This window comes from Aeromonas sp. DNRA1, from assembly GCF_963888745.1.
In the GTDB taxonomy this organism is placed as follows: Bacteria; Pseudomonadota; Gammaproteobacteria; order Enterobacterales; family Aeromonadaceae; genus Aeromonas; species Aeromonas hydrophila.
The window spans coordinates 1-56,891 of sequence record NZ_CAWPKQ010000009.1; the positions used below are offsets into that span (position 1 = coordinate 1).

51 protein-coding genes and 1 tRNA gene (1 of these 52 running past the window's edge) are annotated in these 56,891 nt (G+C 62.9%); 31 read left to right on the forward strand and 21 right to left on the reverse strand.

Annotation, left to right across the window (positions count from 1 at the left end):
• Positions 1–19: 19 nt before the first annotated feature.
• Together AACQ43_RS20535 and AACQ43_RS20540 are read left to right on the forward strand one after the other, a co-directional pair.
• Positions 20–96: transfer RNA gene (locus AACQ43_RS20535), tRNA-Asp, on the forward strand.
• Between the two features lie 357 nt (positions 97–453).
• Positions 454–954, forward strand: coding sequence for an NUDIX hydrolase (locus AACQ43_RS20540; RefSeq protein WP_168968564.1), 501 nt, complete (start codon positions 454–456; stop codon positions 952–954).
• A 29-nt stretch (positions 955–983) separates the two neighbouring features.
• On the opposite strand, the gene AACQ43_RS20545 is transcribed toward AACQ43_RS20540, so the two are convergent.
• Together AACQ43_RS20545 and AACQ43_RS20550 are read right to left on the reverse strand one after the other, a co-directional pair.
• A complete protein-coding gene (locus tag AACQ43_RS20545) occupies positions 984–2,267 on the reverse strand; it encodes a HAMP domain-containing sensor histidine kinase (RefSeq protein ID WP_168968565.1) in 1,284 nt (427 codons plus the stop codon).
• Complete coding sequence (locus AACQ43_RS20550) at positions 2,264–2,944, reverse strand: response regulator transcription factor (RefSeq protein WP_045529234.1); 681 nt, start codon at positions 2,942–2,944, stop codon at positions 2,264–2,266. The genes AACQ43_RS20545 and AACQ43_RS20550 overlap by 4 nt, the downstream gene beginning before the upstream one ends.
• A 161-nt stretch (positions 2,945–3,105) precedes the next feature.
• On the opposite strand from AACQ43_RS20550, the gene AACQ43_RS20555 reads away from it, so the two are divergent.
• Complete coding sequence (locus AACQ43_RS20555) at positions 3,106–4,266, forward strand: efflux RND transporter periplasmic adaptor subunit (RefSeq protein ID WP_168968566.1); 1,161 nt, start codon at positions 3,106–3,108, stop codon at positions 4,264–4,266.
• Between the two features lie 2 nt (positions 4,267–4,268).
• Positions 4,269–6,215, forward strand: coding sequence for a MacB family efflux pump subunit (locus tag AACQ43_RS20560; protein WP_168968567.1), 1,947 nt, complete (start codon positions 4,269–4,271; stop codon positions 6,213–6,215).
• A gap of 304 nt (positions 6,216–6,519) precedes the next feature.
• Here AACQ43_RS20560 and AACQ43_RS20565 read toward each other — a convergent pair whose 3' ends face one another.
• The 5 genes from AACQ43_RS20565 to AACQ43_RS20585 all read right to left on the reverse strand — a co-directional run bounded on the left by AACQ43_RS20565 (position 6,520) and on the right by AACQ43_RS20585 (position 10,736).
• A complete protein-coding gene (locus AACQ43_RS20565; protein ID WP_168968568.1) occupies positions 6,520–7,356 on the reverse strand; it encodes a transporter substrate-binding domain-containing protein in 837 nt (278 codons plus the stop codon).
• Positions 7,353–8,114 (reverse strand): amino acid ABC transporter ATP-binding protein, encoded by a 762-nt coding sequence (locus tag AACQ43_RS20570; RefSeq protein WP_168968569.1) that lies wholly within the window; start codon positions 8,112–8,114, stop codon positions 7,353–7,355. The genes AACQ43_RS20565 and AACQ43_RS20570 overlap by 4 nt, the downstream gene beginning before the upstream one ends.
• Entirely contained in the window at positions 8,111–8,773 is a 663-nt protein-coding gene (locus AACQ43_RS20575) for an amino acid ABC transporter permease (protein ID WP_168968570.1), read from the reverse strand. Before AACQ43_RS20575 ends, AACQ43_RS20570 begins: the two co-directional genes overlap by 4 nt.
• An 89-nt stretch (positions 8,774–8,862) precedes the next feature.
• Positions 8,863–9,528, reverse strand: a complete 666-nt coding sequence (locus AACQ43_RS20580; protein WP_168968571.1) for an amino acid ABC transporter permease — start codon at positions 9,526–9,528, stop codon at positions 8,863–8,865.
• Complete coding sequence (locus tag AACQ43_RS20585; protein ID WP_168968572.1) at positions 9,525–10,736, reverse strand: threonine synthase; 1,212 nt, start codon at positions 10,734–10,736, stop codon at positions 9,525–9,527. Before AACQ43_RS20585 ends, AACQ43_RS20580 begins: the two co-directional genes overlap by 4 nt.
• Positions 10,737–10,971: 235 nt before the next feature.
• On the opposite strand from AACQ43_RS20585, the gene AACQ43_RS20590 reads away from it, so the two are divergent.
• The 3 genes from AACQ43_RS20590 to AACQ43_RS20600 all read left to right on the forward strand — a co-directional run bounded on the left by AACQ43_RS20590 (position 10,972) and on the right by AACQ43_RS20600 (position 16,173).
• A complete protein-coding gene (locus AACQ43_RS20590; RefSeq protein ID WP_168968573.1) occupies positions 10,972–13,119 on the forward strand; it encodes a prolyl oligopeptidase family serine peptidase in 2,148 nt (715 codons plus the stop codon).
• A 189-nt stretch (positions 13,120–13,308) separates the two neighbouring features.
• Positions 13,309–15,465, forward strand: coding sequence for an AsmA family protein (locus AACQ43_RS20595; RefSeq protein ID WP_168968574.1), 2,157 nt, complete (start codon positions 13,309–13,311; stop codon positions 15,463–15,465).
• A 171-nt stretch (positions 15,466–15,636) separates the two neighbouring features.
• On the forward strand, positions 15,637–16,173 hold the full coding sequence (locus AACQ43_RS20600) for a GNAT family N-acetyltransferase (protein WP_168968575.1): 537 nt from the start codon (positions 15,637–15,639) through the stop codon (positions 16,171–16,173).
• Positions 16,174–16,235: 62 nt separating this feature from the next.
• On the opposite strand, the gene AACQ43_RS20605 is transcribed toward AACQ43_RS20600, so the two are convergent.
• The 4 genes from AACQ43_RS20605 to AACQ43_RS20620 form a co-directional block, all read right to left on the reverse strand.
• Positions 16,236–17,327 (reverse strand): type I restriction endonuclease, encoded by a 1,092-nt coding sequence (locus AACQ43_RS20605; RefSeq protein WP_168968576.1) that lies wholly within the window; start codon positions 17,325–17,327, stop codon positions 16,236–16,238.
• A gap of 245 nt (positions 17,328–17,572) precedes the next feature.
• Positions 17,573–20,446 carry a bifunctional [glutamate--ammonia ligase]-adenylyl-L-tyrosine phosphorylase/[glutamate--ammonia-ligase] adenylyltransferase gene (gene glnE, locus AACQ43_RS20610; protein ID WP_168968577.1) on the reverse strand — a complete coding sequence of 958 codons (2,874 nt, stop codon included), beginning with the start codon at positions 20,444–20,446 and terminating at the stop codon, positions 17,573–17,575.
• A 130-nt stretch (positions 20,447–20,576) separates the two neighbouring features.
• On the reverse strand, positions 20,577–21,017 hold the full coding sequence (locus tag AACQ43_RS20615; protein ID WP_146061317.1) for a GNAT family N-acetyltransferase: 441 nt from the start codon (positions 21,015–21,017) through the stop codon (positions 20,577–20,579).
• A 77-nt stretch (positions 21,018–21,094) separates the two neighbouring features.
• Positions 21,095–22,345 carry a methyl-accepting chemotaxis protein gene (locus tag AACQ43_RS20620; RefSeq protein WP_042064136.1) on the reverse strand — a complete coding sequence of 417 codons (1,251 nt, stop codon included), beginning with the start codon at positions 22,343–22,345 and terminating at the stop codon, positions 21,095–21,097.
• 31 nt (positions 22,346–22,376) lie between these two features.
• On the opposite strand from AACQ43_RS20620, the gene AACQ43_RS20625 reads away from it, so the two are divergent.
• From AACQ43_RS20625 to AACQ43_RS20670, 10 genes are all read left to right on the forward strand, one after another.
• Positions 22,377–23,198: a potassium channel family protein gene (locus AACQ43_RS20625; protein ID WP_168968578.1), complete on the forward strand. Its 822-nt coding sequence runs from the start codon at positions 22,377–22,379 to the stop codon at positions 23,196–23,198.
• Between the two features lie 152 nt (positions 23,199–23,350).
• A complete protein-coding gene (locus AACQ43_RS20630) occupies positions 23,351–23,956 on the forward strand; it encodes a TIGR04211 family SH3 domain-containing protein (protein WP_011704726.1) in 606 nt (201 codons plus the stop codon).
• A 269-nt stretch (positions 23,957–24,225) separates the two neighbouring features.
• Positions 24,226–27,390 carry a bifunctional proline dehydrogenase/L-glutamate gamma-semialdehyde dehydrogenase PutA gene (gene putA / locus AACQ43_RS20635; protein WP_168968579.1) on the forward strand — a complete coding sequence of 1,055 codons (3,165 nt, stop codon included), beginning with the start codon at positions 24,226–24,228 and terminating at the stop codon, positions 27,388–27,390.
• A gap of 200 nt (positions 27,391–27,590) precedes the next feature.
• Positions 27,591–28,370: an NAD(+) diphosphatase gene (gene nudC / locus AACQ43_RS20640; RefSeq protein ID WP_168968580.1), complete on the forward strand. Its 780-nt coding sequence runs from the start codon at positions 27,591–27,593 to the stop codon at positions 28,368–28,370.
• 142 nt (positions 28,371–28,512) lie between these two features.
• Positions 28,513–29,580: a uroporphyrinogen decarboxylase gene (hemE, locus tag AACQ43_RS20645; RefSeq protein WP_024943205.1), complete on the forward strand. Its 1,068-nt coding sequence runs from the start codon at positions 28,513–28,515 to the stop codon at positions 29,578–29,580.
• A gap of 180 nt (positions 29,581–29,760) precedes the next feature.
• Positions 29,761–30,690 (forward strand): ROK family protein, encoded by a 930-nt coding sequence (locus AACQ43_RS20650; RefSeq protein ID WP_168968581.1) that lies wholly within the window; start codon positions 29,761–29,763, stop codon positions 30,688–30,690.
• A gap of 49 nt (positions 30,691–30,739) precedes the next feature.
• Positions 30,740–31,750, forward strand: a complete 1,011-nt coding sequence (epd, locus tag AACQ43_RS20655) for an erythrose-4-phosphate dehydrogenase (RefSeq protein WP_010635047.1) — start codon at positions 30,740–30,742, stop codon at positions 31,748–31,750.
• Between the two features lie 62 nt (positions 31,751–31,812).
• Positions 31,813–32,976: a phosphoglycerate kinase gene (locus tag AACQ43_RS20660; protein ID WP_011704731.1), complete on the forward strand. Its 1,164-nt coding sequence runs from the start codon at positions 31,813–31,815 to the stop codon at positions 32,974–32,976.
• A gap of 116 nt (positions 32,977–33,092) precedes the next feature.
• A complete protein-coding gene (gene fbaA, locus AACQ43_RS20665; RefSeq protein WP_011704732.1) occupies positions 33,093–34,172 on the forward strand; it encodes a class II fructose-bisphosphate aldolase in 1,080 nt (359 codons plus the stop codon).
• A gap of 220 nt (positions 34,173–34,392) precedes the next feature.
• Positions 34,393–35,697 (forward strand): NAD(P)/FAD-dependent oxidoreductase, encoded by a 1,305-nt coding sequence (locus tag AACQ43_RS20670; protein WP_211162627.1) that lies wholly within the window; start codon positions 34,393–34,395, stop codon positions 35,695–35,697.
• Between the two features lie 181 nt (positions 35,698–35,878).
• Here the strand turns inward: AACQ43_RS20670 and AACQ43_RS20675 are convergent, their stop codons facing one another.
• From AACQ43_RS20675 to cutA, 4 genes are all read right to left on the reverse strand, one after another.
• Entirely contained in the window at positions 35,879–36,292 is a 414-nt protein-coding gene (locus AACQ43_RS20675; RefSeq protein WP_077096116.1) for a hypothetical protein, read from the reverse strand.
• 79 nt (positions 36,293–36,371) lie between these two features.
• A complete protein-coding gene (locus AACQ43_RS20680) occupies positions 36,372–36,863 on the reverse strand; it encodes a GNAT family N-acetyltransferase (protein ID WP_168968583.1) in 492 nt (163 codons plus the stop codon).
• Positions 36,853–38,634, reverse strand: coding sequence for a protein-disulfide reductase DsbD (locus AACQ43_RS20685; RefSeq protein WP_076362661.1), 1,782 nt, complete (start codon positions 38,632–38,634; stop codon positions 36,853–36,855). The genes AACQ43_RS20680 and AACQ43_RS20685 overlap by 11 nt, the downstream gene beginning before the upstream one ends.
• Complete coding sequence (cutA, locus tag AACQ43_RS20690; RefSeq protein WP_123059996.1) at positions 38,631–38,948, reverse strand: divalent-cation tolerance protein CutA; 318 nt, start codon at positions 38,946–38,948, stop codon at positions 38,631–38,633. Before cutA ends, AACQ43_RS20685 begins: the two co-directional genes overlap by 4 nt.
• Before the next feature lie 193 nt (positions 38,949–39,141).
• On the opposite strand from cutA, the gene AACQ43_RS20695 reads away from it, so the two are divergent.
• Complete coding sequence (locus tag AACQ43_RS20695) at positions 39,142–39,483, forward strand: hypothetical protein (RefSeq protein WP_016349513.1); 342 nt, start codon at positions 39,142–39,144, stop codon at positions 39,481–39,483.
• 95 nt (positions 39,484–39,578) lie between these two features.
• Here AACQ43_RS20695 and AACQ43_RS20700 read toward each other — a convergent pair whose 3' ends face one another.
• On the reverse strand, positions 39,579–40,016 hold the full coding sequence (locus tag AACQ43_RS20700; protein ID WP_011704738.1) for a PACE efflux transporter: 438 nt from the start codon (positions 40,014–40,016) through the stop codon (positions 39,579–39,581).
• 124 nt (positions 40,017–40,140) lie between these two features.
• Here AACQ43_RS20700 and AACQ43_RS20705 point away from each other — a divergent pair, with 124 nt between their 5' ends.
• A complete protein-coding gene (locus tag AACQ43_RS20705; RefSeq protein WP_011704739.1) occupies positions 40,141–41,019 on the forward strand; it encodes a LysR family transcriptional regulator in 879 nt (292 codons plus the stop codon).
• A gap of 13 nt (positions 41,020–41,032) precedes the next feature.
• Here AACQ43_RS20705 and ygfZ read toward each other — a convergent pair whose 3' ends face one another.
• On the reverse strand, positions 41,033–41,938 hold the full coding sequence (gene ygfZ / locus AACQ43_RS20710; protein WP_168968584.1) for a tRNA-modifying protein YgfZ: 906 nt from the start codon (positions 41,936–41,938) through the stop codon (positions 41,033–41,035).
• Between the two features lie 113 nt (positions 41,939–42,051).
• Between ygfZ and AACQ43_RS20715 the strand changes: the two genes are divergently transcribed.
• Both AACQ43_RS20715 and AACQ43_RS20720 read left to right on the forward strand, forming a co-directional pair.
• Positions 42,052–42,321 carry an FAD assembly factor SdhE gene (locus AACQ43_RS20715; protein ID WP_005309363.1) on the forward strand — a complete coding sequence of 90 codons (270 nt, stop codon included), beginning with the start codon at positions 42,052–42,054 and terminating at the stop codon, positions 42,319–42,321.
• A 19-nt stretch (positions 42,322–42,340) separates the two neighbouring features.
• On the forward strand, positions 42,341–42,718 hold the full coding sequence (locus tag AACQ43_RS20720) for a protein YgfX (RefSeq protein WP_168968585.1): 378 nt from the start codon (positions 42,341–42,343) through the stop codon (positions 42,716–42,718).
• Between the two features lie 109 nt (positions 42,719–42,827).
• Here AACQ43_RS20720 and nadB read toward each other — a convergent pair whose 3' ends face one another.
• Complete coding sequence (gene nadB, locus AACQ43_RS20725) at positions 42,828–44,435, reverse strand: L-aspartate oxidase (RefSeq protein ID WP_029302396.1); 1,608 nt, start codon at positions 44,433–44,435, stop codon at positions 42,828–42,830.
• A 182-nt stretch (positions 44,436–44,617) separates the two neighbouring features.
• Here nadB and rpoE point away from each other — a divergent pair, with 182 nt between their 5' ends.
• From rpoE to pdxJ, 10 genes are all read left to right on the forward strand, one after another.
• Positions 44,618–45,199: an RNA polymerase sigma factor RpoE gene (rpoE, locus tag AACQ43_RS20730; RefSeq protein WP_005309371.1), complete on the forward strand. Its 582-nt coding sequence runs from the start codon at positions 44,618–44,620 to the stop codon at positions 45,197–45,199.
• 22 nt (positions 45,200–45,221) lie between these two features.
• A complete protein-coding gene (locus AACQ43_RS20735; RefSeq protein ID WP_146061325.1) occupies positions 45,222–45,812 on the forward strand; it encodes an RseA family anti-sigma factor in 591 nt (196 codons plus the stop codon).
• Positions 45,813–45,831: 19 nt separating this feature from the next.
• Positions 45,832–46,812, forward strand: a complete 981-nt coding sequence (locus tag AACQ43_RS20740; protein ID WP_016349517.1) for a MucB/RseB C-terminal domain-containing protein — start codon at positions 45,832–45,834, stop codon at positions 46,810–46,812.
• A gap of 93 nt (positions 46,813–46,905) precedes the next feature.
• Positions 46,906–47,367, forward strand: coding sequence for a SoxR reducing system RseC family protein (locus AACQ43_RS20745; RefSeq protein WP_011704746.1), 462 nt, complete (start codon positions 46,906–46,908; stop codon positions 47,365–47,367).
• Between the two features lie 120 nt (positions 47,368–47,487).
• Positions 47,488–49,281: a translation elongation factor 4 gene (gene lepA, locus AACQ43_RS20750; RefSeq protein ID WP_016349519.1), complete on the forward strand. Its 1,794-nt coding sequence runs from the start codon at positions 47,488–47,490 to the stop codon at positions 49,279–49,281.
• A 3-nt stretch (positions 49,282–49,284) separates the two neighbouring features.
• Positions 49,285–50,208: a signal peptidase I gene (gene lepB / locus AACQ43_RS20755; protein WP_016349520.1), complete on the forward strand. Its 924-nt coding sequence runs from the start codon at positions 49,285–49,287 to the stop codon at positions 50,206–50,208.
• On the forward strand, positions 50,209–50,880 hold the full coding sequence (rnc, locus tag AACQ43_RS20760) for a ribonuclease III (RefSeq protein ID WP_011704749.1): 672 nt from the start codon (positions 50,209–50,211) through the stop codon (positions 50,878–50,880).
• Complete coding sequence (gene era, locus AACQ43_RS20765) at positions 50,877–51,776, forward strand: GTPase Era (RefSeq protein ID WP_168968586.1); 900 nt, start codon at positions 50,877–50,879, stop codon at positions 51,774–51,776. The genes rnc and era overlap by 4 nt, the downstream gene beginning before the upstream one ends.
• The gene (recO, locus tag AACQ43_RS20770) at positions 51,777–52,484 is read left to right on the forward strand and encodes a DNA repair protein RecO (protein ID WP_039214654.1); all 708 of its coding nucleotides are present in this window, start codon (positions 51,777–51,779) and stop codon (positions 52,482–52,484) included.
• A gap of 162 nt (positions 52,485–52,646) precedes the next feature.
• On the forward strand, positions 52,647–53,384 hold the full coding sequence (pdxJ, locus tag AACQ43_RS20775; RefSeq protein WP_168968587.1) for a pyridoxine 5'-phosphate synthase: 738 nt from the start codon (positions 52,647–52,649) through the stop codon (positions 53,382–53,384).
• Between the two features lie 85 nt (positions 53,385–53,469).
• On the opposite strand, the gene ast is transcribed toward pdxJ, so the two are convergent.
• The 3 genes from ast to nagA form a co-directional block, all read right to left on the reverse strand.
• The gene (gene ast, locus AACQ43_RS20780; protein ID WP_168968588.1) at positions 53,470–55,380 is read right to left on the reverse strand and encodes a thermostable cytotonic enterotoxin Ast; all 1,911 of its coding nucleotides are present in this window, start codon (positions 55,378–55,380) and stop codon (positions 53,470–53,472) included.
• Positions 55,381–55,482: 102 nt separating this feature from the next.
• Complete coding sequence (locus tag AACQ43_RS20785) at positions 55,483–56,337, reverse strand: tagatose bisphosphate family class II aldolase (RefSeq protein ID WP_168968589.1); 855 nt, start codon at positions 56,335–56,337, stop codon at positions 55,483–55,485.
• Positions 56,328–56,891, reverse strand: the final stretch of a protein-coding gene (gene nagA / locus AACQ43_RS20790; protein WP_168968590.1) for an N-acetylglucosamine-6-phosphate deacetylase. The gene runs 636 nt beyond the window's last position; the window shows 564 of its 1,200 coding nt (coding positions 637–1,200); the start codon falls outside the window, past its right edge — the gene reads right to left on this strand; its stop codon occupies positions 56,328–56,330. Before nagA ends, AACQ43_RS20785 begins: the two co-directional genes overlap by 10 nt.

Here is a 56,891-nt window from a genome sequence, read left to right on the forward strand (position 1 = left end):
AAAAAGCTAACCAGACAGCGGAGCGGTAGTTCAGTCGGTTAGAATACCGGCCTGTCACGCCGGGGGTCGCGGGTTCGAGTCCCGTCCGCTCCGCCACTAATTTGAAAGGCCTTCCCAAATGGGAAGGCCTTTTTGCTATCTGGTTTTGGTGAATGAAATAAGGAAACAAAGGGCAACAGACAGGGCTGCGACTTGCCACTGGCAACTCGGTCCCTGTCTGTTGTCCTTTGTGCTTGAGCCGGACTCTGTCCGTCTCCTCGTCCGCTCCGCCACTACTCAAGAAGCCCAGTCTAACGACTGGGCTTTTTTTCGTTTTACTTTCCCCGAAGTGCCTCCTCTCCCTCTTTTATATCCTGCTGATTTATCATGCTATGGACGTTGTACCTCAAGGCTTTCCATCGGGGATGGGGTTCGGCATACAATGCGCCTTTGGTGTCAGATGGGAGTCCCCCTATGTTTTGTCCGCGTTGTGGTTCCGGAGCGCTGCAACAGCGCAGCGAGAAAGAGTTTGCCTGTGGCTGTGGTTTTCACTATTTCCAGAATGTGGCGTCGGCCGTGATGGTGGCGCTGTGCTGGCAGGACGAGCTGCTGGTCGCGGTGCGGGCCCGGGATCCCGGCCGGGGCTTGCTGGATCTGCCGGGCGGCTTCGTCGATCCCGGCGAATCGCTGGAGGAAGCTTTGGTGAGGGAGCTCAAGGAGGAACTGGGGCTGGATCTGACGGGGGAGACGCCGCGCTATCTGGGTTCTTATGCCAACGTCTATCCCTATGACGATGTGACCTATCACACCTGCGACACCGTCTTTCTGCTGGAGTTGGCGCACAAGCCTTTGGTGGTGGCGGCCGATGATGTGGCCGCCTGCGAGTGGCGCAAGCTGGCCGGCATTGCCCCTGCCGAGTTTGCTTTCCGCTCTACCGGCGCCGCCATCAGTCAATTGCAGCGGCTGCGGGGCTAACCGATAGCAGTGATGACAGGGCGGAGCAGCTAGCCCGGCAGGTGGAGGGTGACGATCAGGCCGCCCTCTTCACCGTTTCTGGCCTCGACCCGCCCGCCCTGGGCCTGGATTGCCTTGCGGGTGATGGCGAGCCCCAGTCCATAACCCTTGCCTGCTGTAGGGGAGCCGATCCGCACGAAGGGATCGAAGATGCTGGAGAGCTTGTTCTCATCCACCCCCATCCCCTGATCCGCTACCTCGACGATGAACTCGTCGCCCTGCCGCATCAGGGTCAGGCGAATGGTCTGTCCTGCTTGCGAGAAGCGCAAGGCATTGCGTAGCACGTTGTCGAGGGCCCGGCGGATCAGCTCCGCCTGTCCACAGACCGTGTATTCCATGGCCTCATCCACCCAGGTTTTTATCTCGACTCCCATGTGCTGCGCCTCGTAGCGGGTATCGCTCACCACGGCATCGACCAGTCCCTGCAGATCGTAATACTCCTCGCCATCCCGCTCGCCATGGCCGGCGCGGGTGAGGGTCAGCAGCTCGCCGATCATCTTGTCCATGCGCTGGGTCTCGAGCTGGATCCGCTCGAGGGATCCCTCGAACTTGGCCTGATCCTGCTGGGCCAGGCCGATGGCCAGCTGCAACCTGGCAAGGGGGGAGCGCAGCTCGTGGGAGACGTCGTGCAGCAGTTGCTCGCGGCTCTCCACCAGCAGTTGCAACCGCTCGGCCATGGCATCGAAGTCGCGGGCCGCATCGCTGATCTCGTCGTGGCGCCGCCGCATGGCGGGGTAGAGGCGCACTGCCAGATCCCCCTGGGCGAGGCGCTCGAATCCCTGCCGAAAGCGGTTCATGGGGCGGGTCAGGTGCCAGGCGAGCAGAGCGCTGAAGAAGAGACCGCCAAGCCCGCCGATCCACCACATGGGTGGTGGCATGTTGAGCCAGTTGCTGCGGGGCTGAGGTGGTGTCAGCAACTGCTGCAGGCCGGCACTGTCGTAGTCGAGCCGGTAGTGCCGGCCATCGGCTCCCAACAGGATGCGGCCACCCTGTGTTGTGGATGGCTCTGCTGCGACCAGTTCAAGCCGCAGCAGCCTTCGTTCCTGGGCCGGCCAGCTGGCCTGCAGGGCCTCAACCGCAGCCGGTCCCTGCCGCTGCAGCAGGCTGGCGGCGGCTGCCAGCTGACGCTCGGCCAGCTGGTTTGCCATCCGCAGCTCTGGCGGCCCTTCGTGGCGATAGAGGCTGAAGGCTACCCACAGCAGCTGGCTCATCATGATGATGGTGAACCAGAAGCCGAACAGGATCTTCCAGAACAGGCGCCCCTTGAGGATCATGCCAGCCGGTATCCTATGCTGCGCACCGTCTCGATGCCGACGGCTTCGCCCGCCAGGGCTTGCAGCTTCTGGCGGATATTGCAGATGTGCACGTCGACGCTGCGATCATAGGGCTCGCGCGGGCGGCCAAGCCCGTGCAGGGAGAGCTCATCCTTGCTGACCACCCGCTCTGGGGATCGCAGCAGCAGTTCCAGCAGGTTGAACTCGGTGGCGGTCAACTCCAGCGGCTGCGCCTGCCAGTGACACTGACGGCTGGCGGGGGAGAGCACCAGCTCGCCAAGGCGCAGACCCTGCTCCTTGCCCGGATGGGCGGGGGCAGGCTCGACCCGGCGCAGCACTGCCCTCAGCCTGGCCACCAGTTCCCGCGGGTAGCAGGGCTTGGGCACATAGTCATCGGCCCCCATCTCCAGCCCGATCACCCGATCGATGTTGTCTCCCTTGGCGGTGAGCATGATGACGGGGATCCGGCTGTCGCGGCGGATCTGGCGCAGCACCTCGCTGCCATTCAGATCGGGCAGCATGATGTCGAGCACCACGGCGGCATAGTTGCCGGAGAGGGCGTGCTGTACGCCGCTCTTGCCGGTCAGCACGTGGGTGGTGGCAAAGCCTTCGCCAGCCAGGTATTCGCTCAGCATGGTGCCAAGCTCCAGATCATCGTCCACCAGCAGGATCTTCATCGCTCTTCTCCGTCTCGGGTTGGCGCCATTTTCCCGTGTCCGTCTCCGCCTGACAGCTGCTTTTACGCAATCCTTACACTGCCCTGCAAGAGGCTTAACCGGACATTGGAGTAGATTGCCCGGGTCTGTTTCACCCTCTGTTTCAGCCAAGGATATCCGCGATGGCCCGTGCCCGTCTCCCCGTTGTTCGCCTGCTGTTGCCCGCCCTGGTGCTGGTCGGTGCCGGCTGGCTGCTGCTGCCTTCCACTGCGGCACCAACCACCTCTTATATCACCACTCCGGTCGAGCGGCGGGATCTGGAGCAGAGCGTGCTGGCCGACGGCACCCTGCAGGCCCAGAAGCTGGTGAGCGTGGGGGCGCAGGTGTCGGGACAGATCAAGGCGCTGCACGTGGCGCTGGGGGATGAGGTGAAGCAGGGCGATCTGCTGGTCGAGATCGACGATCTCACCCAGCAGAACGCCCTCAAGGATGCCGAAGCCGCCCTCGACAACGTGCAGGCCCAGCTGGCCTCGCGCCGGGCAACTCTGCGCAACAACCAGCTGGCCTTCGAGCGCCAGCGCAAGGTGCTGGATCGGGGATTGGGCAGCCAGGCCGACTACGACAGTGCGGAGGCGACCCTGACGGCGACCCGCGCCGACATCCGGGCGCTGACGGCGCAGGCGGTGCAGGCCCGCATCGCGGTCGACACCGCCAGAGTGAATCTGGGTTACACCCGCATCGTCTCCCCCATGGCGGGCACCATAGTTGCGATCCCGGTGGAGCAGGGGCAGACGGTCAACGCGGTGCAGAGTACTCCGACCATGGTCAAGGTGGCGCGGCTCGACACCATGACGGTGGAGGCGCAGATCTCGGAGGCGGACGTGATCAAGGTGAAGGCCGGCCTGCCCAGTTATTTCACCGTGCTGGGGGCGCCCGAGCAGCGCTACCGGGCCCGTCTGCGCGCCATCGAGCCCGCCCCCGACACCATCAACGACGACACGACCAGCAGCAGTTCGACCAGCACGGCTGTCTACTACCACGGTCTGTTTGAGGTGGAGAACCCTGAAGGGGCCCTGCGTATCGGCATGACGGCCCAGGTGCACATAGTGCTGGCGACCGAGCGCAACGCCCTGGTGATCCCGGCCATCGCCCTGAGCGAGGGGCGGGTGCAGGTGGTGGATGAGGCCGGTCTCCCACAATGGCGGCAGGTGAAGGTGGGCCTCAACAACAAGGTGGATGCCCAGATCCTGGCGGGGTTGGCCGCCGGGGAGGCCGTGGTGGTGAGTCAGCTGACGGCCCAGCGCCAGCAGAGCGGGCGAATGGGCCCGCCGATGGGGATGTGACCATGAGGGAACCACTGCTGCAACTGAGCGGGGTCCGCCGCCATTTTGGTGACGGGGGGCGGCGCGTCGAGGTGCTCAAGGGCATCGACCTGACCATAGCGCGAGGCGAGATGGTGGCCATCGTCGGCGCCTCCGGCTCCGGCAAATCGACCCTGCTCAATATTCTGGGCTGCCTGGATCAACCGAGCGAGGGTAGCTATCGGGTAGCCGGGCGGGAGACGGGCCGGCTGACGGCCGATGCGCTGGCGACCCTGCGCCGCGAGCACTTCGGTTTCATCTTTCAGCGCTACCACCTGCTGGGGGATCTCAGTGCCCGCGACAACGTGGCGCTGCCCGCCCTCTATGCCGGGTTGGCTGGCGATGCGCGCAAGGCGCGGGCCGAGAGCCTGCTGCAGCGGCTCGGGCTCGGCAGCCGGCTCGACTACAAGCCGAGCCAGCTCTCCGGCGGCCAGCAGCAGCGGGTCAGCATTGCCCGTGCCCTCATCAACGGCGGTCAGGTGATTCTGGCGGATGAACCGACCGGCGCCCTCGACAGCCAGAGCGGAGCCGAGGTGCTCGGCATCCTGGGCGCGCTGCATCGACAGGGCCACACGCTGGTGCTGGTGACCCACGACATGGCGATCGCCGAACAGGCCGAGCGGATCATCGAGCTTAAAGATGGCGAGGTGGTGGCCGACCGTTGTCGCGAGCCGGCATCGCAGTCTCCTGCGCCAACGACTCCTCGTGCCGACATCGGGGGACGCTGCGGTCTGGCCGGGCGGCTCGGCGTCGCCTTCAAGATGGCGCTGCTGGCCATGCGGGCCCAGCGGATGCGCACCTTCCTCACCATGCTCGGCATCATCATCGGCATCGCCGCCGTGGTGTCGGTGGTAGCGCTGGGACGTGGCTCCCAGCAGCAGGTGCTGGCCAACATCAATGCCATGGGCACCAGCACCCTGGAGATCTTCCCCGGCAGCGGCTTCGGCGATCGGCGGGCCGAGGCGGTCCAGACCCTCAGGGTAGAAGATGCCGAGGCCCTCGCCGGGCTCGGCTATGTGCACAGCGTGACCCCCAGTCTGGCCACCAGCGTCACCCTGCGCCGGGGCAGCCAGGCGGTGCTGGGTTCGGTGAACGGGGTGGGGGAGCAGTTCTTCCAGGTGCGCGGCTACCGATTGCTGCAGGGCATGCTGTTCGATGCCACCAGCGTGACCGCTCTGGCGCAGGAGGTGGTGATCGACGAGAACAGCCTGGCGCGTCTGTTCGGTGAGGGGGAGTCGCCGCTCGGTCAGGTGATCCTGCTGGGTAGCCTGCCGTGCCGGGTGATCGGGGTGGTGGCCCGCAACCAGAGCGGCTTTAGCAGCGACGAGAACCTCAACGTCTGGATCCCCCACACCACGGCCATGACGCGGATGCTGGGCCAGAGCCACCTGCGCAGCATCAGCGTGCGGGTGCAGGACGAGGTGGCGCTGGCCGCCGCCGAGGATGGCATCAGCCGTTTGCTGCGTGAGCGGCACGGCGCTCAGGATTTCTTCGTGCTCAACACCGACAGCATCCGCCAGGCGATCACCAGCACCAATGCCACCCTGACCCTCTTGATCGCCATGATTGCGCTCATCTCCCTGGTGGTGGGCGGCATCGGGGTGATGAACATCATGCTGGTGTCAGTGAGCGAGCGCACCCGCGAGATCGGCGTGCGGATGGCGGTGGGTGCCAGAACCGGCGACATACTGCAGCAGTTCTTGATCGAGGCGGTGTTGGTCTGCCTGCTGGGCGGGGCGGCCGGGGTGCTGCTCTCCCTGCTGGTCGGCGTCTTGTTCGAGCACTTCAGCAGCCAGTTCACCCTGAGCTACTCCCTGGACGCCGTGCTGATGGCCTTCTTCTGCTCGAGCCTCATCGGCGTGTTGTTTGGCTTCTTCCCGGCGCGGCGGGCGGCGCGGATGGACCCCATCCACGCACTGGAGCGGGAGTAGGCACTCTCTTCGGCGCCCGCAGCGCCTCCCCATTCGCCGGCGTTGCCGAGGGCTCATCCCGCCTCGGTGGCCTGGCGAGTTGGCCGGACGGCACCCTGTGCCAGTCCGGCAGCCTGAACCGTGTCATCGACGTGACACAGCCTGCTCTGCGCGGGTTTTCAACCGGGCCCCTGGCCCGGTTCTTTTTCTCATGCGAAAAAAAGGCGCCACCCGAGGGGGACGCCTGAAAGGTCAAACCTTGCGGTTTGCGGACCAACGGAACCAAGACTTCACACACATCACACTCTCAGCACTTCTGGCAGGCTCAGCCCTGCCACTTGCCTCCTTCCACTATCACGTCGTTGGGATCGGTATCGGCGCTCAGTTTGTCGCGCACATACTGGTCGTAGAGTTTCAGCAGGTACTTCTCTTCCCCCAGCTTGGCGAGACGGTCGTTGACCCAGTCACGCAGCTCGATATTGCCCTTCTTCACCGCCGGCGCGATGGGGTCTTCCGAGCCCAGCTTCTCGGGCAGCACCCGATAGCCCGGGTTCTCCTTGGCCCAGCTGAAGAGCACCAGGTTGTCCTGGGCATAGGCGTCGCCACGGCCCTGGGCCAGCGCCTGCAGGGATTCGGTATTCTTCTCGAACTTGAGCACCTTCCAGTCCGGGTGGTTGCGGGTCAGCCAGATGTCGGCCGTGGTGCCGGTAGTGACGATAAGCCGCTTGCCGGCCAGATCGTCGAGCTTCTTGGCGTCGCTGCCTTCCGGCACCAGCACCTGTACCGCCACTCGCAGGTTCGGGTTGGTGAAGTCCACCACCTGCCGCCGCTCCGGGGTGACCGTCATGTTGGCGAGGATCAGATCCACCTTGTCGCTCTGCAGGAAGGGGATGCGGCTGGCGGGCTCCACCGCCACGAACTCGACCTTGTTCTCGTCCCCCAGCAGGTCCTTGGCGAAACGGCGACCCAGATCCGTGTCAAAGCCGACGTAGTTGCCCTTCTCGTCCACATAGCCGAAGGGGGGCTTGTCGGTGAAGACGCCGACGATGAGCTTGTCGCGGGCCTTGATCTTGTCGAGAGAACCGTCCGCCGCATGGGCGGCGCCGCTGGCGAGACCCAGTCCCAACAAGGCACTGAACAGAACCGAGGTGATTTTTTTCATGCTGACTCCTTTCGTTTGATGACATTGGTATAAGAAAACTTGGCGAGGAACTGGCGTGCGCGCTGGCTGCGCGGGTTCTCGAAAAATTGATGGGGCGCGGCCTGCTCCAGGATGTGGCCGCCGTCCATGAAGACGATGCGATCGGCCACCGCCTGGGCGAAGGCCAGCTCGTGGGTGACGATGAGCAGGGTCATGCCGCTGCCGGCGAGATCGCGGATCACCTCCAGCACCTCCTGCACCATCTCGGGATCCAGCGCAGCGGTCACCTCGTCAAACAGCATCACCTGGGGGTTCATGCATAGCGCCCGCACGATGGCGATGCGCTGCTGCTGGCCGCCGGAGAGCTGACGCGGATAATCATGGCGCCGCTCCCACAGGCCGATGCGGGTCAGCAGCTGCTCCGCCTGCAGCAGGGCCTCCTGCCGCTCCCGTTTTTGCACTTGAAGGGGGCCGAGCAGCACGTTCTCCAGCACCGTCAGGTTGGGGAAGAGGTGATAGCTCTGGAACACCATGCCGATGCGCTGGCGCAGCCGCTGCCAGTCGGTGCTGGCATCCAGCCGCTCTCCATCGAAGCGAATATCGCCTCCCTGAATGGGTTCGAGCCCGTTGAGGGTGCGCAGCAAGGTGCTCTTGCCGCAGCCGCTCGGCCCCAGGATGACGATCACTTCCCCGGCGTTTACCGTGAGGCTGACCTCGTCCAGTACCCGGTTTTGGCCGAATTGTTTGCTGACAGCATTGAGCTCAAGCAGAGGTGTCATACCGCATTACCCCATTGTTGCTCCAGCCGGCGCGAGGCGAGCGAGAGTGGATAGCAGACCAGAAAAAAGAACAGGAACAGCAGGCCGTAGATGAGCACGGAGGCATAGGTGCGCTCGATGATCTGCTGGCCCACCTTGATCACCTCCACCACCCCGATCAGCACCGCCAGCGAGCTGGTCTTGATGATGCGGGTGTAGATGTTGATGGTGGGCGGGGTGAGTCGTTGCAGCGCCTGGGGCAGCAGCACGTGACGATAGAGTTGCCAGCGGGAGAGCCCGAGCGCCAGGCCGGCCTCCTGCTGGCCGCGGGCGAGGGACTTGAGACCGCCGCGCACCACCTCCCCCACCTCGCTGGCGCCCCAGAGGGCGAGCACCAGCACGGCGCACCAGAAGGCCGGGATGTCTACGCCAAAGAAGATCGGCAAGCCGAAGAAGAAGAGGTAGAGCCAGACCAGCACGGGCACCACCCGAAACAGCTCCAGATAAACCCGCAGTAGCCCCCGCACCAACCGGCCTCCCTGTTGCGCCAGCACGCCATAACCGACCCCGCCCAGGGTGGCGAACAGGATGGCGAGCAGCGATATGGCGAGGGTCTGACCCGCGCCCACCGCCAGCAGCGGCAGCGCCTGCGTCAGCTGCTCAGTGACCGGACTGACCATATTGAGCCCTCCTTTCTGGTGCATGGGTGGCGAACGGTGGCAGCAGGAAGGTAAGTGCCCATATCGAGATCCTCGCCTGCATCAGTTGTTCAATGACCGAACTGACCATGTTGCAGCCTCCTTTCAACGATGCGCAGGGCGAGCGACAGCGGCAGAAAGATCAGCACGCACATCAAGGTCAGCACCGCCAGCATCTCGTAGGTCTTGTAGTAGAGGGCGATGTAGTTCTTGGTGGTGTAGAGCAGCTCCGGCACCGCCACCGCCGAGGCCACCGTGGTCTCTTTAAGCAGAAAGATGAAGTTGGCAAACAGCGCCGGCAGGCTGGCGAGCCAGGCCTGGGGCAGCTGCACGTGGCGTAGCAGTTGCCAGCGGGAGAGGCCGATGGCTCGCCCGGCCTCCAGCTGGCTGGGGGGAACCGCCTGAATGCCCGCCCGCAGCGCCTCGGTCAGGTAGCCGCCACCGAGGAAGGTCATGGCGATCACCGCCGTGGCAAAGCCCGACAGCGACAGGCCGAGCGCCGGCAGCCCGAAGTAGAGAAAGAACAGCTGGATCAAGAGCGGCGTGTTGCGGGCCAGCTCCACATAGGCGCGGATCACCCCGTTCAGCCAGGGCCGATGCAGGCTTTGCAGCGTCACATTGAGCAGCGCCACGGCGAGCGAAGTGAGGATCACGATGGCGCCGAGCTGCAAGGTGACCCAGACCGATTGGCCGAACGCCGGCAGAGTGGTGAGGACAAAAGACCAGTCGAAGCTCATGCCGGGATCCTCCCGTCGCGGCGCAGCCGCTGGGGCACGACCGTGATGGCGTCCGGGTACTTGATGCCGGCGCCGGTGTTGAGCACCACCACCCGCTCACCCCCCTGGATCCAGCCCGCTTCCCGCAGCTGGCGGGCGGCGGCGAAGGCGGCCGCCCCTTCCGGGCAGACGAAGCAGCCCTCCTGAGAGGCGAGCTGACGCAGCTCGCGCTGGATGGCGCCATCTTCCACCGCGACGGCGCAGCCCTCGGTACGATAGAGGGCATCCAGCACCAGAAAATCCCCCAGCGCCTTGGGCACGTTGATGCCGAACGCCAGGGTCTGGGAGTCGGGCCAGAAGCGCGACTCGCGCTCCCCCTGCTGCCAGGCCTGGACGATGGGGGCGCAGCCGCTCGCCTGCACCGCCACCAGGCGTGGCAGCGGCCCCTGCACCCAGCCCAGCTCCTGCAACTCCCGCAGCGCCTTGTAGATGCCGATGAGGCCGACCCCGCCGCCGGTGGGGTAGAGGATCACGTCCGGCAGGGTCCAGCCGAGCTGTTCGGCGATTTCAAACCCCATGGTCTTCTTGCCCTCGATGCGATAGGGCTCCTTAAGGGTGGAGGCATCAAACAGTCCCTGCTGCGCCACCGCTTCGGCCACCTGGCGACCGGCGTCGCTGATGAGGCCGTCCACCAGATAGAGGCGGGCACCGGCCAGGGCGCTCTCCAGCCGGGTGATGGCGGGGGCCGCCTGGGGCTGGACTATGGTGCTGCGCAAGCCGGCGCGGGCGCCGTAGAGTGCCCAGGCCGCACCGGCGTTGCCGTTGGTGGGCATGGCGAAGTGGGTGACGCCGAGTTCGCGGGCGCGGGAGACGCCAACTGCGGCGCCACGGGCCTTGAAGGAGCCGGTGGGGGTGAGGCTCTCATCCTTCATCCAGAGATCCGGAATGCCGACCTGCTTGCCGAGGCGCGGCAGCGGCAACAGCGGGGTGAAGCCTTCCCCCAGGGTGACCACATGGGCGGGGTCGCGCACCGGCAGCAGCTCGTGGTAGCGCCACAGGCTGGCGGGGCGCCCCAGCAGGGCGGCCGGGTGCCAGGCCTGCTTCAGGGCCTCGAGGTCGTAGCTGGCCAGCAAGGGGGCGCCGACCGGGCTCAGCTGCTGGAGCTGATCGGCATCCACAATCTCGCCGGTCTTGCTGCAACGCAGATGTGATAGGTAGCTGTACGGCATGCTTTATCCTGAGTGAGTCGAGATGGTCAGTCGCTTATTCCATCCTGTGACCCAAGTGCCGGATAACAAACAAAATAAACTGGCAAACCTAAGCGAAAAAATTCATATGACTCCGATTGGTCAGGGTTGTGGCGGCTTCCCGCTCATGTCGCGTGGTCACCCGCTGGGGGGTTGGGCCGTCCGGCACTCTTTGCTAACCTGCCCGCTTCACCCGAAATCGCAGGGAGCCGCATCGATGCGAGCCATTGTCAGCCTGCTGGCCCTGTCACTGCTGTGTGCGTGCAGTGGCCAGTCAACCAAAGAGGATGCCATGTCAGGGAAAGCGCGCCTTCACTACCCCGTCACCCGCCAGGGTGAGCAGGTGGATCACTACTTCGGCCAGGCCGTGGCCGACCCCTATCGCTGGCTGGAGGATGACCGCAGCCCCGAGACCGAGGCCTGGGTCAAGGCCCAGAACGCCGTGACCCGGGACTACCTGGCACAGATCCCGTATCGCGCCGCCATCAAGGAGAAGCTGGCCGCCTCCTGGAACTACGCCAAGGAGGGGGCGCCGTTTCGCGAGGGGCGCTACCACTACTTCTTCAAGAACGACGGCCTGCAGAACCAGAACGTGCTGTGGCGCCAGCTGGCGGGCAAGCCGGCGGAGGTGTTCCTCGATCCCAATACCCTCAGCCCCGACGGCACCACGGCGCTGGATCAGCTGAGCTTCTCCCGTGATGGCCGCATCCTGGCCTACTCCTTGTCGCTGGCGGGCAGCGACTGGCGCGAGATCCACCTGATGGACGTACAGAGCAAGCAGCCGCTGGAGGCGCCCCTCAAGGACGTGAAGTTCAGCGGCATCAGCTGGCTCGGCAACGAGGGCTTCTTCTACTCGAGCTACGACAAGCCCGACGGCAGCGAGCTGTCGGCCAAGACCGATCAGCACAAGGTCTATTTCCACCGGCTCGGCACGGCGCAGGAGGATGATCGGCTGGTGTTTGGCGCCATCCCGGCCCAGCACCACCGCTATGTGGGGGCGACCGTCACCGAAGATGACCGCTTCCTGCTCCTCTCGGCGGCGAACTCCACCTCCGGTAACCGCCTCTATGTGAAGGATCTGAGCCAGGAGAACGCGCCGCTGCTGACGGTGCAGGGGGATCTGGAGGCGGACGTGAGCCTGGTGGACAACCAGGGCAGCACCCTTTACCTGCTGACCAACCGGGACGCCCCCAACGGCCGGCTGGTGACGGTGGATGCCGCCAACCCGGGCCCGGCCCACTGGCGGGATCTCATCCCCGAGCGTCAGCAGGTGCTGACGGTGCACAGCGGCAGCGGCTATCTGTTCGCCGAGTACATGGTGGATGCCACCGCCCGGGTCGAGCAGTTCGACTACGAAGGCAAGCGAGTGCGCGAGGTGGCGCTGCCCGGCCTTGGCAGCGTCAGCGGCTTCAACGGCAAGCACGATGATCCCGCCCTCTACTTCGGCTTCGAGAACTATGCCCAGCCGCCGACCCTCTACCGATTCGAGCCAAAGAGCGGTGCCATCAGCCTCTATCGCGCCTCGGCTGCGCCGTTCAAACCGGAGGATTACGTCTCCGAGCAGCGCTTCTACCAGAGCAAGGACGGCACCCGGGTGCCGCTCATCATCAGCTACCGCAAGGGCCTCAAGCTTGATGGCAGCAACCCGACCATCCTCTACGGCTACGGCGGTTTCGACGTGAGCCTGACCCCAAGCTTCAGCGTATCGGTGGCCAACTGGCTCGATCTGGGGGGCGTCTATGCGGTGGCCAACCTGCGCGGGGGCGGCGAGTACGGCCAGGCCTGGCACCTGGCGGGCACCAGGATGAACAAGCAGAACGTGTTCGACGACTTCATCGCTGCGGCCGAGTACCTCAAGGCCGAGGGCTACACCCGCACCGATCGGCTGGCGATCCGAGGTGGCTCCAACGGCGGTCTGCTGGTGGGGGCGGTAATGACCCAGCGGCCGGATCTGATGCGGGTCGCCCTGCCGGCGGTGGGGGTGCTCGACATGCTGCGCTACCACACCTTCACCGCCGGGGCAGGCTGGGCCTATGACTACGGCACCAGCGCCGACAGCGAGGCGATGTTCGACTACCTGAAGGGCTACTCGCCGCTGCACAACGTCCGGGCCGGGGTCAGCTACCCCTCGACCCTGGTGACCACGGCGGATCACGACGATCGGGTGGTGCCGGCCCACTCCTTCAAGTTTGCTGCCACCCTGCAGGCCGACAATGCCGGCCCCCATCCCCAGCTCATCCGTATCGAGACCAATGCAGGGCACGGGGCGGGCACGCCGGTGGCCAAGCTTATCGAGCAGAGTGCGGACATCTATGCCTTCACCCTGTACGAGATGGGCTATCAGCAGTTGCCGCGTCAGCCTTGATCCGGGCGAGGCGGGCGTCAGCCATCCACTATCATCTGGGCCCTGCGGGGCCCTTTTCATTGCCGCGTGTTTGAACGTGGGCCTGCGACCATCCCTGTCTCGCCGCTGGTCCGTTTTGGCAGACGGGCCCCATCTGTCATCCCCCCGGTGGTATAGTCAGCCACAAGATCCGCATTCAAGGAGTCCATCGTGAAGAAGATCATCTACATCCTGCTGGGGTTGGCGCTGGCGGCCGTGGTGGCCATCGCCGCCCTGGTGTCCCTCATCGATCCCAACCAGTTCAAGCCCCAGCTGGTGGAACAAGTGCGCAAGAGCACCGGCCGCGAGCTGGTGATACAAGGGGATATCGGCTGGCGTTTCTGGCCAAGCCTGGGCCTCTCCCTCGAGCAGGTGGCGCTGCGCAACCCCGCCGGCTTTGCCGAGCCCGATCTGGTGCGCTTCACGCGCGGGGAGGCCTCGGTGGGCCTGCTGCCGCTGCTCTCCCACCGGCTTGAGATCGGCAAGGTGACCCTGAGTGGCGCCCATCTGTTTATCCAGACCAAGGCTGACGGCAGCTCCAACCTGAGCGATCTGCTCAAGGCCTCCGCTGAGCCCAAGGGGGAGGCGGCCTCCGAGCCTGCCGCAACGACGCCCCCGCCCGCCAGTGACAAACAGCCCTGGCAGATCAGCCTGCAAGGAGTGGAGCTGCAACAGGCCAGCGCCCTGCTGCAGGACGATCGCAACGGCACCGTCTCCCGTCTCGAACAGCTGGACCTGAACCTGGGCCAGCTGGCGGTGGATCAGTGGGTACCGGTGACCCTGGCCGCCAAGGGGGCCCAGGGTGAGCTAGCGTTTGATCTCAAAGGGTCGGCCCAGCTCAAGCTGGCGTCCGATGCTAGCCGCAGCGAGCTGAAAGATGTCGCACTGGCGGGGAGCCTGAGCGAACCGACCCAGCGGCTGGATGCCTTCTCCCTCAAGGCCGATCGGCTGGCACTGGGGCAGTGGAGCAGCCTCATCCTCAGTCTGCAGGGGGCCCAGGGGGCGGCGGACAAGCCGACCCTGGCCGGAACCCTCGAAGGAACCCTCAAGGCGCGCCTCGATGAGAACCGGCAACTGCTGGAGATATCGGATGCCGTGCTGGCCGCCAAGCTCAGCGGCGATGCCCTGCCACGTCCGCAGATGCAGGTGAAGCTGGCGGGCTTTGCCCGCGCCGAGCTGGACAAGCAGGCCGTCACCCTCAGCAACCTGGTGATGGGGGTGGATGATGCTCTGCTGAGCGGCAACGGCAGCGTGCAGCTTGGCGCCGTGCCTAGGGTAGGGTTTGACCTCAAGGGGGAGAAGCTGGATCTCGACGGCTGGCTCGGTCAACCGGCCAAGGCTGCACCTGTGGCCGCCACCTCGGGCGCTGCAGCCCCGGCCGGAGCACCGGCACAGACCGCTGCGCCCGCCGCCCAGGCGCTCTCCACGGCCGAACCGGATCTTACCGCCCTCAAGTCGGTGGACCTGGCTGGCCGACTGCAACTGGGCAGCCTGCGCCTCAAGGGGCTGGATCTGAGCGCCGTCGATCTGCAGCTTGCCCTGGCCGGTGGCCAGCTCACCCTCAAGCAGTTCAGTGCCGGGGTGGCCGGCGGCCAGGTGACCGCCAGCGGCGTGCTCGATGCCCGTCAGCAGCCGGCCCGCTATCAGGTGCACAAGCGGGTGCAGGGGGTCGATGTGCGGCCGCTGCTGCAGACCCTGGCTCAGACCGACCTGCTGGAAGGCAAGGGGGATCTGGAGGTCGAGGCGCAGGGCTCAGGACTCTCCGAGCAGGCGCTGCGCAGTCGGATGCAGGGCAAGGTGAACCTCAGGCTGAGCGACGGTGCCCTACACGGCATTAACCTGGCGCAGATGATCCGCGAGGCGCGGGCCACCTTGACCGGCAAGGGAGCGGATCAGGTGAAGGAGGTGCGCAAGACCGACTTCAGCGCCCTCACCGCCAGCTTCCAGATTGCCGACGGGGTTGCCAGGAGCGACGATATCCAGCTGTTTGCCCCCGCCCTGCGGGTGAAGGGGCAGGGCCAGACCGCCCTGGTGCCGGAGACCCTCGACTTCCTGTTCCTCACCTCCGTGGTGGAGAGCAGCAAGGGGCAGGGGGGCAAGACGGTGGACGAGCTCAAGGACATCACCATACCGGTGCGCATCGGTGGCCACTGGCAGGCGCCGAGCTACAAGCTTGACGTGAAGGCCTTGCTCAGCAACAACAAGCTGCTGGAGGAGAAGGCCCGCAAGGAGGCCGAGCGCGGTCTCAAGAAGCTGCTGGGTGACAAGGCCGACAACGAAGGGGTGAAGGAGGTGGCGGACCAGCTACTCAAGGGCTTGTTCAAATAGCCAACCTCCCGTTGTTGTCATCAAGAGCCCGCCCCGTGCGGGCTCTGTGCATGGTGGGTCGCTGCCTGGCAAAGTGTCGACACGCGATGTTGCCTGTACTGGTAGTGAAAAACAGGGGTGTTTAGGTCTGAAAAAGATGGTATCACTGTGGTTTTACCAAGGAGTAGATGAATGAGTCGAAGTGAAACCGTAAGAGAGATATCCCATCCGGACTGGCCGCTGGTCTGGCAGATCTATGGCAGCAGCTTTCCCCGTTACGAACAGCGCCAGCCGCAGCATCAACAGCTCAAGATGGGAGACTCGCGCTTTCACTGTCAGCTCTTTTATCAGGGCGAGCAGCTGCTCGGCTTTATCTTCTGGTGGGACTGCGGCGAGCAGATCTACATCGAACACCTGGCCATCAACCCGGCCCTGCGCGGCCAGAACCACGGCTCAAGCCTGCTTGCCGCCTTCTGTGAGACGGCGGGATGCCCGGTCATCCTGGAGATAGATCCGCCAGAGGACGAGATCGCCATTCGCCGGCTGCGCTTCTATCAGTCGCTGGGTTTTTGCCTGAACGAGCATGACCACGTGCACCCGCCCTATCAGCCAGATTGTGAAGGACATGCGCTGCGGGTGCTGAGCTATCCGGCCCCGCTTGATGAGCAGGACTATAAGCGCTTCAACAAGGTGCTGGTGGAGACTGTGATGGATCACGGCCTGATGTAAATAAGGTGACTGATATTTATATTGTGAATTAAAGGGGGAGAAATCTCCCCCTAATAGCAGGATTATTCGTAGACAGCAGTTGTATGAAGTAATTGATCTGCAAAAGTGAAGATTTCATCTATTGAGCCAATCGGATGTCGAGTTTCTTTCTTTTCAGCGTCAAACAGCCCTATATATTTTTGGCGAGAGTTAAAATGTAATCTGCAAAGTGGTTTTCGGTTATTATCATCAAGCAGGATTCCAAAATAACTTTGAGTATCTCTCGGCGCAATTCTGGCAACATCAAATTGTTGTCTGAGAATAGCTTTTACAACATTGAACGCTTCCATTTCTTCAATAGTTGTATCTACTCTAGATTTTTCTTTGTTGTTATCATTTTCACTGTTGTCACTCGGTATATCACTTTCTGAGGCTGATGAGACAGACGAGGTGCTGACGCTATTACCTATTGCAGATTTCAATCTGGCATTGATGCTGTCGTTGAGGAACTGGTTCAGTGCTTTCTTGGTGATATCCGTGAACGACTGTTTTACCCTAGCAGTCAGTACACCATCATAAATTCGAGACGCAAAAAATTTGACAAAATCTTCCTCTGGAGAGGCGAACTGCTCAGCAAGTAGTTTCTTTATCTGGCTAAGATATTTAAGTTCTCCAGCAGCATCAACAACTGACTCAACATCGAAAGCTGTTTTAGTCAGTTTTAATACTTCAGGAACTACATGCTCATCTATGTCCTCAAGATCAAGTGTCAGAAACGGTTTCTCATCCATTTTATTCGGCGCATCCAAGTCGGTATAAAACTCATATTGAGCGCCATTAGTGAGAATGCCAATTCTGGCATTAGTTACCGAGAAATAACGGAAGAGTTGACCGGAGTGCTTTGCAGACAGTTTTTCACTGTATTTTTTACATTCAACCAAAATTTGAACTTGGCCATCCTTGAGGATGGCATAGTCAACCTTTTCTCCCTTTTTGATACCGGTGTCTGCGGTGAACTCAGGGATTACCTCGGTGGGGTCAAAGACATCGTAACCGAGAACACGGTTGAGAAACGGCATGACAAAGGCATTTTTGGTCGCTTCTTCAGTCGTGATCATCGATGACTGTTGAGCAATTTTCTTGGATAGACTCTGTAGCTGTTCTGAAAAATCCATTTCTTCCTCTCTGTATGGCGGCAAAGTTCTACTTTTTAACGCTATATTCCTCACCATCATCCCTGGTCAGAATAATGGGGGATAGATACCCATAACCTCTGCTTATATTCAGCAAAGTGCCATACGATTCCAAGGCTTGTATTCTTGAAACAGGATCTAGCTCACCGCTATTGAGTTTTATATGGAGAATATTTGTCCATTGTTGGCCCGAGCAATGAGAAGGGGCGCCTTGGCGCCCCTTCGGTTTACTCCCCCAGCAACTGTTGCCAGACCGCCAGCACATGGCCGCGCTCCGGCTGCAGCCTGTCGTCGCCTACCTTGCGGGAGACCTCGGAGAGGTTGAGGCGATGACCGAGGTTGCGGATCTCCAGATAGGCGTGCTTGAGCCCCTCCGCCTGCTCCAGGGTGAGCACTCCCGCCAGCACGCACTCATCGAAGATGCGCACGTTATCGGACCAGCGGGTGAGCGCTTCGGGTTCGCCGCAGGCGTGGGCCAGCACCAGGTACTGGGCGATGAACTCGATGTCCACCATGCCACCGGGGGACTGCTTGAGATCGAACTCGCCGGCACCGGCTTTGAGCAGGTGATCCCGCATCTTGTGGCGCATCTCGCGCACCTCGCGGGCCAGAGTCGGCAGCTCGCGCTCCTTGGCCAGCACGGCGCGGCGGATGCGGGCAAACTCGGCGATCACCGCCCCATCGCCATAGATGGGGCGGGCCCGCACCAGCGCCTGATGTTCCCAGGTCCAGGCCTCGTTTTGCTGATACAGCTCGTAGGCCGACAGCGACGAGACCAGCAGGCCGGAGTCGCCGGAGGGGCGCAGCCGCATGTCGATCTCGTAGAGGATGCCGGACGGGGTGCGGGTACTGAACAGGTGCAGGATCCGCTGGGCCAGGCGCAGGTAGAACTGGCGGCTGTCGATGGGTTTGCGCCCGTCGGTGTAGCTGTTGGGGTCGCCGCCGTGCAGGAACACCAGGTCGAGATCCGAGCCGTAGCCGAGCTCGATGCCGCCCAGTTTGCCGTAGGCCACCACCGCAAAGCCGCGCTGGCCGCTCACCGCCACCTCGGGTGGCACCCCGTAGCGTTCGCTCATCTGGGCCCAGGCCTGATTGACCACCTCTTCGGTGATCGCCTCCGCCAGCCAGGTGAGGTGGTCGCTCACCTTCATCAGCGGCAGGGCGCCTGCGATGTCGGCCGCCACGATGCGCAGCAGCTGCACCTGTTTGAACTGGCGCAGCGCCTCCATCTGCTGCTCCACGTCCTCTTCGGGGATGCGCAGCAGGAACTGGCGCAGCTGGGGCTTGTACTGATCGAGCGGGGTGGGGTGATAGAGGTGCTGGGGATCGAGCAGCTCGTCCAGCAAAATCGGGTAGCGGGCCAGCTGTTCGCTCACCAGATGGCTGGCGTCGCACAGCCGCACCAGCTGGCGCAGGGCGCCCGGGTTCTCCGCCAGCAGTTGCAGATAGGCGCTGCGGGTGAAGATGCGGGTCAGCAGCTCGCACACCCGCTCGAACAGGCGGGCAGGTTGCTCGCTGGCGACCACCAGTCGCAGCAGTTCCGGCATCAGCCAGTCCAGCGCGATGCGCCCCTGCGGGCCCACCTGACGGCGTTTGTATTCTTCCTTGAAGCGCAGCAGGGCGGCGCAGAGCGAGGCGGGCTCGGCCACCCCCTGCGCGCTCAGCAGTTGCTCCAGCTCGGCGGCGTCGAGCTCGGTGCGCCACAGATCGAGCCAGAGCTGTTCCAGGTGGGCGGGGGCCTCCTTCTCTTCCCCCACCACGGCGGCGAACTCCTGATGGACGGCCGCCATCTCCTCATCGAGATGAGCCATAAAGGCGCCCCAGTCAGCAAAACCCAGAGCCGCGATCAGCCGCTGGCGATCCCGCTCCTCGGTGGGCAGGGTCTGGGTCTGCTGATCACCGATCTCCTGCAAGATGTTTTCCACCCGGCGCAGGAAGCGATAGGCGGTGAGCAGGCGTTCGCAATGGGCAGATTCGAGGGCGCCGCACTGGGCGATGGCGGCCAGCGCTTCGGGCAGGTGGCGCACCCGCAGGGCAGGTTCACGCCCGCCGCGAATAAGCTGCAACGCCTGGGCGATAAACTCCACCTCGCGAATGCCGCCAGCCCCCAGCTTGATGTTGCCCTCCAGCCCCTTGCGGCGCACCTCGGCGGCGATCATCGCCTTCATCTGGCGCAAACCGTCGATGACGCCGAAGTCGATATAGCGGCGAAACACGAAGGGGCGCAGCATCTCGGCCAGCTCCACCGCGTGTTCGCACTGGGGCCCCAGCACCCGCGCCTTGACCATGGCATAGCGCTCCCAGTTGCGGCCGTGGTGCTGGTAGTAATCCTCCATGGCGGCAAACGAGATGGCGAGCGGCCCCGCGTCGCCAAAGGGGCGCAGCCGCATATCGACCCGGAACACCTGACCATCCTGCGTGGGCTGGTGGAGGGCGTTGATGATGCGCTGACCGAGCTTGATAAAGAACTGCTGGTTGGCGAGCTCGCGCCGCCCGCCGACCGTGTAGCCGTTCTCGGGGAAGGTGAAGATAAGGTCGATGTCCGAGGAAAAGTTCAGCTCACCGCCCCCCAGCTTGCCCATGCCGAGGATCAGCAGCGGCTGCGGGTTGCCGTCGCCATCCATCGGGGTGCCCAGCTCGTTGCTCTGTTTGGCGTAGAGCCAGTCGCGGGCGGCGCAGATGAGCACATCCGCCAGCTTGGTGAGGTGGATAAAGCTCTCTTCCACTTCGGCATGACCCAGTAGTTCGCGCCAGGCGATTACCAGCATGCGGCTGCGGCGGAACTGGCGCAGGATGCGCTTGAGCGCCTCCTCATCGTCCACCTCGGCCAGCAGAGCGGCCAGATCGCGTTGGTAGGCGGGCCAGCGCTCGGAGCGCTCCAGATCCCCGGAGGCCAGCAGCTCGGTCAGTAACTCCGGCTGTTTGAAGAGAGAGTCGGCGACAAAATCGGAGAGGCCGAGCAGGGTCAGCAGGGTCTGGCGCACCGGCTCGGGCTGGTTGCCATAGTCGGGGGCCAGTTCAGTCAGCCGTTGCCAGTTGCGCTGGGCCAGCTCCTGCAGCAGGGGGGAGAAGGCGGAGAAAGAGGGAGAGTGCTGGGCCACGGTTGCCGTCCTTGTGATTAACGAAACTGCCGGATAAAAAGCTGGCTGCCAATCTAGCACTGTCAGGCCCCCGCGTCACAGCGCAGGGGCGAGAAGCATGATCCGGCGGGAATTATCGGCAGCCGGCCATTCAGGTGCGCTGGTAGATATCGGGGTGGTAGATCTCCATCAGACTGCCGGGGCTGGCGGGCGGCACGAAGCCGAAACCGGCGTAGAGGCCGTGGGCGTCGGAGGTGGCGAGGGAAAGGCGACGCAATCCCTGCAACTCGGGATGGTCGAGCATGGCCGCCACCAGCGCCTTGCTGTAGCCCTGGCCGCGATGCTCAGGCAGGACAAATACGTCGGCCAGATAACCGAAGGTGGCCTTGTCTGTGATGACCCGGGCGAAGGCGACCTGCTGACCGCCGAGATAGCCGCCAAAGCAGAGCGAATGGTTGATGGCCCGCTGCAGGGTGGCAAGGGGAATGCCGCGACACCAGTAGGCCTCTTCAGAGAGAAAACGGTGAATGAGCGGCACGTCCAGCCGTCCCTTGTCGGCGCTGATTTCAAGCGCAAGTTCTGTGGTCTGCATCCTGGCTCCTTGCCGCGATGAAAAAAGAAAGGCCCCTCGTGGGGGCCTTCCAGTCTAACCAGATTGCTGCGTGAAAGTCAGGCCAGCTTGAAGGCCTGGATATGAGTATCCAGGGTCTGGCTGTGGCGCTCCACCAGTTCGGAGGCCTCCTGCAGCTCGCGCAGGACGACCACGGAGCCCTCCACCACCTGCTTGACCTGCTCCAGGTTGCCGCTCATCTCCTCGGCCACCGAGCTCTGCTGTTCGGAGGCGGCGGCGATCTGGCGGTTCATGTCGGCCACCCCCTGTACCCGCTGCACTATGGTGGCGAGCTGGTCGCCGGCCTGGGTCACCTGCTCCACCCCCTTGTCGGCCTGCTGCACGCTCTGGGCCATCAGTTCGGCGGCCTGGCGGGCGTTGCCCTGCAGCTGCTCGATCATCTTCTGGATCTCGACGGTGGCGGCCTGGGCCCGGTTGGCCAGTTCGCGCACCTCGGAGGCGACCACCGCGAAGCCACGGCCGGCCTCACCGGCGCGGGCGGCTTCGATGGCGGCGTTGAGCGCCAGCAGGTTGGTCTGCTCCGAGATGCCGCGAATGGTATCCACGACGGAGCCGATCTGCTCGACCCCCTGTTCCACCTGATTGACCACTGTGGAGGAGCGCTGAATGTTGCCGGAGAGGGTATCTATGGTGTTGACGGTGGCGGCCACGCAGCGGCTGCCCTCCTCGGCCAGCAGGCTGGTCTCGGCGGTGGCGTGGGAGGCCTGTTCCGCATGGGCGGCCACCTCGCGAATGGCACCCACCATCTGGCTCATGGCGCTGGCCAGCTGCTCAATCTGGGTGAACTCCTCGCTGATGGCCTCGTTGGCCTCTTCCATGCAAAGGGTGACCTGGGAGGCGATGTCGTTGAGCTCCTTGCAGGCGACGCGCTGGGTGCCGAACACCTCTTTGAGGTTCTCCTGGGAGTGGGCCACCGCCTTGGCGATGTCACCGAACTCGTCACGGGACTTGAGCAGCACCCGGTGGCTTAGATCCTTGCGGGCGAAGCGCTCCAGCAGGCCCACCAGATAGTGCACCTGCTTGACCATCAGGCGCGAGCCGGTCAGCAGCAGCACCACGAACAGCAGCCCCATGATGGCGGTCTCCATCAACCCGGTCCAGAGCAGGCTGTTGGCGATAGTGTCCGCCTTGTCGGGCGCGATGCCTTCGTTGAGCAGGGTGGTTTCCAGATTGCTGGCGTCGAACCAGAGCTTGACCAGCAGCAGCACAGTACTGAACACCATGAGCAGTACCACTTTGGGTACCAGCCGGATATTGCTCATTCGCCTCTCCAGCGGGTTTAACTGCATAATATTTCTCCTTTTAATGACCGGTTTTCCTTTGTCCTCAGGACTATCGGCATTATCTTCCTTTTTATTAATTCGCACCGTGCCTAAAGTGGGAAAATGTATGCGACATCACTTAACTCATCTGCGCGCCATGGATCTGCTGATGGCGTTTCTGTCGGTGATCTCGGTTTTGCTGGTCACAGCCCGCTGGTGGGGGCATGCCCAGCTCACCCCCCAGACCCTGCAACTGTTCTATGACGTCGACAGCCTGATCTGCTACTTCTTCCTCGCCCACTTCGCCTATGGCTGGGCCCGCGCCTCCGACCGGATGGCTTTCTTCAAGGCCAACTGGTTCTATCTGCCGGGCAGCCTGCCGATGGTGGAGCAACTGCGCTGGGCCCGTCTGCTGCAGCTGTGGCGGGTCTATCAGCTGTTCAAGGAGCACCCGGATCTCTGGGCCATGTTTCGTCGCGAGCGCAACGAGACCACCCTCTCCGGCATTCTGTTCCTGTTCTTCCTGCTGCTGGGGGTCGGTTCCGGGGTCATGTATCTGATCGAATCGGGCCAGCCCGGCAGCCAGATCCAGACGCCTTACGATGCCTTCTGGTGGACCCTGGTGACCCTGTCGACCGTGGGGTACGGCGATCTGGTGCCCAAGACGGAGCAAGGGCGTTTCGTCGCCAGCCTGCTGATCCTGTTCGGGGTCGGCCTGTTCGGCGCCATTAGCGGTTTCATGGCCAGCCTGTTTCTGCAGCCGGGACGAGGGGATTGCGAGCTGGAGAAGTGGCGCCATCAGCAGAGTGCGCAGCAGGATTTGTTGTTGCAGGAGCTGCGTGCCCTGCGGGACGAGGTGAAGGCACTGAAACAGAAATAGGCAGCGGCGTCCGGAATGGTCGCGTCGCGGCGCAGACAAGTTGCGAGTCAGCTCTCAGCTCGGGGGGCGCCACTTTTCTTTGCTTGTCCTTTGACCCGCAGGCGGCTTAACATTCGCCAGTCACCTAACCAAACGAAGAGAACCGATCGACCATGCGCGCCCTTCTCGGGATCCTGATCTGCTTGTGTGCCCAACAGGCACTGGCCGATACCCGTTATGTTTCAGACAACATCTTTACCTTTATTCACAATGGTCCGGGTACCCAGTACCGGATCCTTGGCAGCGTCAAGGCGGGTGAGCCGCTGGACGTCAAGGCAGTGAACAACGAAGCCGGTTTCACCCAGGTGGTGGATGGTCGTGGCCGTGAAGGCTGGATCAAGAGCAGCGAGCTGCAGGGCGAGATCAGCCTGCGCGAACGGCTGCCCCAGGTGCAAAAAGAGCTGGAAGAGGCCAAGGCCCGCCTGCTGAACCTCAACGGTGACAACGAGAAACGCTTCACCGAGAAGGATGGCAAGATCGCCGAGCAGAGCAAGGAGATCGCCAGCCTGAAGGCTCAGCTGGCCAGCCAGAGCGAGGAGATGGGCAATCTCAAAGAGCAGAACGACGCCCTGACCCAGAGCTACGACAACCAGGAGCACGACATGCAGATGGACTGGTTCATCCGCGGTGGTGCCATGGTGGGTGGCGGCATCCTGCTCGGCATCCTGTTGCCCATGCTGCCCCGTCGTCGCAGCCGCGGCGATCGCTGGATGAACTGACAACCGCTGTCGGAAGCAGAGTGAAGGGTCGTCATGGCGACCCTTCTTTTTTGCCTGGAGAAAAATTGTATACAAAATAAGGCGATGAATTTTGCCTAGTTATCATATGGCGCCGATATAGTGCGTCATATGAGCCAATCAGCGATCTTTGTTAATAACAGGCAACAATTTCATTTCATCTATGGGTCGATATTGTATACATTATCGGCGTTTCGGCGGCATGGCCGCCTTCGTCGATATCAGCCCTAGGGCGTACAGGAAGACCCCATATGTTCAAAGCTACCCAAGTGCTTGCCGCTGACTATGTTCCCTCCGATCTGGCCGCCCTGCGCGAAGCCATCACCCAGAACTACGTGGTGGATGAAAATGCCTATCTGGCCGAGCTGTCGGCCATGCTGCCGGGGGATGGCGCCTCGCTGGAACGGGTGACCCAGCGTGCTCGCACCCTGGTGACCAAGGTGCGCAAGGAGAGCGGCTCCGGCGACGGCATCGACGCCTTCCTGCAGGAGTACAGCCTGGATACCCAGGAGGGGATCATCCTGATGTGCCTGGCGGAGGCGCTGCTGCGTATTCCCGATGCCGAGACCGCCGATGCCCTGATCAAGGACAAGCTCTCCGGCGCCAACTGGTCGTCCCATTTTCGCAAGAGCGACTCCACCCTGGTGAACGCCTCCACCTGGGGGCTGATGCTGACCGGCAAGATCATCAAGCTCGACAAGAAGCTGGACGGCAACCCGGCCAACCTGCTGGGCCGCATGGTCAACAAGCTGGGGGAGCCGGTGGTGCGCTCCGCCATGTACGCCGCCATGAAGATCATGGGCAAGCAGTTCGTGCTGGGGCGCGACATGAAGGAAGCCCTCAAGGCGAGCCGCAAGTCCCGCGAGAAGGGTTACACCCACACCTATGACATGCTGGGAGAGTCCGCCCTGACCCTGGCCGATGCCGACAAGTATTTCGGTGACTACCAGCGCGCTATCGAGGCGGTGGGCAACGAGCGCATCAGCGACGGCGGCCCGGCCCCCTCCATCTCAATCAAGCTGTCAGCGCTGCATCCGCGCTATGACGTGGCCAACCGCGAGCGGGTGCTCGGCGAAATGTGCGAGCGGCTGGTGGGGCTGGTGCGCCTCGCCCGTGACAAGGACGTGGCCATCAGCATCGATGCCGAAGAGATGGATCGCCTCGAGCTCTCCCTCGATCTGTTCGAGCAGCTCTATCGCTCCGAGGCGAACCGCGGCTGGGGCAAGCTCGGCATGGTGGTACAGGCCTACTCCAAGCGCGCCCTGCCGGTGCTCTGCTGGTTGACCGGGCTGGCCCGCGAGCAGGGGGACCTGATCCCGGTGCGGCTGGTGAAGGGCGCCTACTGGGACAGCGAGCTGAAATATGCCCAGCAGGCCGGCCTGCCCGGCTACCCGCTGTTTACCCGCAAGGCGGGCACCGACATCTCCTACCTCGCCTGCGCCCGCTACCTGCTGAGCGAGCCGACCCGCGGCTTCATCTCGCCCCAGTTTGCCACCCACAACGCCAACACCGTGGTCAGCATTCTGGAGATGGCCGGTGATCGCCAGTTCGAATTCCAGCGCCTGCACGGCATGGGGGAGGAGCTGCACAACGCCGTGCTGAACGAGCATCCCGGCCTGCACTGCCGCATCTATGCGCCGGTGGGTGCCCACAAGGATCTGCTGCCCTACCTGGTGCGCCGCCTGCTGGAGAACGGGGCCAACACCTCCTTCGTCCACAAGCTGGTGGACCCCAACACCCCGGTCGACTCCCTGGCCGAGCACCCGCTGCGTACCCTCAAGCGTTACTCCAGCCTGGCCAACGATCGCATTCCGCAGCCGGTGAACCTGTTCAGCGACCGCAAGAACTCCAGCGGCGTCAACATGAACATCGTCTCCATCCAGCGCCCCTTCTTCGCCAAGCTGAAGGAGCTGGAGAGCAAGCAGTGGCTGGCGGGTCCCATCGTCGATGGGGAGACCCTCAAGCGCAACGAGGCCCGCGTGGTGCTGAGCCCGCAGGATGTGAGCCTCACCGTTGGCAAGATCCACTGGGCCGACGAGCAGGCGGTGGAGCAGGCGCTGTCCTCGGCCCATGCCGCCTTCCCGCGCTGGCGCGAGACCCCGGTGAGCGAGCGTGCCGCCGCCCTTGAGAAGCTGGCGGATCTGCTGGAAGCGAACCGCGAGCAGTTCATCTCCTTGTGCACCCGCGAGGCGGGCAAGCTGCTGCAGGACGGCATCGACGAGGTGCGCGAGGCGGTGGACTTCTGTCGCTACTACGCGGTGCAGGCCCGTGGCCTGATGGGGCTGGCGACCCTGCTGCCCGGCTACACCGGCGAGATGAACGAGCTGTTCCTGCAGGGCCGTGGCGTGTTCGTCTGCATCAGCCCGTGGAACTTCCCGCTGGCGATTTTCCTGGGCCAAGTCGCCGCAGCGCTGGCCACCGGCAACACCGTGATCGCCAAGCCGGCAGAGCAGACCGGTCTCATCGCCCACCTGGCGGTGACCCTGGCTCATCAGGCCGGCATTCCCGGTGACGTGCTGCAACTGCTGCCGGGTGACGGCGCCACCGTGGGCGCCAAGCTGACGGCGGATGCCCGCATCGGCGGCGTCTGCTTCACCGGCTCCACCGAGACCGCCAAGCTCATCAACATGACCCTGGCCCAGCGCGATGGCGCCATCCTGCCGCTCATCGCCGAAACCGGCGGCCAGAACGCCATGATCGTCGACTCCACCGCTCTGCCGGAGCAGGTGGTGCGCGATGTGGTGAGCGCCGCCTTCCAGAGCGCCGGCCAGCGCTGTTCCGCCCTGCGGGTGCTCTACCTGCAGGAAGAGATCGCGCCGCGGGTGCTGGAGATTTTGACCGGTGCCCTGCAGGAGCTCAAAGTGGGCAACCCGGCCGAGCACAACACCGACGTGGGCCCGGTCATCGACGCCGAGGCCAAGGCCAGGCTGGATGCGCACCTGGTGCACATGATCCCGCGCGCGCGCCTGATCGCCCAGGCGCCCATGCCGGCTGTGACCCTGGGGGGCCACTTCGTGCAGCCGACCGCGCTGGAGATCGGCTCCATCCGCGAGCTGACCCGCGAGCAGTTCGGCCCCATCCTGCACGTGGTGCGCTACGCCGCCCGGGATCTGGACAAGGTGATCAGCGACATCAACGGCACCGGTTACGGCCTGACGCTGGGGATCCACAGCCGCAACGAATCCCATGCCGAGGAGCTGGCGAGCCGCATCAACGTGGGCAACGTCTACATCAACCGCAACCAGATCGGCGCCATGGTCGGGGTGCAGCCGTTCGGCGGCCAGGGCCTCTCCGGCACCGGTCCCAAGGCGGGCGGCCCCCACTACCTGAGCCGTTTCATTACCGAGAAGACCCGCACCATCAACACCACGGCGGTGGGCGGCAACGCCTCCCTGCTGGCGATGGGCGACGCCTGATCGACCGTGACCAACATCAGGCCGCCTGCGGGCGGCCTTTTTCATGGGCGTTCTCATGAGCATTGAAAAGCCGCCATCTTGGGGTCGCCACCCGGCTTGACGCGTCTTAATATGGTGGCCGGTTGTCGCTTTCATCCGTCACCGCCGCCCAGTCCCGGGCGCGCATCCCGACCGACGTCACAACAAAGAGTGCTGCATCTATGCCATTAACCGAACAGGCCCGCTGGTTCGTGCTGGGGGGCGATCACCTCGTCCTGCTGGATGACCAGGGGCGCATTCCACAAGGCCCCCGTGCCTGTCTGCCCAGCCACTTGCAGCATGCCGCCTTTGAGCGCTTTGACGAGTGGGACGGGCTGCCCTGCCTGTTGCTGGATCTGGGGGAGGCGGCTGACACCGAGGCTCTGACCCCACTGCGCCAGCTGATGGTGGCCGGGGATGAAACGGGCTTTCAGCTGGCTGGCCGCGCCTGGCAGCTCGCCACCTTTCGCCGCACCCACCGCTTCTGCGGCGAGTGCGGCGCCCCCATGAGCCCAAAGGCGGGGGAGTGGGCGCAAGGGTGCCGCCATGGCCACGTCGTCTATCCGCGCATCTCCCCCTGCATCATAGTGGCGGTGCGCAAGGGGCCCGCCATCTTGCTGGCGGCCCACCGCCGTCACTATCAGGCCGAGGACCCCATGTATACCGTGCTGGCCGGCTTCGTGGAGGCGGGGGAGAACCTCGAGCAGTGCGTGGCGCGGGAGGTGTTCGAGGAGAGCGGCATTCGGGTGAGCAACGTGCGTTACGTGTCGAGCCAGCCCTGGCCATTTCCCCACAGCCTGATGATGGGCTTCACCGCCGATTATGAGAGTGGCGAGATCCGGGTGCAGGACGAGGAGCTGGTGGCCGCCGATTTCTTCGAGGCCGACGGGCTGCCAAGGCTGCCGCCCCACGGCACCATCGCGCGGCGGCTGATCGCGCTCTGCCTCGGCGACCAAGCCTGAGGGATGCAAAGAGGGGCGCTTGTTTGCGCCCCTTCACATCTTTGCACTCCAACGGCGGCGGCAGGCGTTTGAGCCGCCCCCCGCCGCGCACAAAGTGGTATCATATCCGCCATTTTATGCTGGATATGACTCAGGAACTGGGATGAAAGAGCTGAAGAACGATCGTTACCTGCGTGCCCTGCTGCGCCAGGAAGTGGACATGACCCCGGTATGGATGATGCGCCAGGCTGGCCGCTATCTGCCGGAATACAAGGCCACGCGCGCCCAGGCGGGGGATTTCATGTCTCTGTGCCGCAACGCCGAGCTGGCTTGTGAAGTCACTCTGCAGCCGCTGCGCCGCTATCCGCTCGATGCCGCCATCCTCTTCTCCGACATCCTCACCGTGCCCGATGCCATGGGGCTGGGTCTCTACTTCGAACAGGGTGAAGGCCCGCGCTTCGAGCGTCCGATCACCTCCATGGCCGACGTGCAGGCGCTGCCGGTGCCGGATCCGGAAGATGAACTCGGCTACGTGATGAACGCGGTGCGCACCATCCGCCGTGAGCTCAAGGGCGAAGTGCCGCTCATCGGCTTCTCCGGCAGCCCCTGGACCCTGGCCACCTACATGGTGGAGGGGGGCAGCTCCAAGGCGTTCACCAAGATCAAGCAGATGATGTACGCAGAGCCCATGACCCTGCACCTGCTGCTCGACAAGCTGGCCGACAGCGTGATTGCTTACCTCAACGCCCAGATCAAGGCGGGTGCCCAGGCGGTCATGGTGTTTGACACCTGGGGCGGCGTGCTCACCCCGCGCGATTACCGCGACTTCTCCCTGCAATACATGCACAAGATCGTCGACGGCCTGATCCGCGAGCACGACGGTCGCCGCGTGCCGGTCACCCTGTTCACCAAGAACGGTGGTCAGTGGCTGGAGCAGATCGCCGCCACCGGTTGCGATGCGCTGGGTCTGGACTGGACCACCGACATCGCCGACGCCAAGCGCCGGGTCGGCGACAAGGTGGCGCTGCAGGGCAACATGGACCCCTCCATGCTCTACGCCAGCCCGGCCCGCATCCGTGAAGAGGTCGCCTCCATCCTGGCCGGTTTCGGTCACGGCAACGGCCACGTCTTCAACCTGGGTCACGGCATCCATCAGGATGTGAACCCGGAGCATGCGGGCGTGTTCGTCAATGCGGTACACGAGCTGTCTGCCCAGTACCACGGCCGCTGAACACCGCCGACAGTACAGTGAACAACGGGGCCTGCGGGCCCCGTTTTGCTGTCTGCGGCGGGGGCTGCATCCTGACCGCAGCTCGGGTTACACTGCAACCCGGTAGCGGGCGGTCGACTGCAGGCGGGGACGGCAACGTGCACCCGGGCCTGACGCCCCAAGGTCATGGCTGGAGGCAGGATGAGCAACAGGTTGTTGGATTGGGGTATCGACCTTGGTGGTACCAAGTGCGAATGCGTGGTACTGGACGGGGACGAGGTGCTGCTGCGCCATCGCATTCCCACCGAGCGTGCCGGCGGTTATGACCACATGATCGGTCAGATCGCCAAACTGGTGGCAGAGTGTGCCGACAAGATCGGTCAGCGGCCGACCCTCATCGGCATGGGGACGCCGGGGGCGCGGGATCCGCAAACCGGCCTGATGAAGAACTGCAACACCACCGAGCTCAACGGCAAGCCGTTCAAGGAAGATCTGGAACGCCGGCTCGGCGTGCCGGTGCTCATCGCCAACGACGCCAACTGCTTCGTGCTGGCGGAAACCCATCTGGGGGCGGTGCGTCAGCACCATCCTGATGCCAAGGTTGTGTTCGGCATCATCATGGGCACCGGAGTGGGCTCCGGCATCGTCATCAACGGCCGCATCCTCAACGGTCACCACGGCATTGCCGGCGAGTGGGGCCACAACGTGCTCTCACCCGACGGCCCCGAGTGCTACTGCGGCAAGCGCGGTTGCGTCGAGACCTTCATCAGCGGCCCGGCACTGGAGGCCTGGTACGAGGCCAAGGCGAAACGTCACCTCCCGCTGGCCAAGATAGCGGCGGCGACGGCTCATGACCACGTGGCCAAGCTCACCATCGACCGGCTGCATCTGCTGTTTGGCCAGGCGCTGGCCAACGTGGTCAACATCCTGGATCCGGATGTGATCGTCATCGGCGGCGGGGTCGGCAACGTGCAGAGCCTGTACAGCGTGGGACGGGAGACTATTTTGCCCTTCCTCTTTAATCCCCGCTTCGCCACCCCCATTATTGCTCCAGCCCTGGGGGACAGCGCCGGTGTATTCGGGGCGGCACTGCTGGCCCGCGGTGAATTTCAGGATGCCCTGCTGTCGTGAGTCAGCCATCCGCTTGTCCCTTTGTCCCAGCTAAGGACCCAGAGTTTTCATGATCAAGATTGCCATCAACGGGTACGGGCGCATCGGCCGCAACGTGCTGCGGGCCCTCTACGAGAGCGGCCGCGACAAGAACATCAAGATAGTGGCCATCAACGAGCTGGCCGCCCCCGAGGCCATGGTGCACCTGACCCGCTTCGACACCAGCCACGGTCGGTTCCACCATCCGGTGCAGCTGGCCGGCAACAGCATGCTGGTGGGGGAGGATCTCATCTCCCTGTTCGCCGAGCGGGATCCGTCGCGCTTGCCGTGGCGGGCGCTGGGGGTGGACGTGGTGCTGGACTGCACCGGGGTGTTCGGCTCGCGGGCCGATGCCGAGCTGCATCTGGCGGCGGGGGCGGGCAAGGTGTTGTTCTCCCATCCGGCCGAGGCGGACGTGGACGCCACCATCGTCTACGGGGTCAACCATCAGGTGCTGACGGGGCGCGAGCGGATCGTCTCCAACGCCTCCTGCACTACCAACTGCGTGGTCCCTGTCATCGAAACATTGCATCGAGAATTCGAGATAAATTGTGGTACTATTACGACAATTCATTCGGCCATGCATGATCAGCAAGTCATCGATGCCTACCACAGCGACTTGCGTCGAACCCGTGCTGCCAGCCAGTCCATCATCCCGGTGGATACCAAGCTGGCCAAGGGGTTGGAGCGGATCCTCCCCCACTTCGCCGGCAAGTTCGAGGCGATCGCGGTACGGGTACCGACCATCAACGTAACGGCAATGGATCTCAGTATTACTGTTCGTAAAAAAGTGACGGTTACTGACGTAAATCAAGCCCTGCAACGGGCATCCAGAGGTACATTAAGCGGTATTCTGGATTACACGGAAGAGCCACTGGTCTCCGTAGACTTTAATCATGATGCTCACTCCTGCATCATTGATGGTACCCAGACCCGGGTCAGCGATGCCAACCTCGTCAAGATGTTGATGTGGTGTGATAACGAATGGGGCTTCGCCAACCGCATGCTGGATACCACCCGGGCCATGATGGCCGCAGGCTGAGAGTCTGCACCGGGCGCAAGGTTACTGTTTTTAACATTACCTGAAAATATAGAGGACTGAATATGTCTGTTATCAAGATGACTGACCTGGATCTGGCGGGCAAACGCGTTCTGATCCGTGCTGACCTGAACGTGCCGGTAAAAGACGGCAAGGTCACCTCCGATGCACGTATCGTGGCGACTCTGCCGACCATCAAGCTGGCTCTGGAAAAGGGCGCCAAGCTGATGATCACCTCCCACCTGGGTCGTCCGACCGAGGGTGAATACAATGAAGAATTCTCCCTGGCTCCGGTTGTCAACTATCTGAAAGACGCACTGTCCTGCCCGGTTCGTCTGGCCAAAGACTACCTGGATGGCGTAGAAGTCGCCGCCGGTGAGCTGGTTGTGCTGGAAAACTGCCGCTTCAACAAAGGCGAGAAGAAGAACACCGAAGAGCTGGCCAAAAAATACGCCGCCCTGTGTGACGTCTTTGTAATGGATGCGTTCGGTACTGCTCACCGCGCCGAAGGCTCCACCTACGGTGTGGCTCAGTTCGCACCGGTCGCCTGTGCCGGTCCGCTGCTGGCGGGTGAACTGGAAGCCCTGGGCAAAGCCATGCTGAAGCCCGAGCGCCCGATGGTTGCCATCGTTGGCGGCTCCAAGGTCTCCACCAAGCTGACCGTACTGGAATCCCTCTCCAAGATCGCTGACCAGCTGGTGGTCGGTGGTGGCATCGCCAACACCTTCATCGCTGCTGCCGGTCACAACGTCGGCAAGTCCCTGTGCGAGCACGACCTGATCGACACCGCCAAGAAACTGGCTGCCGAAACCAACATCCCGGTGACCACCGATGTAGTTGTCGGTGCCGAGTTCTCCGAGTCCACCCCGGCCACCATCAAGTCTGTCGCTGACGTGACCGACGGCGACATGATCTTCGACATCGGCCCTGACTCTGCCAAGGCCCTGGCCGACATCATCATGAACGCCAAGACCATCCTGTGGAACGGCCCGGTCGGCGTGTTCGAGTTCGACCAGTTCGCTGAAGGTACCAAGGTGATCGCCGAAGCCATCGCTGCTTCTCCGGCCTTCTCCATCGCTGGCGGTGGTGACACTCTGGCTGCCATCGACAAGTTCGGCATCGCCGACAAGGTCTCCTACATCTCCACCGGCGGCGGCGCCTTCCTGGAGTTCGTGGAAGGCAAGGTATTGCCGGCTGTTGCGATTCTGGAACAGCGCGCCAAAGCCTAATTGACCCGAGACGGGGGGCAAAAGCCTCCCGTTTCGTTTATCATGTGCCCGCTGTGCCGGTTCATGATGAACCCCCCATTTTTTATTAACGGCATACGAGAACAGGACGATTAAACATGTCTAAGAAAATTTTCGACTTCGTAAAACCCGGCGTGATCACTGGTGATGACGTTCAGAAAGTGTTCGCCATCGCGAAAGAGAACGGCTTCGCTCTGCCGGCCGTCAACTGCGTCGGTACCGACTCCGTCAACGCCGTACTGGAAGCTGCCGCCAAGGTTAAAGCGCCGGTTATCGTTCAGTTCTCCAACGGTGGTGCCGTGTTCACCGCCGGTAAGGGTCTGAAACTGGAAGGCCAGCAAGCTGCCATCATCGGTGCCATCTCCGGTGCCAAGCACGTTCACGCCGTTGCCGAAGCTTACGGTGTACCGGTCATCCTGCACACCGACCACGCCGCCAAGAAGCTGCTGCCGTGGATCGACGGTCTGCTGGACGCGGGCGAGAAGCACTTTGCCGAAACCGGCAAGCCGCTGTTCTCCTCCCACATGCTGGATCTGTCCGAAGAGTCTCTGGAAGAGAACATCGACATCTGCTGCGAGTACCTGACCCGCATGGCCAAGATGAACATGACTCTGGAGCTGGAACTGGGTTGCACCGGTGGCGAAGAAGATGGCGTCGACAACAGCCACATGGACCAGTCCGCTCTGTACACCCAGCCGGAAGATGTTGCTTACGCTTACGAGCGTCTGTCCAAGATCAGCCCGCGTTTCACCATCGCTGCCTCCTTCGGCAACGTACACGGTGTTTACAAGCCGGGTAACGTCAAGCTGACCCCGTCGATTCTGGACGCTTCCCAGAAGTACGTTTCCGAGAAGTTCGGCATCCCTGCCAAGTCTCTGGACTTCGTATTCCACGGTGGTTCAGGTTCCACTCTGGAAGAGATCCGCGAGTCCATCTCCTACGGCGTGGTGAAGATGAACATCGACACCGACACCCAGTGGGCGACCTGGGAAGGCATTCTGGGCTTCTACAAGAAGAACGAAGCCTACCTGCAAGGTCAGCTGGGCAACCCGGAAGGCGCCGACAAGCCGAACAAGAAGTTCTACGATCCGCGTGTATGGCTGCGTGCCGGCCAGACTACCATGATCGCTCGTCTGGAGAAGGCTTTCTCCGACCTGAACGCCATCGACGTACTGTAATTCGTTACGGTAGTTTGATTGCATGAAAAGGCGCCCTGCGGGGCGCCTTTTGCATTGCAGCATGGCGGGGTCGCCAGCGGATGTGAGTAAGGTGTCTTTCGAGGCACCTTTTGCATTTCTGTGATCCCTGCGGGCTGGATTGGCGGCGGGTGGCTGAGTATTATCGATGACAGACCGTTTATTTTAGTAAACGCAACGCTATCAAGGCAGGATGCTGAGCATGCAGGCAGGAAAGCACTACCCCCATCAGGAGCACGTGGCCTCCTATTACGCGGCTACCCGCAACGACAATCAGCAGTGGCCTGAGCTCAGTGGCGAACTGAATGCCGAGGTCTGCATCATCGGCGGCGGTTTCACCGGTCTCAACACCGCCATCAATCTGGCCGAAGCCGGCTACAAGGTGGTATTGCTGGAGGCCAACCGCATCGGCTGGGGCGCCTCCGGGCGCAACGGCGGTCAGCTCATTCGCGGTATCGGTCACGACACCAGCCAGTTCACCCGCTGGATTGGTGCAGAGGGGGTACGCGAGCTGGATCTGATGGGGCTGGAGGCGGTCGAGCTGGTGCGCGAGCGGATCGAGCGCTTCAACATCGATTGCGACCTGCGCTGGGGCTACTGCGATCTCGCCACCCGTCAGCGCCATCTGGCCGGGTTTGCAGAGGAGGCGGCGCACCTGGCGAGCCTCGGCTACCGGCATGAGGTGAAGCTGGTGGCACGGGAGGATATTCACAGTGTGGTGGGCTCGGATCGCTACATCGGTGGCATGATCGACATGGGCTCCGGCCACCTGCACCCTCTCAACCTGGCGCTAGGTGAGGCGCGTGCGGCGGCCAGCCTGGGGGTGGCCCTGTTTGAGCAGTCCAGAGTGGTGCACATCGACTATGGCGATCGGCTGCAGGTCACCACCGCCCACGGCCGGGTCAGCGCCGACTACCTGGTGATCGGCTGCAACGCCTATCTCAACGACCTCAACTCCGAGCTGGGGGGCAAGGTGTTGCCGGCGGGCTCCTACATCCTCGCCACCGAGGTGCTGGAGAAGCGGCTGCGCCAGCGGCTGCTGCCGCAGAACATGGCGGTGTGCGATCAGAACGTGGCGCTCGACTACTACCGCCTCTCCGCCGATGGCCGGCTACTGTTTGGCGGTGCCTGCAACTATTCGGGCCGGGATCCTCGCGACATCAAGGCCTTCATGCTGCCCAAGCTGCTGCGGGTGTTTCCCGAGCTGGCGGATACCGCCATCGAATTCCAGTGGGGCGGCATGATAGGCATCGGGGCCAACCGGCTGCCCCAGATCGGCCGTCTGCCGGAGCAGCCCAACGTCTTCTACGCCCAGGCTTATTCCGGCCACGGTCTCAATGCCACGCACATGGCGGGCAAGCTGGTGGCGGAGGCGATCAAGGGGGAGAGCCGGGGTTTCGATCTGTTTGGCAGCGTGCCCCACATGACCTTCCCCGGTGGTCCAGCGCTGCGCTCGCCCCTGCTGGCGCTCGGCATGCTCTGGTACCGTTTCAAGGATCTGTTCTAAGGGAAGCCGGGTCTGGTTAGTCCGCCTGCTTAAATTTGCAGCTTCCTGCAGGAATCGAGGGGTAGTGAAACGATCAGCGCTCGTCCATCCCGTGTGTTGAACGGGGCTGCACGCCGGATAGCAAGGGGATAGGGCGGATACCCAGGCCTGAGTCAGCCTGGGTATCTTGGCTGGTTGCGTGTCAGTGCGCGGGCTCGGCCAGACGCCAGCCCTGCTCGGTTTTCATCATCCACACCTCGGCCTGCTGCGGCAGCACCTGGCCCGCCTCGAACTCGCCGTATTTGCGTTCCAGCTCCATCAGTCCCATCTCCTGCTGGAAGGGGCCGACCCTGTCATAGACCAGATCCTCGTCGTGCAGCACCTGCAGCTGTTCTATCCCCTGCTTGAAGTGGAGCTGGTAGCTCACCTTGACCAGATAGACTCCCTCCATGCGCTCTTCCTTGTCCAGGATGGCGAAGTCACTGATTTCGAACAGATTGGCGTCGGTGTCTGCCTGCAACTTGGCGGTGACCTGGGTCCGGATTGCCTCTTCACCTGGGCCTGCGTAACAGCCATACAGCCAGAGGGCCAGCAGGGGGATGAACCACTTTTTCATCAAAACTCCGAACAGGTGCAAAAAGAGCAAAACGGGAGGGCAGATTGTGCCACGCGAACGGGCAGTGGCAAACCTCGGTTCACGGTTCCAGTGCGCGTTCCAGTACGATGGCCTCGGCCCGATAGCCAGCCAGCTCGCGACGATAGCACTCGGTGAACCCTCTGCGCCGCCAAAAAGAGAGTGCGGACTCATTGCTGGCAATGACCGACAGGCGAAGCTGGGTGGCTCCCCATGAGCGAGCCAGCGTGCAGGCGTGAAGATAGAGCGCCTGACCGCGGCCAGCCCCCTGCCAGGGTTCCCCTACCAGCAACAGCCCCAGATAGGCGGTGGTCGGGTCGGGATAACCGCGCAGCAGATCGATGACGGCGGTCAGCTCCCCCTCTTCCCAGCGACCGATGAGGTGCTTGGCAGAGAGCGGCAGACCGGGTGGGCACGCCACCATCTCCTCTTCTGCTGCGTGTGCGGAGAGGGGCTCATCGCTCACTGCCGCTTCATAGGTAGGGGCCAGTTCCAGCAGACGTTGCAAGGCAGGTGCATCGCTTGCCTGCAATCGGCGCAGTTCACTTGGCATGGCTGACCCTGTCGAGGTGATCGAGGAACTCCGCCGGCCCCATAAAGCCGGTGACCCGCTGGCCGCTCACCTCGTTGCCGGCGCGGTCGAAGAAGATCAGGGTCGGCAACCCCAGCACGTTGAGGCCGTTGAGCAGCTCCACATCGGCATCGTCGTTGGCGGTGACGTCCGCCTGCAGCAGCACCATCTGGCCGAACCGCTCGCGCACAGCCGGGTCGCTGAAGGTCTTGTGTTCAAACTCCTTGCAGGCCACGCACCAGTCGGCATAGAGATCGAGCAGCACTGGCTTGCCGCGAGCAGCGGCCAGCTGGGTCCTGAGATCATCCAGGGTCTTGATGCGAATGAAGGCCGGCGTCTCGGTCTGAGCGGCTGCGCTGGCCCCTTGGGGCGGCAGCAGCAGATCCTTGCCCACCACCACGGCGCTGATCATGGCCAGCAGCAGCACGAAGCCGCGCAGGCTGCGACCCACCGAATGGCCCTGATGCTGGTTGTGATGATAGAGGTAGCCGCACAGCAGCAGCCCCCAGCCGAGCCAGGCCAGGGTGGTGACCTGATCGCTCCATAGCCTCGAGAGCAGCAGGATGGGCACTGCCAGCAGTGCAAACCCGAACAGCTGCTTGATCACGTCCATCCAGGCGCCCGCCTTGGGCAGCAGCTTGCCACCCGAGGTGCCGAGCAGCAGCAGTGGCAGCCCCATGCCGAGCGACAGGGCATAGAGAGCAGCGCCGCCGAGCCAGAGATCGCCGCTCTGGGCCACGTAGATGAGGGCGCCGGAGAGCGGTGCCGTGGTGCAAGGGGAGCAGACCAGGCCGGAGATCATCCCCATGATGGCGACCCCGGCTACCGAGCCGCCCTGCTGGCGGTTGGAGAGGCCTGACAGCCGGGTCTGCAGGCTGCTCGGCAGTTGCAGGGTGTAGAGCCCGAACATGGAGAGGGCCAGCAGCACGAACATCACCGAGAGGCCGATCAGCACGTAGGGGTGTTGCAGCGCGGCCTGGAATTTCAAGCCTGCCGATGCGACCACCAGCCCGAGCAGGGTGTAGGTGACCGCCATCCCCTGCACGTAGACGAAGGAGAGCAGGAAGGCGCGACGGGTGGAGAGATGATGGCCGGCCCCGGCGATGATCCCGGTCAGGATGGGATACATGGGGAAGACGCAGGGGGTGAAGGCGAGGCCGAGCCCGAGTGCGAAGAAAGCGGCGACGCTGAGCCAGAAGCCCTGACTGCCGAGGGCGGCCGCCAGCTGATCCTGCTGGCTGCTGGCCGGGGTGGGCTGGTCAGGCTGCTCGCTCTGTTGGGCGATGAGCGGCTGGATGCTGATCAGCTTGTCGGTGGGGGGATAGCAGAGGCCGTCGGTACAGCCCTGATAGCTGATCTTGAGGCTGGCCTGCTGGCCGGCCTCGGTCAGGGTGACGGGGATCTGCACCTCCCGGTAATAGACCTGGGTCTTGCCGAAGAAGTCATCTTCATGCTCGGTGCCGGCGGGCAGCACCGGCTCTTCGAAGGCAAGGTTTTCCCCCTTGAAGCGGAAGCTGTGGCGATAGAGGTAGTAGTCGTCGGCGATGCGCAGGCGCAGCAGCAGCCGATTGCCCTGCTGTTCGCTCTCGAGGACGAACGCCTCATCCACTTTCAGAAATTTGGGCTGGGCGCTGGCCTCGATGCCGAGGGCGCTCAGCAGATCCGTGCTGCTGGCGCGGGCCGGCAGTGAGCCCAGGCCGGCCAGCAGGGCACAGAGCAACAAGAGGGGAAAGAGCAGGCGAGACGGTGTCATGAGGTTTCCTGTTTTATCCAGTCGAGATAGGGCTGATGGCCCTGGCTTGCGGGCAGCGCCAGGATCTCCGGCACCTCATAGGGGTGATGAGCAAGAATGCACTGGCGCAGCGGCTCGAACAGGGCGGCGTGCGACTTGATGATGAGCTGGATCTCCGTGGCCCGTTCGATTTTGCCCTGCCAGCGATAGACGGAGGTGAGGCCGGGCAGCTGATTGATGCAGGCCGCCAGCCGCTGGTTCAGCAGTTGTGCGCAGATGAGGTCGGCACTGGCCTCATCCGGGCAGGTGCAAAGCACCAGAATGGTGTCGGTCATGGTGAAATATCTCGTCCAATCGGGGCGGCTCGGCGCCCGTAAACCAGTGGCTACTATACCTAGCGACGGGTCAAATAGCATCTGGCGCACTTTGCGGCTGCGACATGAAAATAAGTGGGGGGCATGAGATAGACGCTGTCAGGGCGACAAGGCAGAATGAGCGGGCTTGTTCCCATTCGACGTAAGGAAATGTATGACCCAACAGAATGAGCAGCAGAGAAACCGTATGTTGAGCCTGTTGCGCGAAGGTGAGCGCCGTATGTTGGTGCAACTGGCCGGTCTGCTGCGTACCAGTGCCGATGAAATCAATGCCGAGCTGGAAAAAGAGGAGCTGCTGGATACCCTCGAGCAACCGGTCACGGTGGAGTATCTCAATGGCGTGGTGCAGCACCATCTGTTCGAGCGCCTGCACAAGGGTGACATGGTCGCGGCCCAGCGACTGCTGACCCAGTACCAGAGCGACATCGAGGCCATGCTGACGCAGGAATCGGCCGAGGCAGAGGCCCCGACCGAAGAGCTGAAGGCACAAGCCTGAACGCCGCGGCAGGCCCGTTGGGCTTGTCCTCCCCCAGCACCATCATGCCCCTTGCATGATGGTGCCTCGTTTTTCCTGCCGTTTTTTGCCGTCGTTCAACCCAGTGCGTTCTGCTGCCACTGTCCCGGGATCGGGTACACCTTGTCGTAGCTCCAGTTGTAGATGAAGGCGTAGACCAGATAGAAGGTCACGAAGCCGATGTTGAGCGCCAGAGCCGCCAGCAGGGCGAGATCCAGCCACCATGCGATGACCGGCAGGGTCAGCGCCATGAAGCCTCCTTCAAAGCCGAACGCATGGACCACGCGCTGCCACAAGGTCTTGTGCGGGTGACCCTGGTACTTGAGCAGCAGCTTGTCGAAGCCGATGTTGTAGACATAGTTCCAGACGGTGGCCAGCACCGAGAACAGGATGGCCAGCGGCCCCATGTGGCTGAGCTCGATACCTGTGACCCAGCTGGCCAGGGGGGCGGCGATGAGCAGACCTATCACTTCAAAGCCGATGGCATGGCGGATACGGTCGTTGCGGGTACGCATAAATTCCTCTCTTTAAACAGGTATGTTGACTGACTGGTTGGCAATCTATCCCTATTTGTTGATAGTTTCACGTTGTTATCCATCGCTAAAATAGATAGATTACCGCATTTGCAGGAGCAGGACGATGAATCCATCGCTGGAACAACTGAGGGTATTGCTGGCCGCCGCACAGGCCGGCTCCTTTTCGGCGGCCGCGCGCCAGCTGGGCAAGGCGCAGTCGGTGGTCAGCACCGCCATCGCCAATCTGGAGATAGACCTGGGGCTCGAACTGTTCGATCGCAGCGGCCGCTATCCGGTGCTGACCGAGGCGGGCGTACGCATCAGCCAGGAGGCGGGCATTTTGCTGGCCCAGAGCGAGCGACTGCAGGCCATCGCCGGCGAGCTGGCCACTGGTGTCGAGTCACGCCTCACCCTGGCCATCGACGATGACTCCCACCTGCCCTGGCTCGGCTCTGTGCTGGAGGGGTTCGCCACCCGCTACCCGACGGTGGAGCTGGAGCTGTTGTTTCCGTTGATGGAGGATCTCACCGAGATGCTGACCAGCGGCCGTGCCCAGCTCGGCATCAGCTATCAGAAGGAGCACCCGCAGCGGGAGATCGTCGCCCGCTCGCTGGGGGGCGTCCCCATGCCGCTGGTGGTCTCTCCCGAGCATCCGCTGGCCCACAAGGCGCCGCTGCGGGAGAGCGACCTGCAGGGGGCACGCCAGTTGATGGTGACGGGGCGGCGGGAAGGAACGGAGCGTCATCGTTTCCGCCTGTCGGCACAGGTGTGGTGGGTCGAGGGGGATCTGGGGGTGCTGGAGCTGGTCAAGCTGGGACTGGGCTGGGCGGCGGTGCCCGATTTTCTGCTGCACCGGCCGCTGGCTCGGGGCGAGGTGGTGGTGCTCAAGCCGGACTTCATTACCCAGCCGGAGCTGGCGCTGGAGCTGCAGTGGCATCGCGCCCGCCCGCTCGGGCAGGCGGGGCGTTGGCTGAAGGAGGCCCTGCTGGCGCGGGCGCGCTAGCAGGGCTCTTCGCTTACTCGGTCAGCGGATAGGGGAGGGGTTGCAGGCTCAGGCTTGAGCCCTCCTCCTGCTTGAGCCGGAAGCGAGCGTCGGCCTCGGTGTCCTTGGGCAGCACGGCGGTGAGCCACAGCTCGCCATCCTGTTGCCAGGCGTTGAGCACCATGCCGCTGCGGCGCCAGTTGTCACCGAGCTGGATCTCCAGGGTGTCGCCGCTGGCAACAGGTGTAGTGGCAGTGCCGCTCAGCACGAACAGGGCGCGGTTGTTGGCGCCACGATATTTGGCGCGGGCCACCGTCTCCTGCCCCATGTAGCAGCCCTTGGTGAAGCTGATGCCATCGAGCGCCTGCAGGTTGAGCATCTGGGGAATGTACTCACCCTGATGAACTGCTTCCAGATGGGGGATGCCGGCCTTGATCTCCAGTCCCCACCAGAGAGACTCGGGGCCGCTGGGCAGGGTCAGCGCCAGCGGCTGTTCGCTGACCAGCAGCCAGCGATCGGCCTCGACCCGCACCGCCATGCCACCCTCGATGAGGCCGCTCTCCTGCAGGCCGTATTGTTCTGCGATCCAGCCATCGGTCCCCTGACCGGCCACGCCGACCGCCTGGCCGTGACTTTCGCTGATCTCGACCTTGGCAAAGATCGCGAACTTCTTGAGCTCGGGCAGCTGGCGGGCCAGCACCGACGGCTTGGTCAGCATCAGCAGGCGATCGCTCAGGCAGAGCAGGCGAAAATCACTCCACAGCTTGCCCTTGGGATCGCAGTGGCCGCCCAGGGTGTGCTGGCCCGGCTGCAGGGCATTGACGTCACAGGTGACCTGGCCCTGCAGGTATTTGGCGCGATCCGGGCCGCTCAGGCTGGTGATGGCCAGATCGGTCAGAGGGAACAGGGTTGGCTCGGCGGGAAGGGTTGGCAGGCTCACGATGGCATTCCACAGACAGAAAGTATGTGACCTGCATGGTAAAGACGTAAGGAATGTTTGTCAGCCGGAAAATCCAGCTGGTACCATCGCCGGGTCTTTGTAAGGAGAGTTCCATGTTGAGCCCAATTGAAAAATCCCGCCTGAAGTGGGCCTGCCGCCGTGGCATGCTTGAGCTGGATGTGATCTTTATGCCCTTCTTTGAGCACGAGTTCGATGGCTTGAGCGAGGCCGATCAGCAGACCTTCATCCGCCTGCTGGAGTGCGAGGATCCGGAGCTGTTCCGCTGGAGCATGGGCCACGGCGTGCCGGAAGACCCCGCCTTCGCCGCCATGATCCCGCTGATCCTGGAGCGCAATCAGGCCCGTCACGATCGCCAGCGTTGATCCATCCGTACGGGTGTCGATGCCCGTCACCGTCTCCAGACAGCAGCGTCTGCTGCTGTTGTCGCTGTTTCTGCTGATCCTGTGGCCGCTGGCCGCCCTGATCCACGGCTGGCAGTGGGCCCTGTTGCTGCCCTGCTGGGGTCTGGGGTTTTGGCGCGCCTGGCTTGGCGCCAGCCGGATGACCGGCGTGCTGGAGTGGGACGGGCAGTGGCTCACCTGGCAGGGTCGTCGTTATCTGCTGGGGACCGGCAGCCGCATCTGGCCCGGGGTACTCTGGCTGCAACTGGTGACGGCGGAGCGTCCCGCCATCCGGCTCTGGCTGTTCAGCGATGCGCTGGCGCCAGCTCATTACCGTACGCTGGCCCGCGCCATCCATTTCTCCCAGCCGACCCGCTAAGCTCTCTTCCCCATAAAACAGATGACCCCGCCGGAGCGAGGTCATCTGGGGGATGCGGATCGATTAATCCCTATCCATCGTCAGCAATGCTGGTTCATGGCGGGCAGGATCAATCCTTGTCCGGCGTCAGCACGGTCGGCTTGGAGTCCGGCTGCATATCCGGGTAGTCCAGGTTGTAGTGCAGGCCGCGCGACTCCTTGCGTTGCAGTGCGCAGTTGACGATGAGTTCGGCCACCTGCAGCAAGTTGCGCAGCTCCAGCAGGTTGTTGGAGACCCGGAAGTGGGCGTAGTACTCCTGCACCTCCTGCTTGAGCAGGTCGATGCGGCGCTTGGCACGGGCCAGGCGTTTGTTGGTACGCACTATCCCCACGTAGTCCCACATCATCAGCCGCAGCTCGTGCCAGTTGTGCTGGATCACCACCAGTTCGTCCGAATCTTCCACCTTGCTCTCGTCCCACACCGGCAGACGGGGCGGCTCCACGCTCATCGGCAGCTTGGCCAGGATGTCGGCCCCCGCTTGATGGGCATAGACCACGCATTCGAGCAGGGAGTTGGAGGCCATCCGGTTGGCGCCGTGCAGCCCGGTGTAGGTCACCTCGCCGATGGCGTAAAGGCCGGGGATGTCGGTCTGGCCGTTGTTGTCGATCATCACGCCGCCGCAGGTGTAGTGGGCGGCAGGGACGATGGGCATCGCCTCCTTGGTGATGTCGATACCGACCGCAAGGCAGCGCTCATGAATGGTCGGGAAGTGCTTGATGATGAAGTCGGCCGGCTTGTGGCTGATGTCCAGATACATGCAGTCGGCGCCGAGCCGCTTCATCTCGTGGTCGATGGCGCGGGCGACTATGTCCCGTGGCGCCAGCTCGGCCCGCTCGTCAAACTCCGGCATGAAGCGGCTGCCGTCGGGACGGCGCAGGTAGGCCCCCTCACCGCGCAGGGCTTCGGTCAGCAGGAAGTTGGGGTCATCGGGGTGGAACAGGCTGGTGGGGTGGAACTGGTTGAACTCCAGGTTTGCCACCCGGCAGCCGGCGCGCCACGCCATGGCGATGCCGTCACCGGAGCTGACGTCCGGGTTGGAGGTGTACTGGTACACCTTGGAGGCGCCCCCGGTGGCCAGCGCCACGAAACGGGCACGGATCACTTCGACCTGCTCGGCGTTGCGGTTCCAGACATAGGCGCCCAGCACCCGGTTGCCGGGCAGACCCAGCTTGCGGGTGGTGATGAGGTCGACCGCGTTGAAGCGCTCCATCAGCTGGATGTTGGGGTGAGCGCGCACCTGATCGATCAGGGTGAGCTGTACCGCCTTGCCGGTGGCATCTGCCGCGTGGAAGATGCGGCGATGGCTGTGGCCCCCTTCGCGGGTCAGGTGATAGTGGGATTCGCCCTCGGCGTCCTCCTCCTGATCGAAGGGGACCCCCTGCTGGATCAGCCACTGGATGGACTCGCGGGCGTTGCGGGCGGTGAACTCGACCACGGCCGGGTCACACAACCCGGCCCCGGCGTTGAGCGTGTCGCTCACGTGGGATTCGATGCTGTCGGTCTCGTCGAACACGGCAGCGATGCCTCCTTGCGCATAGAAAGTGGCCCCTTCACTGATGGGCCCCTTGCTCAGAACCAGGACTTTGGCCTGGTCTGCCAATCGCAACGCGAGAGACAAACCGGCGGCACCGCTGCCAATGATCAGTACGTCGCAAAGGTATTCAACACTTGCTTTCATAAGTATCATTGGCCTGGATTAAGAACTGGCACCATGGTAGCCCAAGCGAGGGTGGTGATGCAGCCTGCGTCACATTTTTTTCAATGCAAGCGAACTTTCCCTGATTCCTCCTGTCTGAACTTGTGCGCTTAGGAAGGGCCGGAAAAGAAAAACGATAACCTGATGGGGGTTTTACGGCTCTGATGAGCGACCAGAATCTACTGGACGAACAGCTGGTTGAACGGGTCCAGCGTGGCGATAAAAATGCATTCAACCTGTTGGTAAAAAAATACCAGCACAAGGTGGTCAACCTGGTGGCCAGGTATGTCAACAACCCGGGCGATGTACCGGATGTGGCGCAGGAGGCATTCATCAAGGCCTACCGTGCGCTGCCGACATTCCGTGGCGAGAGCGCGTTTTACACCTGGTTGTACCGGATCGCCGTGAACACGGCCAAAAATTATCTGACCTCTCAAGGGCGCAGGCCGCCCAGCAGTGACGTAGAGGCGGAAGAGGCAGAATACTATGGCGGTGGCGAAGCCTTGCAAGAGGTGGCTACCCCGGAAAACCTGACGCTGACCGACGAGATCAAGCGCACGGTGTTTTCTGCCATAGAAGCTTTGCCGGAAGACTTGAGGACAGCTATCACCCTTCGCGAACTGGAAGGGCTGAGCTACGAAGAGATTGCCGAAATCATGGATTGTCCGGTGGGTACGGTGAGATCCCGCATCTTCCGGGCGAGGGAAGCAATCGATAAAAAGCTGCAACCTCTGATCGAGAATTAACTGGGGAAAGACAGGTTAACTTATGGCAACTAAAGAGCAACTCTCGGCCCTGATGGACGGTGATTTGAGCGATGTTGAGGTTCTGAACGAGCTGGGAACGGATCCGGCTCTGCAAGACACCTGGTCTCGTTACCACCTGATCGGTGATGCCATGCGGGGGGACCTGCCGGTCAATCTGCAACTGGATCTGAGCGACAGCATCATGGCTGCGCTGGAAGATGAACCCACCATCCTGGCGCCCAAGCCGGTGGAGAGCAAACCTGCCGCACCGCAGCCGGGTACCGCCAAGGTCGTGCCGTTTCTGCGTCGTGCCGGCCAGCAGGTGGGGCAATACGCCATCGCCGCCTCGGTCGCTGCCGCCGTCATCTTCGGGGTGCAGCAGTATCAGGGGCAGGATGGTTTGCCGACCAATCCGGTACTCAACACTATCCCCATTGGTGGCAGTGCCTCGCCGGTGAGCGTGCACTACCCGCAGGATGGCAACCGGGCCACTGCCCGTCAGCAAGGGCTGAGCGAGCAGCAGATGCAGGAGCAGCGCGAGCGCATCAATGCTTTCCTGCGTGACCACCAGTTGCAACAGCGTCTGCTGCAAGACAAGCAGATTCAGGAATAACGGATTTAGGGATCAGAACGTGCGCCAGTCCAGCCGTATTTTGCTGGCCTCTCTCCTGCTGATCAGTGCCAAGGCCTCGGCCGACGACAAGTCGGCCGAGGCCTTGTTGCAGCAGATGCAGAGTGCCGTCTCGCAACAGAATTTTGAATTGTCCATGGTCAAGGCCCGGCAGGGGCGCCTCGAACCCATCCGCTTCAGCCACGGCGTGATCGATGGCAAGGAGGTGGCCCACCTCAGCTATCTCGATGGCAAGACCATCGAGTATCTGCAGCGCCAGGATGAGTACACCTTCTTCGAAAATACCCACGAACCCTACACCCTCAAGGGCGCCCGCTTCCCCGGTGTGTGGGCGAGCCTGGTCAGGATGCCGCTGCCACGGGTGCTGGAGAGCTATGACCCCGTGCTGGCCGGCCGCAGCCGGGCGGCCGGGTTGGTGGCTCAGGTCGTGCGGCTGGTACCCAAAGAGGCCGACAAATACGGCTTCGTGCTCTGGATCGACGAGCAGAGCCACCTGCTGGTGCGGGTGGACATGGTGGATCGGGAGGGCAATCTGGTGGAACAGGTGCTGGGGGTGGATCTGGACAGGCTGCCTGCCCCGGCGCCCTGGCTGGTGAAGCTGGCTGGCAGCAAGCTGCCTCAGGCGTTGGCACTGGAAGACGCCTACCCGGCGCCACAGCAGCAGCTGAACTGGCACCTGACCTGGTTGCCGGAGGGGTTCAAGGTGCTCTCGCGGGATCGGCATCAGCTGGTCACCACGAGCCTGCCGGTGGATTACATGATGCTCTCCGACGGACTGGTGGATCTCTCAGTCTACGTTGCCCGGGTCGACCCCAAGCAGGCGGTGCGCCAGCAGTTGATCCGCCAGGGGGCTACTTCGCTGGTGAGCTATGTCAATGACGTGGGGGTCGAGATCACTGTGGTGGGGGAAGTGCCGGCAGACACCGCGAAACGCATCGCCGAGTCGGTGCAACCGCTGGCCCGCAACGAGACCGTCCAGTAGCTGCCGATGCACTGTTGCTTGCCCAATCCAGACAGTCATGTTCAGATTGGGTCAATCTCTGTCTAGTTAATGTGGAACCGTCTTGTGAGTGGAATGAGCGAAGAGCTGGCAACCGTAGTGGCCATTGATGGACAACATGCCTGGGTGGAGTGCGAACGGCGCTCCGCCTGCAGCGGTTGTCATCAACAGTCCAACTGCGGCACCGGCACGGTAGCCAAGGCGTTTCCGTTGCAGGCGCAGCGGCTGCGGGTGGCGCTCACCATCGAGGTGAGCGTCGGTCAGCAAGTGAGGCTCGGCATCCCCCAGGCGAGCATTCTGCAGGGGGCTGCGCTGGTCTACGTGCTGCCGTTGTTCTGTCTGCTGGCGGGAGCCCTGCTGGGGCAACTCTGGCTGGCTCCCTTGCTGTCGGCCGGGGAGGGGGTCACCATCCTCAGTTGCCTGCTGGGCGGCCTTATCGGATTTTCACTGGTTCGTTACTTTTCCAACCGGCTCGATCAGGGGGCTTATGGTCCCCGCATGCTGGGTGTGGTCCTGCCCACCCGCCACCTCTCCTGACACTGTCCAGGCCTGTATTTCTGGTGCTTCGTCGACTAAAGATTGGCCGTCGACCGGGTTATCCAGTAAAATCCTGCCTCCATATCCGGCCCTAACCTAATTTTGAGTGATTCTTGCTCGATGAAACACATTCGTAACTTTTCGATTATTGCGCACATCGACCACGGTAAATCGACCCTGTCGGACCGTCTGATCCAGACTTGTGGCGGCCTGTCCGACCGCGAGATGCAGGCTCAGGTGCTTGACTCCATGGACCTGGAGCGCGAGCGCGGCATTACCATCAAAGCACAGAGTGTGACCCTGAACTACCAGGCACAAGACGGTAACACCTACCAGCTGAACTTTATCGACACCCCTGGCCACGTGGATTTCTCCTACGAGGTCTCCCGCTCGTTGGCGGCCTGTGAAGGGGCGCTGCTGGTGGTGGATGCCGGCCAGGGGGTTGAGGCACAGACTCTGGCCAACTGCTATACCGCCATGGAAATGGATCTGGAAGTGGTGCCAGTGCTGAACAAGATCGACCTGCCGGCCGCAGAACCCGAGCGGGTTGCAGAAGAGATCGAAGACATCGTCGGTATCGACGCGGTCGATGCAGTGCGCTGCTCCGCCAAGACCGGACTGGGTGTTGACTTGGTGCTGGAAGAGATCGTGGCCCGGATCCCGGCACCGGAAGGTGATCCGGATGCGCCGCTGCAGGCGCTGATCATCGACTCCTGGTTCGACTCCTATCTGGGCGTCGTGTCGCTGGTACGGATCAAGAACGGTTCGCTGAAGAAGAACGACAAGATCAAGGTGATGAGCACCGGTCAGGTGTGGGGTGTCGATCGTATCGGTATCTTCACGCCCAAGCAGGTGGATACCATGGGGCTGGGTTGCGGCGAGGTAGGTTGGGTTGTCTGCGGTATCAAGGACATCCACGGCGCGCCGGTGGGCGATACCCTGACCCAGGCCAAGAACGGTGCCGAGAAGGCGCTAGCTGGCTTCAAGAAGGTGAAGCCGCAGGTGTATGCGGGCCTGTTCCCCATCTCCAGCGATGACTACGAGTCGTTCCGCGACGCCCTCGACAAGCTCTCCCTGAACGATGCCTCCCTGTTCTTCGAACCGGAGAGCTCCACCGCGCTGGGCTTCGGCTTCCGCTGCGGCTTCCTCGGCATGCTGCACATGGAGATCATCCAGGAGCGGCTGGAGCGTGAGTACGATCTGGATCTCATCACCACGGCGCCGACCGTGGTCTACGAGATCGAGCTGACCGACGGTACCACCATCCACATCGACAGCCCGGCCCAGATGCCCGCTATCACCAGCATCAAGGAGATGCGCGAGCCGATCGCCGAGTGCCACATCCTGCTGCCGCAGGAGTACATGGGCAACGTGATCACCCTCTGTATCGAGAAGCGCGGTGTGCAGACCAACATGGTCTACCACGGCAAGCAGGTGGCGTTGACCTACGAGATCCCGATGGCGGAAGTGGTGCTCGACTTCTTCGACCGCCTGAAGTCCACCAGCCGCGGCTATGCCTCGCTGGACTACGGCTTCAAGCGCTTCGAGACCTCCGACATGGTCCGTCTGGACATCATGATCAACGGTGAACGGGTCGACGCCCTGGCCATCATCACCCACAAGGAGAACGCCCAGTACCGCGGTCGCCAGGTGGTGGAGAAGATGCGCGAGCTGATCCCGCGCCAGATGTTCGACATTGCCATTCAGGCTGCCATCGGCAACCAGATCATCGCTCGCAGTACCGTCAAGGCGCTGCGCAAGGACGTGACCGCCAAGTGTTACGGCGGTGACGTGAGCCGGAAGAAGAAGCTGCTGAACAAGCAGAAAGAAGGTAAGAAGCGGATGAAGTCTCTGGGCCGTGTCGACGTGCCGCAGGAAGCTTTCCTCGCAATTCTCCACGTCGGAAAGGACTAATAGATGGCAAGCACGTTTTCCCTGATCCTGGTGGTGGTCTGCGCGATCACCGGTGTTATCTGGTGTCTGGACAAGATGATCTGGTCCAAGCAGCGGGCCGCCAAGATTGCCGTGGCCCGTGCCCACGGCGGCGCCCATCTGGACGAGAAAACCCTGGCCAAGGTGGCGCCGGTGCCGGTCTGGATCGAGCAGACCGCCGGGGTATTCCCGGTCATCACGCTGGTATTGATCCTGCGCTCCTTCATCTTTGAACCGTTCCAGATCCCGTCGGGCTCCATGATGCCCACCCTGCTGGTGGGCGACTTCATCCTGGTGGAGAAGTTTGCCTATGGCCTCAAGGATCCGGTGACCAACACCAAGTTCCTCGAGACCGGTGAGCCCAAACGCGGCGACGTGGTGGTGTTCAAGTATCCGCTGGATACCCGGGTGGACTACATCAAGCGCGTAGTCGGCATGCCGGGGGATCGGGTCATCTATCGCAACAAGGAGCTGATGATCCGGCCCAAGTGCGATGAGCAGGAAGGGAAAACGTGCCCGGGCTTCCAGAAGCTCGACGTCAAGTTTGAACAAAGGGGTGAATTTACCCAGATGGGGATCCCGCTTGACCGCTATACCGAGCAGCTGGGCGAGGTGTCTCACGAGACCCTGCGCAACCCGCTGATGCCCGATATGGTCGGCCGTTACTACCGCCAGCCCGGCACCTACCCAGACGAATGGGTGGTGCCGGAAGGCCAGTACTTCGTGATGGGTGACAACCGTGACAACAGTACCGACAGTCGTTTCTGGGGCTTCGTGCCCGAGCAGAACCTGGTCGGCAAGGCGGTCGCTATCTGGATAAGTTTTGAATTCGAGCGCGAAGAAGGCTCCCTGCTGCCAAGCTGGGTACCGACAGGGGTGCGCTTCAACCGCATTGGCGGAATCAAGTAAATGAATATCAAGATGAACAGACTGCAGTCCCGTCTCGGGCATGTCTTTCAGGATCAAGAACTGCTGACCCGGGCGCTGACTCACCGCAGCGCCGGCTCCCGTCACAACGAGCGACTGGAATTCCTGGGTGACTCCATTTTAAGTCTGGTGATTGCCGATGATCTCTTCCACCGCTTCCCGCAGGCGGCGGAAGGGGATCTCAGCCGCATGCGCGCCACCCTGGTGCGCGAGAAGACCCTGGCCGAACTGGGCCGGGAGTTCGACCTCGGGGATCACCTGATCCTGGGACCGGGTGAGCTGAAAAGCGGCGGTTTTCGCCGTGAATCGATTCTGGCCGACACGGTCGAGGCGGTGATCGGTGCCGTCTATCTGGATACCAATCTTGAGACGGTACGGACACTGCTGCTGGGCTGGTACGCCAGCCGCCTGGACGAGATCAAGCCGGGCATAGAGCAGAAGGATCCCAAGACCCGTCTGCAAGAAATTCTGCAGGGAAGCCGCAAATCCCTGCCGACCTACACAGTGACCAACGTCAAGGGCGAAGCCCACAACCAGGAGTTCACCGTCCAGTGTGACGTGGAAGGCCTGGATGGTCCGCTGGTCGGGGTCGGCACCAGCCGTCGCAAGGCCGAACAGGCCGCTGCGCAGCAAGCATTGGAAAAACTGTCATGACAGATACCACTTACTGCGGCTTTGTCGCCATCGTGGGCCGCCCCAACGTGGGCAAGTCCACCCTGCTCAACAAGCTGCTTGGCCAGAAGGTCAGCATCACCTCGAAGAAGCCCCAGACCACCCGTCACCGGATTCTGGGGATCGACACCGAGGATAACTACCAGACCATCTATGTCGACACGCCGGGTCTGCACATCGAAGAGAAACGGGCCATCAACCGCCTGATGAACCGCGCCGCCACCAGTTCGCTGGGGGATGTGGCCATGGTGGTGTTCATGGTCGATGGTACCCATTGGACCAAAGATGACGAGATGGTGCTCGGTAAGCTGCGCCACCTCAAGTGCCCGGTGGTGCTGGCGGTCAACAAGATCGACAACGTCAAAGAGAAAGAGGATCTGCTGCCGCACCTCGAGTGGCTGGGTCAGCAGATGAACTTCGCCCACATCCTGCCCATCAGTGCCGAGAAGGGCACCAACGTGGAGAAGATCCGCGAGTGGGCCAAGGATCTGCTGCCGGAAAACGTCCACTTCTTCCCGGAAGACTACGTGACCGACCGCTCCTCCCGCTTCATGGCCTCCGAGATCATCCGCGAGAAGCTGATGCGCTTCACCGGTGAGGAGCTGCCCTACTCGGTGACGGTGGAGATTGAGCGCTTCAAGGTGGAAGAGAACGGTCTCTACCATATCCATGGCCTCATTCTGGTGGAGCGCGATGGCCAGAAGAAGATGGTCATCGGCAACAAGGGTGAGAAGATCAAGACCATCGGCACCGAGGCGCGCCTCGACATGGAGCGGCTGTTCCAGAACAAGGTGCACCTGGAGCTGTGGGTCAAGGTCAAATCCGGTTGGGCTGACGACGAGCGCGCCCTGCGCAGTCTCGGCTACGGTGACGACTGATTGCTGACCCCGGCTTTCGTCATCCACAGTCGGCCCTATCGGGAGACCAGTCAGCTGGTCGAGGTTTTCACCCAGGATAGTGGCCGTTTTACTCTGGTGGCTCGCGGTTCCCGCGGGCCACGCTCGCCTCTGAAGGGGCTGTTGCAACCCTTCACCCTGCTCACCATCGCCTGGCGCGGCAAGGGCGATCTCAAGAATCTCACCCAGGTCGAGTGCCCGGATCACTCCCTGCGGCTCGGCGGCGATCGCCTCTTCTACGGCCTCTATCTCAACGAGCTGGTCTACTACCTGCTGGAAGCCCACACCCCCTTCCCCGAAGTGTTTGACGCCTATGCCCGCGCCATCATGGCGCTGGCCGACGGCGAGACGCCGGAGCTGCCGCTGCGCCGCTTCGAATTCCTGCTGCTGCAGGCGCTCGGCTACGCGGTGGACTTCGAATATGCCGCCGACGACGAGTCGCCGATCCAGCCCGAGTTGCTGTACGGCTTCGAGCGTGAATTGGGCTTTGTCGCTTGCGAGCGGGCGCCGGATCCCCGTACCCTGTTTCTCGGCGCGCACCTGCTGGCTTTTGCCGAGGGGCGCTTCGACAGTCCGCCCCTGCTGCAGGCGGCCAAGCGTTTCAGCCGGCTGGCGCTGCAGCCCTATCTGGGGCGGCGCCAGTTGAAGAGCCGGGAGCTGTTTTTAAAACGCCGTAATAGCCTGGGTTAACCGCACAGCGGCGTTACCCGACACGGCAAGAATGTTACCTAGGTCCGATTACGCTGCGCTAATCGAACCTACGAACTGCCACACACGTGACATATGGATATCGGCGCTGGCGCCAAGGCGGCAGTTGCACAGTTAACAGCGAAGAGTTTCAAGGAGTCCTCAATGAGTGAAATCTATCTGGGTGTGAACATCGATCACATCGCCACCCTGCGCAACGCCCGCGGCACCCAGTATCCGGATCCGGTGCAGGCCGCCTTCGTGGCCGAGCAGGCCGGTGCCGATGGCATCACTGTGCACCTGCGCGAAGATCGCCGCCATATCACCGACCGTGACGTGGAGATCCTGCGCCAGACCATCCAGACCAGAATGAACCTGGAGATGGCGGTGACCGAAGAGATGATCGACATCGCCTGCCGCATCCAGCCCCACTTCGTCTGCCTGGTGCCGGAGAAGCGCACCGAGGTGACCACCGAGGGGGGTCTGGACGTGGCCGGCCAGCTGGACAAGGTGACTGATGCGGTGGCCCGTCTTGCGGCTGTCGGCGCTCAGGTATCCCTCTTCATCGATGCGGATCCGCAGCAGATCGATGCCGCCGCCGAGAGTGGCGCCCCCTTCATCGAGATCCACACCGGCCGTTACGCCGATGCCACCACGGATGCCGAGCGCAACGCCGAGTTCAAGCGCATCGCCGCCGGTGCCTCCTATGCCGCCGGCAAGGGTTTGAAGGTCAATGCCGGCCACGGCCTGCACTACCACAACGTCAAGGCCATCGCCGCCATCCCCGAGCTTTATGAGCTCAACATCGGTCACGCCATCATCGGCCGTGCCGCCTTCGACGGTCTGGCCAAGGCGGTCAGCGACATGCGCCTGCTGATGCAGGAAGCCCGTCAGGGGATCTGATCTGTCGGCAGGGGCTGAGCCCCGCGGCACGAAGAGAAAAGGGACGCCGCGGCGTCCCTTTTTGTCAGGTCAAACTTGGTCTGGGTCAGGACTTTTTCGCAGCAGCGGGTTTGGCTCCTGCCGGGGTCAGCTCCAGGGTGATCAGCTCCAGCGGCGCCAGGGTGATGAGGCGGGGGGCATCGAGGGTGGCCGGCACGCTGGCATTGCTGCCGTAGCGCGGCTGCACCGCGAAGCGGGTGGCCTCGCCCGCCGGGATCTCCAGCTGGCGCTGAGGCTCCAGCAGGAATGTCTGCGGCTGGCTGGAGGGATTGCGCAGGGTGATGAAGGCGCGGCTCGGACTCCAGGCCGCCCAGCCATACACCGCCAGCAGGGTGGGGTCGCCGCCGATCCAGTGGCTGTCGAACAGCACGGCCTGGTTCTGCTGTGACCAGAGGGCGGCCTTGGCCAGCAGGTCCCAGTTCTGGCCGCTCAGCAGTTCCGGCGTGAGATAGAGCTCCTGCAACTGGGTGCCGGTAGCGAAGTAGCTCCAGGCCTGATCGGCGAAGTCTTGCGGTGACTGCCGATCCAGATGCTTGGCCTGTTTGGCATAGACCAGCCCGTGCAGCATCAGGGAGTTGAGCGGGAACAGGGGGCCGTTCTTGACGATGGAGCGATAGGTCTCGGCATCCCGGTAGGTGATCCACTGCTGCACCCTGGAGCCGGGTCCGTAGAAGTTGATGTCATCGCCGCCGCGCCAGATGGAGTCGGCAAAGAACAGCCAGGCGGGGGAGGCGGTGGTGCCGGTGGTTAGGTTGATGAACACCTTCGGATTGGCGGCCCGCGCATCCGCGATCAGGTGGATGGCGGCATCGAAGTCGCTGGTGAAGCGGCTCCCCTCGATCAGCTTGTCCGCATTGCCGGTCCCGTCGAACTTGAAGTGGCTGACCCCCTGATCCTTGATGAGCGACATCACCTTCTGGTGGAAGTTCTGGTAGTAGACCGGGCCGGAGAGGGCGAACTTGCCATCGCTCAGCTCATAGCCGAACTCGGCGGCATGGGAGACCCGCTCATCCCTTGGCTTGTTGTAGCCACCCCAGGGGGAGAGCCAGATCCCGAGCTGGGCATGGTAGCGTTCGGCCGCGCGCTTGAGCTTGCTGAAGCCGTTGGGGAAATCCTTGCTGAAACCCCAGTTGCCCAGTCGATCGTCCCAGCCGTCGTCAAACAGAAAGCCGTTCATGGGCACGCCGCGCCGGCTGATCAGCGCCTCGCCGAACTGATCGATGCGCTTGAGTGCCTCGGCCTCCGTGTAGGGATTGAAGAAGCCGATGTCGAGCCAGGAGTTGTAATGCAGATAAGGAGCGTAGGGGCGATCGCGGGCCTCGTTGAGAAAGCGGTTGAAGTCGCGCCTGAGCTGACCCTCGCCAAAGGTGCCGACAGAGGTGCGATAGCTGAGGGGCTTGCCCTGGGCGAGCGGCAGCTTGAGCGGGATCAGCTGGCTGACGCCACCCTCGTAGGCCCGGGTATTGACCAGCGGATTCTGGGGGGTAATGAAGAAGCTGTCGCTGACGATGGGCGAGCTGTTGATGGCGCCATAGACAAACGGCGCCTGGGAGTGGAAGGGAAGCATGGAGAAGCCGTTGATCTTTTTGCCGTTCTTGAGGGTGTCGAGGGCAAAGTCGATGCTGGCGTAGCGCTTGTCCCGGCCCAGCCGGATGGCGCTTTTGACCACGAAGTCGGCATTTTCCAACGCCATCTCGATCCGGTCATCGCTCTTGGTGAATGTGGTGACCTTGAAGTCGGCGGAGGGGGTCAGCCGATCATCCGTCCCCTTGATGTCGAACAGGTTGTCAGAGCGAATGAGATCGCCGTTGGCGGTATTGGTGAAGGTCAGCTCCCGGAACTTGCCGGCATCGGTCTCGACCTTGATACGGTACTGGTCACCCTCCAGCGACAGGGTTTCGGCCTGGGCGAAGGGGGTTAGCATGAGCAGCAGCGTCATGGCGGTACGTGCGTACATGGTTGTCTCCACATGTTGATGTGAGTGAGGTGTGAGTCGGCAGAACCTCGCCTGTGATACCGGGATGGAGGCAGGCCCGCCGCAGCGGGCCCGTCTCGGGGATTACAGCTTGCCGTCGCTCATGCACATGCGGATCTTGGCGGCGACCACCTCCTCCATGGCGGCCATGGCGGGTACCAGATACTGGCGCGGGTCGCTGGCGTCGGGGTGGGAGGCCAGGAACGCCTTCATGGCGTCGGAGAAGGCGATCTTGAGCTCGGTGGCCACGTTGACCTTGCACACCCCGAGCTCGATGCAGCGGCGCACGTCACGGTCGGGAATGCCGGAGGCACCGTGCAGCACCAGCGGCACCGCTACCCTGGCCCGGATGGCGGCGAGGCGCTCGAAGTCGAGACGCGGCTCCTCCTTGTAGAGGCCGTGGGCGGTGCCGATGGCGACGGCCAGGGAGTCGATGCCGGTGCGTGCCACGAACTCGGCCGCCTTGTCCGGGTCGGTCAGATGGGCGTTGGCGGTGTCCACGATGAGGTCATCCTCCTGGCCGCCTAGCTGGCCCAGCTCGGCCTCCACGCTTGCCCCCAGGCGGTGGCAGAAGGTGACGACCCGCTGCACCTTGGCGACGTTCTCCTCGAACGAGAGGTGGGAAGCGTCGATCATGGCGGAGTGGATGCCGGCCTCGATCTTGTAGTGGATATCCTGCTCGTCCTCGTGGTGGTCCAGATGCAGTACCAGTGGAATGCGGTACTGGTGGGCAGCCGAGGCGCAAATGGAGACCAGGTACTCGACCCCCGCGTGGCGGTAGGTGCCCGGCGTAGCGGCCAGGATCACCGGGGAGTTCAGCTTGGCGGCGGTGCGGGCCACCACCTCGACGGTCTCCAGGTTGTGGATGTTGAAGGCGGGCACCGCATAGCCGCGGCGCTGGGCATCTTTAAGCATTTCGTGGGACGAGATCAGATACATGAGGACTCCTTGGCACCCTGGCGGGCTCCAGCTTCAGGGAAAGAGAGCGGGGTTGGGGCGGGGAGGATCTCCCGGCCAGCCACCCAGATGTGTTGTTGATTGAGTTCCGAGGTCAGGGCGAGCAGGTTGGCCTGCTTGCCGACGGCCAGCGAGCCGAGGCAATGTTCCATCCCCAGCATCCGGGCCGGTGCCAGCGAAGCCATGGGGATGGCCTCCTCCAGCGGTACGCCGGCCAGCTGCACCATGTTGCGCACGGCGCCGAGCAGGGTGAGGGTGCTGCCCGCCAGGCCGCCGGTGTCGGTGCGCACCACCCCGCCCTTCATCTCCACCCGGTAGTCGCCGAGCAGGTAGTGGCCGTCCGGCATGCCGGCGGCGCGCATGGCATCCGTGATGAGCAGCAGGCGATCCCTGGCGCAGCAGTGACAGAGCCTGAGCACGCTCGGATGGACATGGTGGCCGTCGGCGATGAGCTCCAGCCAGGCATCGGGATACACCAGCCCCGCGCCGACCATGCCGGGTTCTCTGTGGTGCAGGCCGCGCATGCCGTTGAAGCA

Bases quoted from the DNA above. Each gene is read 5' to 3' on its own strand.
- AACQ43_RS20540 (WP_168968564.1), top strand. From the start codon at position 454: ATGTTTTGTCCGCGTTGTGGTTCCGGAGCGCTGCAACAGCGCAGCGAG.
- AACQ43_RS20545 (WP_168968565.1), bottom strand. From the start codon at position 2,267: ATGATCCTCAAGGGGCGCCTGTTCTGGAAGATCCTGTTCGGCTTCTGG.
- AACQ43_RS20550 (WP_045529234.1), bottom strand. From the start codon at position 2,944: ATGAAGATCCTGCTGGTGGACGATGATCTGGAGCTTGGCACCATGCTG.
- AACQ43_RS20555 (WP_168968566.1), top strand. From the start codon at position 3,106: ATGGCCCGTGCCCGTCTCCCCGTTGTTCGCCTGCTGTTGCCCGCCCTG.
- AACQ43_RS20560 (WP_168968567.1), top strand. From the start codon at position 4,269: ATGAGGGAACCACTGCTGCAACTGAGCGGGGTCCGCCGCCATTTTGGT.
- AACQ43_RS20565 (WP_168968568.1), bottom strand. From the start codon at position 7,356: ATGAAAAAAATCACCTCGGTTCTGTTCAGTGCCTTGTTGGGACTGGGT.
- AACQ43_RS20570 (WP_168968569.1), bottom strand. From the start codon at position 8,114: ATGACACCTCTGCTTGAGCTCAATGCTGTCAGCAAACAATTCGGCCAA.
- AACQ43_RS20575 (WP_168968570.1), bottom strand. From the start codon at position 8,773: ATGGTCAGTCCGGTCACTGAGCAGCTGACGCAGGCGCTGCCGCTGCTG.
- AACQ43_RS20580 (WP_168968571.1), bottom strand. From the start codon at position 9,528: ATGAGCTTCGACTGGTCTTTTGTCCTCACCACTCTGCCGGCGTTCGGC.
- AACQ43_RS20585 (WP_168968572.1), bottom strand. From the start codon at position 10,736: ATGCCGTACAGCTACCTATCACATCTGCGTTGCAGCAAGACCGGCGAG.
- AACQ43_RS20590 (WP_168968573.1), top strand. From the start codon at position 10,972: ATGCGAGCCATTGTCAGCCTGCTGGCCCTGTCACTGCTGTGTGCGTGC.
- AACQ43_RS20600 (WP_168968575.1), top strand. From the start codon at position 15,637: ATGAGTCGAAGTGAAACCGTAAGAGAGATATCCCATCCGGACTGGCCG.
- AACQ43_RS20605 (WP_168968576.1), bottom strand. From the start codon at position 17,327: ATGGATTTTTCAGAACAGCTACAGAGTCTATCCAAGAAAATTGCTCAA.
- AACQ43_RS20615 (WP_146061317.1), bottom strand. From the start codon at position 21,017: ATGCAGACCACAGAACTTGCGCTTGAAATCAGCGCCGACAAGGGACGG.
- AACQ43_RS20620 (WP_042064136.1), bottom strand. From the start codon at position 22,345: ATGCAGTTAAACCCGCTGGAGAGGCGAATGAGCAATATCCGGCTGGTA.
- AACQ43_RS20630 (WP_011704726.1), top strand. From the start codon at position 23,351: ATGCGCGCCCTTCTCGGGATCCTGATCTGCTTGTGTGCCCAACAGGCA.
- putA (WP_168968579.1), top strand. From the start codon at position 24,226: ATGTTCAAAGCTACCCAAGTGCTTGCCGCTGACTATGTTCCCTCCGAT.
- nudC (WP_168968580.1), top strand. From the start codon at position 27,591: ATGCCATTAACCGAACAGGCCCGCTGGTTCGTGCTGGGGGGCGATCAC.
- hemE (WP_024943205.1), top strand. From the start codon at position 28,513: ATGAAAGAGCTGAAGAACGATCGTTACCTGCGTGCCCTGCTGCGCCAG.
- AACQ43_RS20650 (WP_168968581.1), top strand. From the start codon at position 29,761: ATGAGCAACAGGTTGTTGGATTGGGGTATCGACCTTGGTGGTACCAAG.
- epd (WP_010635047.1), top strand. From the start codon at position 30,740: ATGATCAAGATTGCCATCAACGGGTACGGGCGCATCGGCCGCAACGTG.
- AACQ43_RS20660 (WP_011704731.1), top strand. From the start codon at position 31,813: ATGTCTGTTATCAAGATGACTGACCTGGATCTGGCGGGCAAACGCGTT.
- fbaA (WP_011704732.1), top strand. From the start codon at position 33,093: ATGTCTAAGAAAATTTTCGACTTCGTAAAACCCGGCGTGATCACTGGT.
- AACQ43_RS20670 (WP_211162627.1), top strand. From the start codon at position 34,393: ATGCAGGCAGGAAAGCACTACCCCCATCAGGAGCACGTGGCCTCCTAT.
- AACQ43_RS20675 (WP_077096116.1), bottom strand. From the start codon at position 36,292: ATGAAAAAGTGGTTCATCCCCCTGCTGGCCCTCTGGCTGTATGGCTGT.
- AACQ43_RS20680 (WP_168968583.1), bottom strand. From the start codon at position 36,863: ATGCCAAGTGAACTGCGCCGATTGCAGGCAAGCGATGCACCTGCCTTG.
- AACQ43_RS20685 (WP_076362661.1), bottom strand. From the start codon at position 38,634: ATGACACCGTCTCGCCTGCTCTTTCCCCTCTTGTTGCTCTGTGCCCTG.
- cutA (WP_123059996.1), bottom strand. From the start codon at position 38,948: ATGACCGACACCATTCTGGTGCTTTGCACCTGCCCGGATGAGGCCAGT.
- AACQ43_RS20695 (WP_016349513.1), top strand. From the start codon at position 39,142: ATGACCCAACAGAATGAGCAGCAGAGAAACCGTATGTTGAGCCTGTTG.
- AACQ43_RS20700 (WP_011704738.1), bottom strand. From the start codon at position 40,016: ATGCGTACCCGCAACGACCGTATCCGCCATGCCATCGGCTTTGAAGTG.
- AACQ43_RS20705 (WP_011704739.1), top strand. From the start codon at position 40,141: ATGAATCCATCGCTGGAACAACTGAGGGTATTGCTGGCCGCCGCACAG.
- AACQ43_RS20715 (WP_005309363.1), top strand. From the start codon at position 42,052: ATGTTGAGCCCAATTGAAAAATCCCGCCTGAAGTGGGCCTGCCGCCGT.
- AACQ43_RS20720 (WP_168968585.1), top strand. From the start codon at position 42,341: ATGCCCGTCACCGTCTCCAGACAGCAGCGTCTGCTGCTGTTGTCGCTG.
- nadB (WP_029302396.1), bottom strand. From the start codon at position 44,435: ATGAAAGCAAGTGTTGAATACCTTTGCGACGTACTGATCATTGGCAGC.
- rpoE (WP_005309371.1), top strand. From the start codon at position 44,618: ATGAGCGACCAGAATCTACTGGACGAACAGCTGGTTGAACGGGTCCAG.
- AACQ43_RS20735 (WP_146061325.1), top strand. From the start codon at position 45,222: ATGGCAACTAAAGAGCAACTCTCGGCCCTGATGGACGGTGATTTGAGC.
- AACQ43_RS20745 (WP_011704746.1), top strand. From the start codon at position 46,906: ATGAGCGAAGAGCTGGCAACCGTAGTGGCCATTGATGGACAACATGCC.
- lepA (WP_016349519.1), top strand. From the start codon at position 47,488: ATGAAACACATTCGTAACTTTTCGATTATTGCGCACATCGACCACGGT.
- lepB (WP_016349520.1), top strand. From the start codon at position 49,285: ATGGCAAGCACGTTTTCCCTGATCCTGGTGGTGGTCTGCGCGATCACC.
- rnc (WP_011704749.1), top strand. From the start codon at position 50,209: ATGAATATCAAGATGAACAGACTGCAGTCCCGTCTCGGGCATGTCTTT.
- era (WP_168968586.1), top strand. From the start codon at position 50,877: ATGACAGATACCACTTACTGCGGCTTTGTCGCCATCGTGGGCCGCCCC.
- pdxJ (WP_168968587.1), top strand. From the start codon at position 52,647: ATGAGTGAAATCTATCTGGGTGTGAACATCGATCACATCGCCACCCTG.
- ast (WP_168968588.1), bottom strand. From the start codon at position 55,380: ATGTACGCACGTACCGCCATGACGCTGCTGCTCATGCTAACCCCCTTC.
- AACQ43_RS20785 (WP_168968589.1), bottom strand. From the start codon at position 56,337: ATGTATCTGATCTCGTCCCACGAAATGCTTAAAGATGCCCAGCGCCGC.